Here is a 54957-nt window from a genome sequence, read left to right on the forward strand (position 1 = left end):
CCTTTCAACTCCTTCCAGGCTTCGATGAACTGAAGCAAGTCGCTGTCGAAAACCGCGTAACTCGTTGAATCTCAAGGAGTTTTCCGTTTCGACTGCGCCGGAAGTGGGGCGAATTATAGACTTCCAGAATCTGCCGTCAACCGTTAATTTCAGTTTTCTTTCAACAACTTACAGATCGGTTAAAAAACGCACAAATCCATCTATATATAGGCAGGAAACAGCCTTCTTCTATATAGAAGCGATACTCAAAGCACTCCATCAGCCTTGAGTGCCTCTACCGCGCCAGCGCCCAGACCCAGCACCCGCTGCAAAACCTCCAACGTATGCTCGCCCAATAAAGGAGGCGCGCGAAGGTACTCGACCGGCGTCTGCGACAGCCGGATCGGACTCGCCACCTGCGGGACCATCCCCGCCAATGCGTGCGGAAGCTCTATCGCCAACCCACGCGCCTTCACCTGCGGATCCTCAAACACTTGGGACAGATCATTGATCGGCCCACACGGCACACCCGCTTGCTCCAGCTGAGCCACCCATTCGGCGGTAGTCTTGAATACCGTCGCCTGGCGGATCAGAGGAATCAACACCGCGCGGTTAGCCACCCGCAGCTTGTTAGTCGCGAAACGCGGATCATCCGCCCACTGCGGCTGGCCCGCCACCTCGGCAAACTTGCGGAACTGGCCGTCATTGCCAACGGTAAGAATGAAATCACCGTCGGCCGTCGGGAAGTCCTGATAAGGCACGATGTTCGGGTGTGCATTACCCAGACGTTTCGGCGCATTGCCGGTAGTCAGGTAGTTCATTGCCTGGTTCGCCAGGCATGCGACCTGTACATCCAGCAAAGCCATATCGATGTGCTGCCCGCCACCGTCGTGATCACGATGAGCCAGCGCCGCCAGAATCGCCACGGTCGAATATAGCCCCGTAAGAATGTCCGTCAGCGCCACTCCCACCTTCACCGGCCCGGCGCCTTCATCACCTTCAGGGCGACCGGTCAGGCTCATCAGCCCGCCCAGCCCCTGGATCATAAAGTCATAACCCGCACGCTTGGCATACGGCCCGGTTTGACCGAAGCCAGTGATCGAGCAATAGATCAGATCCGGATTGATCGCCTTCAGCGACTCATAGTCCAGCCCATAGGCAGCCAGCCCACCGACCTTGAAGTTCTCGATCAGAATGTCCGACTTCGCCGCCAGCTCCCGCACCAGGTTCTGCCCTTCAGGCCGAGTGAAGTCGATCGTTACCGATTGCTTGTTGCGGTTGGCCGACAGGTAATAGGCCGCCTCGCTGGTGTTTTCCCCATAAGCGTCTTTAAGGAAGGGCGGCCCCCAGGCACGTGTGTCATCACCATTGCCCGGGCGCTCGACCTTGATCACCTCGGCGCCAAGGTCGGCGAGAATCTGTCCGGCCCACGGCCCGGCCAGCACACGTGATAAATCCAGTACCCGCAGATGCGACAGCGCGCCCATGGTCGCCCTCCTGTTAATAGAACGCCTGCAGACCGGTTTGCGCGCGACCGAGGATCAGCGCGTGAACGTCGTGGGTACCTTCATAGGTATTCACCACTTCCAGGTTGACCAGGTGACGGGCCACGCCGAACTCATCGGAGATGCCGTTGCCGCCCAACATGTCACGGGCCATGCGGGCGATATCCAGCGACTTGCCACAGGAGTTGCGCTTCATGATCGAGGTGATCTCGACCGCAGCGGTTCCTTCGTCCTTCATGCGCCCCAGACGCAGACAGCCTTGCAGGGCCAGAGTGATCTCGGTCTGCATGTCGGCCAGCTTCTTCTGAATAAGCTGGGTGGCAGCCAATGGACGCCCGAACTGCTGACGATCAAGGGTGTACTGGCGAGCGGTGTGCCAGCAGAACTCGGCAGCGCCCAATGCGCCCCAGGAGATGCCGTAGCGCGCGGAGTTAAGACAGGTGAACGGGCCTTTCAGACCGCGCACGTCCGGGAAGATGTTTTCTTCCGGCACAAACACGTTGTCCATGACGATTTCGCCGGTGATCGAGGCGCGCAGACCGACCTTGCCGTGAATCGCCGGAGCGCTCAAGCCCTTCCAGCCTTTCTCCAGGACGAAGCCACGGATGTCGCCGGCATCGTCCTTGGCCCAGACCACGAACACATCGGCGATCGGGCTGTTGGTGATCCACATCTTGGCGCCGGTCAGGCTGTAGCCGCCGTCGACTGTGCGCGCACGGGTGATCATCGCACCCGGGTCAGAACCGTGGTTTGGCTCGGTCAGACCGAAGCAGCCGATCCATTCGCCAGATGCCAGTTTCGGCAGATATTTCTGTTTCTGTGCTTCAGTGCCGAATTCGTTGATCGGCACCATCACCAATGAGGACTGCACACTCATCATAGAACGGTAGCCAGAGTCGACACGCTCGACTTCGCGAGCAATCAGCCCGTAGCTGACGTAGTTCAGACCGCTGCCACCGTATTGTTCAGGGATGGTCGCACCGAGCAGACCGACTTCGCCCATTTCGCGAAAGATCGCCGGGTCGGTTTTCTCATGGCGGAAAGCTTCAAGCACGCGTGGCGCCAGGCTCTGCTGAGCGAATTGGGCGGCGGTGTCGCGGATCATGCGCTCTTCTTCGGTGAGCTGTTGATCCAGCAGCAGGGGATCGATCCAGTTGAAGCTAGCTTTACCGCCCATGAGTGTGTCCTCGCAAATCGGTGAATTAACGTGGCATTGATCCTAGGCCCGGTTCGCCAGCGCGGCAAACGAGGATTTCGCATCCTGTTGTGCTAATTTCTCACTCCGAAACGTCGCTGAATGCCTTTTATGCGGCGCATTAGTGAGGTTGACGTACATGCGCAGGAAGATCCCCAGCACCACCGCCCTGATCAGCTTCGAAGCCGCCGCTCGCCACGAAAGCTTTACCAAGGCTGCCGAAGAACTTTCCCTCACCCAGGGCGCCATTTGCCGACAGATCGCCAGCCTTGAGGAGTTCCTCAGTGTGGAACTGTTCCGACGCTCGCGACGCGGAGTGAAGCTGACGGAAGCAGGCCTTTCCTACAGCCGTCGGGTGGCCACGCAACTCGACGCCGTCGAGCGCGACACGCTTTCGGTGATGGGCCAGCAGGGCACAAATGTGATCGAACTGGCGGTGGTGCCCACCTTCGGCACGCAATGGCTGCTGCCACGGCTCAAGGACTTCCAGCTCAAACACCCGGAAGTAACGGTCAACCTGACCAACCGCACCCGCCCGTTCCTGTTTGCCGACACTGATTTCGATGCGGCAATCTACTTTGGCGACGCCGATTGGTCGGGTACCGAATCCCACAGGCTGATGGGCGAAAATCCGATGCCGGTATGCAGCCCCGCTCTCCTCGGCAGCAAGAAACATCTGACACCCAACGAGATTGCCGAGCTGCCTCTGTTGCAGCAAACCACCCGTCCCTACGCCTGGCGCCAATGGTTCAATTCACAGCACCTGAACATCCCACGCGACATGACAGGCCCGCGCTACGAGCTATTCTCCATGCTGGCCCAAGCGGCCATGCACGACATGGGCATCGCGCTGATTCCACCGTTCCTGATTCGGCGCGAACTGGCCGAGAAACGCTTGGTGATCGCCAACCCGAGTGCGCTCTCCAGCATCAAGGCGTATTACCTGATGATTCCGGAACGAAAGGTCGAATCGGCATCACTCAAGGCTTTTCGCGATTGGCTGGTCAATCAGGCAAACAGCTACAGCCTAGAAGGATAAAGGCTTACAGCGATTACTAACCCGGTAGTCAGGAAAATCAAAGCCCTACAGATATAAGTATTTGTCGCAAAATCACAGACTGTATCCGAAAGTCGTACAGACGTCCCACAAGCGCCTGAAGACGTGGCTTTGAGCCTTCATCCACGACTCATTACGGCCTATTCACGCCACCGATGAGAAATTTTTTCAAATTCAGCCAGAATCCTTGCAAGGCACGGCCTGCAAGGGATTCATCTGGCCATCTGCGACATTCGGTCACGGGATGACTTGTAGTTAATTTTCCGTCACCCATCATAATCCCTTGAAGGGCATAAAGTTCGCCTGCAAAATGCCGCGCCCCGCCCTGATTTGGCGGGATCGTGCTGATCGGCCGCCCCAGTCGCACCATCCGCAGTGCCTGGGTTTACTCAATAAGATCACGCAGGAGATTTGACGTGCACATTGGTGTTCCTCTCGAAACCCAGACCGGTGAAACACGGGTTGCTGCAACCCCGGAAACCATTAAAAAGCTGATCAGCCAAGGCCATAAGGTCACTGTGCAAACCGGCGCCGGCGTTAAAGCCAGTGTTGTCGACAGTGCCTATGAAGCGGCGGGCGCAACCATTGGCAGTGCCAACGATGCGTTCGGCGCCGAGCTGATTCTCAAAGTGGTCGCCCCCAGCGACGCCGAACTGGCGCTGATCAAGCGCGGCACGGTGCTGGTGGGCATGCTCAACCCCTTCAATAACGAAACCATCGCCAAAATGGCCGAGTGCGGGATCACCGCGTTCGCCCTCGAAGCGGCGCCGCGCACCTCTCGGGCGCAGAGTCTCGATGTGCTGTCGTCGCAGGCAAACATTGCCGGCTACAAGGCTGTGTTGCTGGCCGCGCACTACTATCCGCGCTTCATGCCGATGCTGATGACCGCTGCGGGCACCGTGAAAGCGGCGCGCGTGCTGATTCTGGGTGCCGGCGTGGCCGGGTTGCAGGCGATTGCCACGGCGAAACGTCTGGGTGCGGTGATCGAAGCGTCTGACGTGCGTCCGGCGGTGAAGGAACAGATCGAATCCCTCGGCGCCAAGTTCGTCGATGTGCCTTACGAGACTGACGAAGAGCGTGAATGCGCGGTCGGTGTCGGCGGTTACGCGCGGCCTATGCCGGCAAGCTGGATGCAGCGTCAGGCCCAGGCTGTGCACGAACGCGCCAGGCAGGCCGACATCGTCATCACCACCGCACTGATCCCGGGCCGCAAGGCGCCGACACTGTTGAGCGCGGACACCGTGGCGCAGATGAAGCCGGGCTCGGTGGTCATCGACCTCGCGGCTGCGCAGGGCGGCAATTGCCCGCTGACCGTCGCCGATCAGGTCGTGGTCGAGAACGGCGTGACCATCGTCGGCCCGACCAACCTGGCCGGTGAAGTCGCTGCAGACGCCTCGGCGCTGTACTCCCGCAACCTGCTGGACTTCCTCAAGCTGGTGTTCACCAAAGAAGGCCAGTTCGACGTCAACCTCGAAGACGACATCGTCGCCGCGTGCCTGATGTGCCGCGACGGCCAAGTCATCCGCAAAAACGCCTAAGCAGGGATTCAGACGATGGAAGAGCTTATCTCCCCCGGTATCTACAACCTGATCATCTTCGTGCTGGCGATTTATGTCGGTTACCACGTGGTCTGGAACGTTACACCTGCGCTGCACACGCCGTTGATGGCGGTGACCAATGCCATTTCGGCAATCGTGATCGTCGGCGCCATGCTCGCTGCTGCGCTGACCGTCACGCCGCTGGGCAAGACCATGGGCACCCTCGCCGTGGCACTGGCTGCGGTCAATGTGTTCGGTGGCTTCCTGGTTACCCGCCGCATGCTTGAGATGTTCAAGAAGAAAGCCCCGAAAGCAAAAGAAGAGGCGCCGAAGTAATGAGCATGAATCTCGTCACGACGCTCTACCTGATCGCGTCGATCTGCTTCATCCAGGCCCTCAAAGGCCTGTCGCACCCGACCACTTCGCGGCGCGGCAATCTGTTCGGCATGCTCGGCATGGCGCTGGCCATTCTCACCACCATCGGCCTCATCTATAAGCTGGGTGCCGAGCTGGCGACTGCCGGTATCGGCTATGTGATCGTTGGCCTGCTGATCGGCGGCACTGCCGGCTCGATCATGGCCAAACGCGTCGAAATGACCAAGATGCCAGAGCTGGTCGCGTTCATGCACAGCATGATCGGTCTGGCGGCGGTGTTCATCGCCATTGCTGCGGTGGTCGAGCCGCAATCGCTGGGCATCGTCAAGCAACTGGGCGACTCGATCCCGGCGGGCAACCGTCTGGAGCTGTTCCTCGGCGCGGCGATTGGTGCAATCACCTTCTCCGGCTCGGTGATCGCGTTCGGCAAGCTCTCGGGCAAGTACAAGTTCCGCCTGTTCCAGGGCGCGCCGGTACAGTTTGCCGGTCAGCACAAGCTGAACGCGGTACTCGGTCTGGCGACACTGGTGCTGGGCGTGACCTTCATGCTCACCGGCAACCTCGCCGCGTTCGCGCTGATGCTGGCTCTGGCGTTCGTGATGGGCGTGCTGATCATCATCCCGATTGGCGGCGCCGACATGCCGGTGGTGGTGTCGATGCTCAACAGCTATTCGGGTTGGGCGGCAGCAGGTATCGGCTTCTCGCTGAACAACTCGATGCTGATCATTGCCGGCTCTCTGGTGGGTTCGAGCGGTGCGATCCTCTCGTACATCATGTGCAAGGCGATGAACCGTTCCTTCTTTAATGTACTGCTTGGCGGTTTCGGCAACACGGCCGACGCAGGACCTGCCGGTGCGAAAGAAGCCCGTCCGGTGAAATCCGGTTCGGCCGACGACGCAACGTTCCTGCTGACCAACGCCGACACCGTGATCATCGTCCCGGGTTACGGCCTGGCGGTGGCCCGTGCGCAGCATGCATTGAAAGAGCTGACCGAGAAACTGACCCATCGCGGCGTGACCGTGAAGTACGCGATTCACCCGGTGGCCGGTCGCATGCCGGGGCACATGAACGTGCTGCTCGCCGAGGCCGAAGTGCCTTACGACCAGGTGTTCGAGATGGAAGACATCAACTCCGAGTTCGGCCAGGCCGACGTGGTGCTGGTACTCGGCGCCAACGACGTGGTCAACCCGGCCGCCAAGAACGATCCGAAATCGCCGATTGCCGGCATGCCGATTCTCGAAGCGTTCAAAGCCAAGACCATCATCGTCAACAAGCGCTCGATGGCCAGCGGTTATGCCGGTCTGGACAACGAACTGTTCTACTTGGACAAGACCATGATGGTGTTCGGCGACGCGAAAAAAGTCATCGAAGACATGGTCAAAGCGGTGGAGTAATCCTCCGCAGCTGCACCGGACGCCCCGACTTGTCGGGGCGTTTTTGTTTGCGCAAACCGTCGGACAATTTGCCACGTTGTTGCAGATCCAGTAACGGTGTTTTACTTCAAACCCGCTAAATAGACGCCTCGTTTGCGACCTTGGTAGCGGGACAGGCGCCCGCGAAATTCACTAGACTGCGCATCCTGCTACTCGCTTCCCGAGAAAATAATCCATGTACCGTGACCGTATTCGCCTGCCTTCGTTGTTGGATAAAGTGATGAGCGCCGCCGACGCCGCCGCGCTGATTGAAGACGGCATGACCGTCGGCATGAGCGGCTTCACCCGCGCGGGCGAAGCCAAAGCCGTCCCTCACGCACTGGCCGAGCGAGCCAAGGTCACGCCGCTGAAGATCAGCCTGATGACCGGCGCCAGCCTGGGCAACGACCTCGACAAGCAACTGACCGAGGCCGGCGTGCTGTCGCGGCGCATGCCGTTCCAGGTCGACAGCACCTTGCGCAAGGCGATCAACGCCGGCGAAGTGATGTTCATCGACCAGCACCTGTCGGAAACCGTCGAGCAACTGCGCAACCAGCAACTGAAGCTGCCGGACATCGCAGTGATCGAAGCCGTGGCCATCACCGAGCAAGGCCACATCGTGCCGACCACCTCGGTGGGCAACTCGGCGAGCTTCGCGATTTTCGCCAAGCAGGTGATTGTCGAGATCAACCTGGCGCACAACGCCAACCTCGAAGGCCTGCATGACATCTATATCCCGACCTATCGCCCGACGCGCACGCCGATCCCGCTGGTGAAAGTCGACGATCGCATCGGCAGCACCGCGATCCCGATCCCGCCGGAAAAGATTGTCGCCATCGTCATCACTCAGCAGGCGGATTCGCCGTCCACGGTGTCGACCCCGGATGTCGACACCAATGCCATCGCCGAACACCTGATCACCTTCTTCAAGCAGGAGGTCGACGCCGGGCGCATGACCAACAGGCTCGGCCCGTTGCAGGCCGGGATCGGCAACATCGCCAACGCGGTGATGTGCGGCCTGATCGATTCGCCGTTCGAAGACCTGACCATGTACTCCGAAGTGCTGCAGGACTCGACCTTCGACCTGATCGACGCCGGCAAGCTGAGCTTTGCGTCGGGCAGCTCGATCACTTTGTCGGAGCGGCGCAACAGCGACGTATTCGGCAACCTGGAGAAGTACAAGGACAAACTGGTGCTGCGCCCGCAGGAAATCTCCAACCACCCGGAAGTGGTGCGTCGTCTGGGTATCATCGGTATCAACACCGCGCTGGAGTTCGACATCTACGGCAACGTCAACTCCACCCATGTCTGCGGTACGCGGATGATGAACGGCATTGGTGGCTCGGGCGACTTCGCGCGCAACGCACACCTCGCGGTGTTCGTGACCAAGTCGATCGCCAAGAGCGGCGCAATTTCCAGCGTGGTGCCGATGGTCAGCCACGTTGACCACACCGAGCATGACGTCGACATTCTGGTGACCGAAGTCGGTCTGGCTGACCTACGCGGCCTGGCCCCACGCGAACGCGCTCGGGTGATCATCGACAACTGTGTGCACCCGGACTATCGCCAGGCGCTGAACGACTACTTCACCGCAGCGTGCGCCATCGGCGGCCATACCCCACACATCCTGCGAGAAGCCCTGAGCTGGCACATCAACCTGGAAGAAACCGGACGCATGCTCGCGGTGTAATCACACAGTCAAACCGCTGATGCAAACACAGTTTGTGTCAGCGGATTTTTTAACCCGCCACATCTGGCAAAAACTGTACTGCTGTACCGGTTGTTTCCTACAGATTTTGCCTACCTCCTTCCTCGAATTGAGCAAAAACGCACCACATTAGTGCTGACAGGTACAGTTTGCTCAATTTCGACCCGTACACCCCCTATAAACAGTTAACTGGTCACTCACAATACAGTTGAACTGTATCTAGAGAGACTAGGCAAACGAGAGGATCATGGGCACCAGTTAAACCACTACCTGATCCCGCCACAAGCGGAAGGATGTCAACCATGGAACGTACACTCAGTTCCGAACTGTTCTTCGAAGACAAAGCTGCAAAAAACCAGGCTTCCCTGCCTCTGCGCGTTATCGCCAACCTGATGTTGTGGCAGCGCCGCATCTCCAGCCGCCACCAACTGGCTCGTCTGGATTCGCGTCTGCTGGCTGACGCCGGTATCAGCGAAGCACAACGCTACGAAGAGCTGAGCAAGCCGTTCTGGCGCTAAGTAGCGTCGCTGGCTCTGGTCGTCAGACCCACCGCCAGCAACCCGAATTGAACACACAAGACCCGTCGCGGGAAACCGCGACGGGTTTTGTCGTTTCAGGGTTCGAGAATGCCCGTACAGCAGAATATTCAAAGCACAGGTACAGTTCTCAATAATCAACATCTGAACCAGTACAATTTTTTAGGAGTGTATCTGCTCGCCAAACTGCATCGGGCGCAGCATGTCCTTAATCCTCCTCGGTTTAAGGAAAACGCCATGAAAGGCTTACAGGATGTTTCGACCGCTTCGACTCTACCCCGCGCTCACTCGCACCCACTGCGGCGCCTGTTTCGACCCCTGTGGCAAGGACTGGAGCGCGCCAGGACGCGGCGCCTGCTGGCTCAACTGGACCAGCGCGACCTAGCGGATCTGGGCCTCAGCCATGCCGATCGGCTCAGAGAACTGGAGAAACCCTTCTGGCGCTAGCATTCTGCCCACTGTCCGAACCTCGCGCGCAGGCCTAATATCCACGCCAGAACGTGGCGAATCTTCTGTAACCCGCGTCTGACTCATCAGACACAAGCCACCTCTCAATACGGTTTACTATCAGGAGATACACCATGTCCCGTCTTCGCCTGCTCAGCGCTGCCGCCTTGCTGGCCGTGGCTGCCAACGCCAGTGCCTCCAGCTTCATTGTGACCACCGACGCCGTGGTTGGCGCGCTGAAATCCTCCTCGGACGCCACCTCCGATGTCAGCTCTTCGCTGCGTGACAACAAAGTCGTGATCGCCGCCCGTGACGACGCTGCCAGCTTCGTCGCCAGTGAAGGCCAGATCCGTGGCGTGAAACTGGAAAGTGCTCTGGACCTGATCCGTCATCAGGCACCGCAACTGAACGCGACCGACTTCCAACTGGCGCAAGCCATCCTCGCGATCTGATCCGCCATTGCCGGACGGGGCACGCCAGTCGTGTCCCGATGTTTCGCCGCTGGCTCTGGCCCGGGCATTTGCGCTAGCCTTGAAGCTCGTTAACCGTTACCGAGTCTCATGCGTTTATTCAGACTGTTTTTCCCTTGCGTATTGGTCAGTGCCTTCTGGGCGACCTCGGTCGATGCCTTTGATGTCTCCACACAAAACACCGTGGTCAGCGTTTGGGCGACCGGAATGGTGTCTTCCGCACCGTTCGACCGTAAACTGATCATCGCCGCTCACGATGACGCGGCGGCGTTTGTTGCCAGTGACGGTCAATTGCGCGGCGCGCAGCTCGAATCCGCCCTGCATTACTTGCGCAAATCCCGACCAAAACTTCATGTCAGCGACCTTGAACTGGCACAGGCAATTCTCGTCCAATAGTTATCATGATCCCTCGTTAACATTGCCCTCCGGAGTCGTTCCATGCGTAGCCCGCTGATTGCTGCCGCCCTTGGCCTGTTTTTGTTGGCCGATGTGGCCCAGGCACACACCCTGGTAGCCACCAGTAACATCATCGTTCGTGCCTCCCAGCGCACCATCGATTTCACCTCCGATACCACCACGTCGATTCGCGATTCGAAAATCATCCGCGAAGCCCACGACGATGCGGCCAGCTTCGTTGCCACCAACGGCGATATCCGCGGTGCGCACCTGGAAGCCGCCCTCAACACCTTGCGCACGCGCGTGCCGGAAGCCCGCGACGCCAGTGATCAGGTGCTCGCCGAAGCCATCCTCGCCCTGTGAAGTCACTCGGCGCCTGGCTGCTGGCCGGGGCACTGTTGCTGCTTGGCAACAGCGCCCACGCCAGCCTGCAATTGCGGCTCAAGACCGACGGCCTGAGCCCCGCCCAGCAGCAGGCCAGCCAGGCGCTGCTCGATGAAGCCATGCACAAGTTGCCGCCCAGCTTCGTCGAACAACTGGACCGGCGCATCGATGTCGGCTGGACCGACGACATGCCCGGTAACGCCTACGGCCAGGCGACCCTGGTTGCCGAGCTCGACCTGAACCGCAAACTGCTCGCCGGTCTCACCGACGGCAGCGCGGCCACAGAGAAAACCAATCGCCCCCATGGCACTGTGCGCCAGGAACTGCTGGCAACGGTGCTGCATGAACTCACCCACATTTATGACCGCGCGCGCCTGTGGCCCGCCGCCGAGCGCACGCTGATTCAGCGCTGCACTCGCCGCAGTAACAGCGCCGGCCTGGTCGGCATTCCCGATGAGTGCCGTGGCCAGACCGAGCGACGCTTCACCCTCAGCGATGATCCACGTCTGCTCGATCTCGCCGGCTGGCAACAGTACGTCGGGCGCCGCGGCGAGCGTGAACAACACAATCGTCAGGTGGCCCGCAGCCCGGACCTGTACGAGATCTCCAGCCCGAAAGAGTTTGTCGCGGTCAACATGGAGTATTTCCTCCTCGACCCGAGCTACGCCTGCCGCCGTCCGGCGCTCTATCGCTACTACAAGGCGCGCTTCGGCTGGGCACCACCGGCCAAGGACACTTGCAGCAACACTTTCGCTTTTCTCAACGCCGGCAACGATTTCGCCAAGCAACCCCTGGGGCAGGTCGACCCTGAGCGGGTGTATGCCGTCGATTATCTGCTGGCCGAAGCCAACCAGAACTGGGTCAGCCGCTGGGGCCACAGCATGCTGCGCCTGGTGATCTGCGCGCCGGGTCGACCACGGGGCCCGGATTGCCGACTCGACCTCGACCAGCACCTGGTGCTGTCCTATCGCGCCTTTGTCGGCGACGTGCAGCTGTCGAGCTGGGACGGACTGGTCGGCAAATATCCGTCACGCCTGTTCGTCCTGCCGCTTGCGCAGGTCATCGACGAATACACCAAGACTGAATTGCGCAGCCTCGCCTCGGTGCCATTGAATCTGTCACGCGACGAGATCGAAGGCGTGGTCGAACACGCTGCCGAAATGCACTGGAGTTATGACGGCAACTACTTCTTCCTGTCGAACAACTGCGCGGTGGAAGGCCTCAAGCTGCTGCGCAGCGGCAGCAACAACAAGCAACTTGTCGGCCTCGACAGCATCATGCCCAACGGCTTGCTGGAGGTGATGAAAGGTCGCGGGTTGGCCGACACCAGCGTGCTCGACAATCCCAAGGAAGCCCTGCGCCTGGGTTACCGCTTCGATTCGTTCCGCGATCGCTATCAGGCGATGTTCGATGTGTTGAAAAAGCAGCTGCCGATCAAGCAAACCAGCGTCGAAGATTGGCTATCGCTGTCTGCCGAAGAACGTCGCCAGTGGTTCGAACTTGCAGACCTGCGCACCAGCGCTGCATTGCTCCTGCTGGAACAGGCGAGTTATCGCCGCCAGTTGCTGCTGGCCCAGGACGAGGTCAAGCAGCGCTACCTCGGCGCCCGGGAGCTGGAAAACGGCGGCATGGACAAGGCCAACGCCACCCTGCAGGAAATTCTCGCCAACAGCGGCTTCCTCAGTCGTCCGGCAGAACTGCTCGACAGCCGTGGCTACGGGCTGCCGCAACCAAGCGAGTTCAAGCGCCTGCAGGACGAAAGCGCCCAACGCCAGAAACAACTGCTGGCGCTGAGCGGCGATCTGGACAAGGAAGTGCGCAAGTTGCTGGAACCCAAGCGAGCGGCCGAAATTGCCGCCAGCGAAGCCAACGTGAAGCAGATCGGCGAGCATCTGCGCAGACTGCACAAGGCGTCCGGCGGACTGGAGCTACCCTGAGACAAAAGACTGGAACTGAATCTTGTGGCGAGGGAGCTTGCTCCCTCGCCACAGATGATCGTGCCAAATCAGTACAAAACACCATCCAGAATTTCGTAAACGATCCCGGTACCCACTGCGATCAGCACGATATCGCCCCCGGCGCGGCGCCACTCATAACCCGGATAAACCGGCAGACGACTCAGCGCCCGACCGTCCAGCCGCTCGCCGTAGTAACCATGCGGTAACGGCCGGCCGCGTTCCAAATGGATTCCCGGAGGTGGCGGTGCGCCGCGAACGAAGTAGCCGTGATTGTCGCGAATGGTCTGCCGTACCGGGCCGAAGTCGCGTGGCGGGCCGCCTCGGTGGTCGTTCTGCGGGCCACGGTGATCGTCACCACGGTTATCGTAGTGGCCCTGCTGCGGGCCGCCGTGGTCATGATCATCGCGTGGATCGGCGCTGGCCAGCAGCGGCGTCGCGCTTAGCATCAGCACGCCCAGTCCGGCAATCAGACGTTTCGGCATTTTCATCAAGTCTTCCTCACTGCACCAACAGCAAAAAGGGATTCAGAACGTGGTTCTGAATCCCTCGGTCTTGCTCAATTAGGCCGTGATGTGAGGCGCTAATTCCTCTGTATCAGGAACTTTACCTTCAGCTGACGCGGGCCTGACGCACGCCCTCGGACAGCGCCTTGCACAGACCCAGCACGCCATCGACAGCCTGGGCCGGCGTGGTCGCATTGGCGATGTGATCGATCAGTGCCGAACCCACCACCACCCCGTCCGCCAAACGAGCGATGGACGCCGCCTGCTCCGGAGTACGGATACCGAAACCGATGCTGATCGGCAGATCAGTGTGTCGACGCAAACGGGTGACCGCCTCTTCGACATGCTCCAGAGTTGCTGCACCGGCACCGGTCACGCCGGCCACCGACACGTAGTAAACGAAGCCCGAGCTGCCATTGAGCACTTTCGGCAGACGCGCATCATCAGTGGTCGGGGTGGTCAGGCGGATGAAGTCCAGACCCGCAGCCTGTGCCGGGTCGCACAGTTCATTGTTGTGCTCTGGCGGCATGTCGACCACGATCAGACCGTCGACGCCCGCTTCCTTGGCATCAGCGATGAAACGTTCAACGCCGTACATGTGGATCGGGTTGAAATAGCCCATCAGCACCAGCGGCGTGTCGCTGTTGCCTTCGCGAAACTCGCGAACCATTTGCAGGGTTTTCGCCAGATTCTGCTTGGCGCCCAAGGCACGGATGTTCGCCAGTTGAATCGCCGGGCCGTCGGCCATCGGGTCGGTGAACGGCATGCCCAGCTCGATCACGTCGGCGCCAACGCCGGGCAAACCTTTGAGGATCGCCAGCGAAGTGTCGTAGTCCGGATCACCGGCGGTGACGAAAGTCACCAGCGCGGCGCGATTCTGTTGCTTGAGGTCGGCAAAACAGGTTTGCAGGCGGCTCATCAGTGTTTCTCCTGCTTCGACTGTTCCATATGGTGCATGACGGTCTGCATGTCTTTGTCGCCACGGCCGGAGAGGTTGACCACCATCAGGTGATCCTTCGGCAGTTTCGGTGCGCGTTTGAACACTTCAGCCAGCGCATGCGCGCTTTCCAGTGCCGGGATGATGCCTTCGAGGCGGCAGCACTGGTGGAACGCGGCGAGGGCTTCGTCGTCAGTCACCGAGGTGTACTGGACGCGGCCGATGTCATGCAACCAGGCGTGCTCAGGGCCAATGCCCGGATAGTCGAGGCCGGCGGAAATCGAGTGGGCGTCAATGATCTGTCCATCGTCGTCCTGCAGCAGGAAGGTACGGTTGCCGTGCAGCACACCGGGTACGCCACCGTTGAGGCTGGCCGCGTGCTTGCCGGTTTCGATGCCGTAACCGGCCGCTTCAACCCCGATGATTTCGACGCTCTGATCATCGAGGAACGGGTGGAACAGGCCCATGGCGTTGGAACCGCCGCCGATGCACGCCACCAGGCTGTCCGGCAGACGACCTTCCTGAGCTTGCAACTGCTCGCGGGTCTCCTTGCCGATCACCGCCTGGAAGTCGCGCACCATGGCTGGATACGGGTGCGGGCCGGCCACGGTGCCGATCAGGTAGAAGGTGCTGTCGACATTGGTTACCCAGTCACGCAGCGCTTCGTTCATCGCGTCTTTCAGGGTGCCGGTGCCGGCCACCACCGGAATCACTTCGGCGCCCAGCAGCTTCATGCGGAACACGTTGGCCTGCTGACGCTCGATGTCAGTGGTGCCCATGTAGATTACGCAGTCCAGACCGAAACGTGCGGCCACGGTGGCCGTCGCCACGCCGTGCATGCCAGCGCCGGTCTCGGCGATGATGCGTTTCTTGCCCATGCGCCGCGCCAGCAGGATCTGGCCGATGCAGTTGTTGATCTTGTGCGCGCCGGTGTGGTTCAGCTCTTCGCGTTTGAGGTAGATCTTCGCGCCGCCGCAGAACTCGGTCAGACGCTCGGCGAAGTACAGCGGGCTCGGACGACCGACGTAGTCACGCTGGAAGTAGGCCAATTCTTCTTTGAATGCCGGATCTTCCTTGGCCGTTTCGTATTCACGGGCCAGATCGAGGATCAACGGCATCAGGGTTTCCGCGACGTAGCGGCCACCAAACGCGCCGAACAGGCCGTTATCGTCAGGCCCGCTACGCAGGTTGGAGGTGTTCGAAGTCTGGGTCATGATGTGCTCCAGGTGAATTCGGGTAAGAAGACAATGGCGTCCACTCTACCCCTGACCTTCCAGGCTGAAAACCGATAAGATCGCCACAACCTGTCAGGAAAACTCACAGATACCATGAGCCACGACCTTCCCCCGCTGAACGCCCTACGCGCGTTCGAAGCCACCGCCCGGCTGAACAGTGTCAGTCAGGCGGCCGAACAGCTGCACGTCACTCATGGTGCAGTCAGCCGTCAGCTCAAAGTGCTCGAAGAGCATCTGGGCGTGAGCCTGTTCATCAAGGATGGTCGCGGCTTGAAACTCACAGATGCCGGTGTTCGTTTGCGAGATGCCAGCGGTGAGGCCTTTGATCGGTTGCGCAGTGTGTGTGCCGAGCTGACGCAAAGCACCGCTGACGCGCCGTTCGTGCTCGGCTGCTCCGGCAGTCTGTTGGCGCGCTGGTTCATCCCACGCCTGGGGCGGCTCAACGCCGATCTGCCGGACTTGCGTCTGCACTTGTCAGCGGGTGAAGGTGATCTTGACCCGCGGCGCCCTGGACTCGATGCCTTGCTGTTGTTCGCCGAGCCGCCATGGCCGGCAGACATGCAGGTCTACGAACTGGCCGCAGAACGCATCGGCCCGGTGATGAGCCCGCTGTTCAGTGGCTACCAACGCCTGCAAGCGGCGCCGGCGTCAGCCTTGCTCAGCGAGCCGCTGCTGCACACCACATCGCGCCCGCAAGCCTGGCCGAGTTGGGCACAGCAAAATCACCTCGACGCCAAGTCGTTGAAGTTGGGGCAAGGTTTTGAGCATTTGTATTATCTGCTGGAAGCCGCAGTGGCCGGACTCGGCGTGGCAATCGCGCCAGAGCCGCTGGTGGCCGAGGACTTGAAGGCCGGTCGCCTGGTTGCGCCGTGGGGCTTTTGCGAAACCCCGGCGCAACTGGCGTTGTGGCTACCCAAGCGCGCCGCAGACGGACGCGCCCGGCAACTGGCGCAATGGCTCAAGAATGAGCTGCGCCAGACGGATCACTCGCCGCGCTTGAACAGCAAATAAGCAGCCAGCAGACCGATTGCACCGACCGCCACACCGGCGGTGGTCCAAGGGTGTTCCTGAGCGTAATCGCGGGTGGCGATGCCGGTCTCGCGGGTTTTCACTTTAACTTCTTCATAGGCATCGCTGAGCAGGCTGCGCGAATGTTTCAGCGCGCTTTCAGCGTTGCTCTTGAGCGCCTTAAGGGTCTTGCGCGACTCGTCGGACGCGTCGTCCTTCAGGCTTTCCAACGATTTGAGCAGACTCTCGATCTCGGCTTCCATGCTTTGCAACGAGGCTTTACGTAAAGAGGTGTTGGCCATGGTGGCTCTCCTGCATTGGTGATGAGTGGCGTGTGTTGGTTGGGACTTCAGCGGTTTGAGAAAGTGCAGAAAATCTGAACTTCGCTTGCATCGAGCCGCCGAAATCAACAGAGCAGATTGACTGCTAGTCTCAATTCCACACGTCAATTCCAAACGTTAAGGAGATCGCCATGAGTGACCATCATACGTACAAGAAAGTCGAGCTGGTCGGCTCGTCCACCAGCAGCATCGAAGACGCCATCAACAACGCGTTGGCCGAAGCCAACAAGAGCATCAAACATCTGGAATGGTTTGAAGTGGTCGAGACCCGTGGCCACATCAAGGACGGCAAGGCTGCGCATTTCCAGGTAACCCTCAAAGTGGGCTTTCGCATTGCCAGCAGCTGAGTTTGGGCTACGCTTCTGAACTTGCGCGCTGGCCGAGTGCCATAGGAATGGCAAAGCGCTACAAGGTGAGTGCATCGGCACAGCCGGTGCCCGCCTCTTTTAATCCGACCAGGGAGTGCGACCGATGAAGAAGTTCATATTGGCAGTAGGTTTGTTGAGCCTTGCGGGTGGCGCGTTTGCTGCTGGCAAGCCTTGTGAAGAGCTGAAAGGCGAGATTGCAGCGAAGCTGGATGCCAAGGGCGTTGCAGGGTATTCGCTGGAGGTTGTCGACAAGGGAGCCAATGGCGGAAAAGTTGTGGGCACCTGTGAAGGCGGCACCAAGGAAATCGTCTACAAACGCGGGTGATCGCGATTGAAATGCAAAAGCCGACGCGAAGGCGTCGGCTTTTTTGTGGGCCACTGGTTCCCAATGTGGGAGCGGGCTTGCTCGCGAAAGCGTTATGTCAGCCGACATCCAGGGTGTCTGACACTCCGTCTTCGCGAGCAAGCCCGCTCCCACAGAAGCCGTATTCCAGAGTCAGCCCTTCATGACTTGGGCCAGCAACTCATAGGAATGCAGGCGATCGGCATGCTCATACAGATCGCAGGTGAAAATCAGCTCATCGGCCTGCGTCTGCTCGACCAGCACCTCCAGCTTCGCACGGATCTTCTGCGGGCTGCCAACCATTGCCAGACCGAGGAAATCCCCCACCGCCTCGCGCTCATGGGGCAGCCACAAGCCGTCCATGCTTTTCACTGGCGGGCGCTGCACCAGACTCTGCCCACGCATCAGCGCGAGAATTCGCTGGTACACCGAGGTCGCCAGGTAGTCGGCCTGCTCGTCGGTATCGGCCGCCACCAGCGGCACCCCAAGCATCACGTACGGTTTGTCGAGCACTGCCGACGGCTTGAAGTGGTTGCGATAGACGCGAATCGCCTCATGCATGAAGCGCGGAGCGAAGTGCGAGGCGAAGGCGTAGGGCAACCCGCGCTCACCGGCCAGTTGCGCACTGAACAGGCTGGAACCGAGCAACCAGATCGGCACATTGGTGCCGGTGCCGGGCATGGCGATCACCCGCTGATCCGGGGTGCGCGGGCCGAGGAAGCGCGCCAGCTCGGCGACATCTTCCGGGAAATCATCGGCACTGCCGGAGCGTTCGCGGCGCAGGGCGCGGGCGGTCATCTGGTCGGAGCCGGGCGCACGGCCCAGACCCAGATCGATGCGTCCCGGATAGAGGCTTTCGAGAGTACCGAACTGCTCGGCGATCACCAGCGGCGCATGATTGGGCAGCATCACCCCGCCGGAGCCGACGCGAATCGTCGAGGTGCCACCGGCCAGATACCCCAGCAGCACCGACGTGGCGGAGCTGGCGATACCGTCCATGTTGTGGTGTTCGGCGACCCAGAAACGGGTGTAGCCAAGCTTCTCGACATGCTGTGCCAGATCCAGCGAGTTGCGCAGCGATTGCGCCGGGCTGCCGTTCTCGCGCACGGGCACCAGGTCGAGGGTGGAAAACTTTACGTCGGACAGTTGCTTCATAAACCTGCGTCTCCGAATGAGGAGGCAGGTTTTTCTTGCGAACGAAAACCTGCCCAATCCATAAGCGTGTTTTATGCAATGAGGGCATATACCCGAGTTTCAATAGCCGCGATGAAATTTCCTACTAAAAAAGTCAACGATTCAGCCGGGCTGAACTTTGTCCCGACGTCTATCCTCAGAAGCCTTGCAAGTAAAAACCACGACGGCGCGGCGTTCCGCGCCAGATCTTGAGGAGGCAGACATGGCTATCGTGAAGAAAGCATCCGCACATTGGGCAGGCGATCTGAAAACCGGCATCGGCTCGATCTCTACCGAGACTGGCGTGCTCAGAGAAGCCCCCTACGGCTTCAAGGCCCGCTTCGAGGGCGGCAAGGGCACCAACCCGGAAGAACTGATCGGCGCCGCACACGCCGGCTGTTTTTCCATGGCGTTTTCGATGATTCTCGGTGATGCAGGCCTGAAGGCCGAGAGCATCGACACCCAGGCTGAAGTCACCTTGGATCAGGTCGAGGGTGGCTTTGCCATCACCGCGATCAAGCTGATCCTCAAGGCGAAGATCCCGGGCGCTACTCAGGCGCAGTTCGAGGAACTGAGCAACAAGGCCAAGGAAGGGTGCCCGGTGTCCAAGGTACTGAATGCGAAGATTACTCTTGAGGCTTCGCTGGTCAGCTGATCAGGCATTAACTGCACTGGCGCCATCGCGAGCAGGCTCACTCCTACATTCGATCTCCAGTGGACACATCAAGTGTGAACAATCGGGATCCCCTGTAGGAGTGAGCCTGCTCGCGATGGCAATCCAACAATCACCACAATTCCTGAAGATGTGAGCGAAGTCAGAACCCGCCCCGCAAAAATATGGTCGAATAAGTGACAGCAGCTTCAGCGCACGCCCGTGCGCGCTGCATCAGGGAGCTTCATCTATGAAACGTATTGGCTTGGCGATTCTTTGCAGTGCACTGGCCACAACGGTACTCGCCGCACCGAAAGACTGCGAAGAATTGAAGAAAGAGATCGAAGTAAAGATCCAGGCGAATGCAGTGCCGTCCTACACACTGGAAATTGTCAGCAAGGAAGAGGCCGACAAGCACGACGTGGCGATGGTTGTCGGCACCTGCGAAAACGGCACAAAAGCGATCGTCTACCAGAAGAACGACATCTGACAGTCCGCTCAAGGCACGCAGTTGATCTGGCGCTCTTCGGCAACTATCTGCCCTTGGCGATTGATCAACCGAGCACTCGGCGTGAACGCCAGCGACCGGGCTTCAAGTCGGTAACGTTGCCCGGCTTCGAAATGATCGTAGCGCACGGTCATGTAACACAGGCGTTCCTGCGGGTCGGTGTCCAAGCCCTGGCTGCCACCGAAGATCTCGAAATCGAAGCGCACCGTCAGCTCATGACTGCCCGGCGCGACCTGGAAAAAGCGCCCGTCCCGCAGGCGCACGTTGTCCAGCCGTTCAGCCATCAGCACCTTACCGCCGGGTGTCGGCATCGAAAAGTCGACCCAGGCCTTGCCGGGATCGGCTGCCGGCATCGGGCTCTGGCAGCCAGCAAGCAGACTTGCAGCGAGCAACAACGTCAACCTGTGCATGATCAATGTCCCGTGATTTGGACATCCAGCATAATCCCGATCAGGTTTTCTGGCAGCCTGCGGGTGTGCCCTGCCCTACGACTTTGCGCTGTTCATCATAAAGCCTGGCCCATGGCCGAAAACCGATGCTGCCGGCCTGCAACTGATAGCGCTGACCGGCGTTGAAGTCCTTGAATGTCAGCTTCAACTGACAATCGCGCCACAGCGGTTCGGCGTCGGGGCCGATGTTGGTGGCTTCGACCGGAAACTGATAACGCACCTTCAACTCATGGCTGCCGGGCTGCACTTCGAAATAACGTTTGTCGACAGTTGCCTTGTCATCGACTTTCAGCGCTTGCAACGCCGTGTCCTGTTGCCGGGCATCGAGATCAATCCAGGCTTGCGAGGGGTCAGGATCGGGCATTCCGAATCCGGCACAACCGGCCAGCGTCAGCAGGCCTCCTGTCAGCAACAACATGCGCATAGCGAAGCTCCAAATGGCGGGATAGTCTTGCGGGCAGACTTTCCAAAGGATTTTTATTTTGAGCAGGCCGCTTCCAAGCCATGGGTTACTTGATCGCGTTTTTCGGATTTTGTTTCCGGGGGTGATGTTTTTGTTGCTCAACGGTTGTTCCAGCGTCAGCTATTACAGCCAGTTGGCCAGCGGTCAGTTGCAGTTGTTGCGCGCGCGTGAGCCGGTGGCCAAGGTGATTGCCGACCCAAGCCGCGATGCAACCCTGCGCACGCACCTGACCCAGTCGCAAAAGGCACGGGACTTCGCCAGCGAACAGCTGCACCTGCCGGACAACCAGAGCTATCGGCTGTACGCCGACATTGGCCGGCCGTATGTGGTGTGGAACGTGTTCGCCACCCCGGAGTTTTCCCTGACCCCGCAGAACCATTGCTTCCCGATCGCCGGTTGCGTGGCCTATCGCGGCTACTACAGCCAGAGCGCCGCGCGCGGCGAAGCGGCGATCCAGCGCCTGCAAGGCATGGACGTGGCGATTGGCGGCGTCGAGGCTTATTCGACCCTCGGCTGGTTCAATGACCCGATCCTCAATTCGATGATGGGCTGGGGCGATGAGCGTCTGGCCACACTGATCTTTCATGAACTGGCGCATCAGCGTTTCTATGTGAAAGACGACACCGAGTTCAATGAGTCGTTTGCCACGTTTGTCGAGCAGGAAGGCACCCGCCAGTGGCGGGCGTTTCGTGGCCTGCCGCCGGACACCGATGCCAGGCTCAAGCAGCGCGATCAGTTCATCGAACTGGTGCTGGAAACGCGCTCACGCCTGGAAAAGCTCTACGCTCAGCCGCTGCCAGCCGAGCAGATGCGCGAACGCAAAGCGGCGACGTTCGAGCAGTTTCGCCGCGAATATCGATTGATGCGCGACCGCCAGTGGGCCGGGGACAAGCGTTACGACGCCTGGGTGAACATGCCGCTGAACAATGCGCGTTTGCTGCCGTTCGGGCTGTATGACCAGTGGGTGCCGGCGTTTGCAGCGTTGTTCAGGCAGGTTGGGGGGGATTGGCTGCGGTTTTATGCCGAGGTTGAGAAGCTGGGAGATTTGCCGGTTATCGAGCGTAAGGCAGCACTCAAAGCATTGGCAGAAGCCTGATTTTTCGCGGTCTGTACTGGCCTCTTCGCGAGCAAGCCCGCTCCCACAGGTGACATGCATGCCTCCTGTGGGAGCGGGCTTGCTCGCGAAGACTGACTCATCAGCGCCGCAAAAACGCCTGATGCAACTCAGCCAAAGTCTCAAAGTGATAAGCCGGCGCTTCGGCACTCAACTCTTCAAAACTGCCAAACCCATAGCCCACTGCCGCCGCGTCCACGCCGTTGCTGCGCGCGCCGATCAGATCATGCTTGCGGTCGCCGATCATCAGCGTATTGGCCGGATCCAGCCCTTCTTCGGCGATCAGGTGCGCAATCAGCTCGACCTTGTTGGTCCGCGTGCCATCCAGCTCACTGCCGTAGATCACCTTGAAGTGTTTGGCGAAGTCGAAGTGCCGGGCGATTTCCCGGGCGAACTCCCAAGGTTTGGAGGTCGCGATATACAGCTGTCGCCCTTGCCCGCTCAGGGTTTCCAGCAACGGCGTGACGCCGTCGAACACACGGTTCTCGTACAGGCCGGTGACCTTGAAGCGCTCGCGATAGAAATTTACCGCCTCCCAGGCCTTGGCCTCGTCGAAGCCATAAAACTGCATGAACGCCTGCAACAGCGGCGGGCCGATGAAGTGTTCGAGTTTGCTCAGGTCCGGCTCGTCGATGCCGAGTTTGCTCAAAGCGAACTGGAGGGAACGGGTGATGCCCTCACGCGGGTCGGTCAGGGTGCCATCGAGGTCGAACAGTATGGTCTGGTAATGCATGAGAAATCCTGAGCAGGTGTAAGTCGTTTCAGAGCTGGTCGTAGCCTTCGGCCAGATGCAGGTCCTTGAGCTTCACGTAGTTCGCCGCGCTGTAGGTGAAGAAGGCTTGTTCCTTGTCGGTCAGCGGGCGGATCTGCTTCACCGGGCTCCCCACGTAGAGGAAGCCACTTTCCAAGCGCTTGCCCGGCGGCACCAGGCTGCCGGCGCCGATGATCACATCGTCCTCGACCACCGCGCCGTCCATGACGATGCTGCCCATACCGATCAGCACACGGCTGCCAACGCTGCAGCCATGCAGCATGACCTTGTGGGCGATGGTCACGTCATCGCCGATCAGCAGTGGGAAACCATCCGGGTTGAACGGGCCGGCGTGGGTGATGTGCAGCACGCAGCCGTCCTGCACGCTGGTGCGCGCGCCGATACGGATGCGGTGCATGTCGCCACGGATCACGGTCAGCGGCCACACGGAGCTGTCTTCGCCGATTTCGACGTCGCCGATCACCACCGCGGAGGCGTCGACAAACGCGCCCTTGCCGAGTTGCGGGGTGTGATTCTGGTACTTGCGAACGGGCACGATAAGTTCTCTCTCTGTCGCCGATAGCTGCGGTGAGTGTCGATTGTAATTAAGATGGGCGCATGTTTCTTCCAGCCAAGGTGCCAACCGTGAGCGTGAACAACCCTCTTCTGCAGTCCTACGACCTGCCACCGTTCTCCACGATCCGTGCCGAACACGTGCTGCCAGCCATCGAAACCATCCTGGCCGACAACCGCGCCGCCATCGCCGAAATCCTCAAGACCCAAGGCCAGAATCCGACCTGGGCCGGCCTGGTACTGGCGATGGACGAACTCAACGATCGCCTCGGCGCTGCCTGGAGCCCGGTCAGCCACCTCAATGCCGTGTGCAACAGCGCCGAACTGCGCGAAGCCTACGAGTCGTGCCTGCCGGCCCTGAGCGCCTACTCCACCGAGATGGGCCAGAACCGCGAACTGTTCCAGGCCTATGAAGCGCTGGCCAACAGCCCGGAAGCCGCCGGTTTCGACGTGGCGCAAAAAACCATTCTGGAACACGCCCTGCGCGATTTCCGTCTGTCGGGTATCGACCTGCCGGAAGCCGAACAGAAGCGCTACGCCGAAGTGCAGAGCAAACTGTCCGAGCTGGGCAGCCGCTTCTCCAACCAACTGCTCGACGCCACACAAGCCTGGACCAAGCACGTCACTGAGGAGGCTGCCCTCGCCGGCCTGACTGATTCGGCCAAGGCGCAAATGGCTGCCGCCGCGCAGGCCAAAGGTCTCGATGGCTGGCTGATCACCCTGGAATTCCCGAGCTACTACGCGGTGATGACCTACGCCCAGGATCGCGCGCTGCGTGAAGAAGTCTATGCCGCCTACTGCACCCGTGCGTCGGACCAAGGCCCGAACGCCGGGCAGAACGACAACGGCCCGGTCATGGAAGAGATCCTCGACCTGCGTCAGGAACTGGCAAAACTCTTGGGCTTCGCCAGTTTCTCCGAGCTGAGCCTGGCCACGAAAATGGCCGAGTCCAGCGATCAGGTGCTGAGCTTCCTGCGCGACCTGGCCAAACGCAGCAAGCCGTTCGCTGCGCAGGATCTGCAGCAGCTGCGCGCCTACGCCGCCGAACAGGGCTGCGCCGATCTGCAAAGCTGGGACAGCGGTTTCTACGGGGAAAAACTCCGCGAGCAACGCTACAGCGTCGCTCAGGAAACCCTGCGTGCGTACTTCCCGATCGATAAAGTCCTCGGCGGTCTGTTCGCTATCGTCCAGCGCCTGTACGGCATCGAAATCGCCGAACTGAAAGGCTTCGACACCTGGCACCCGGACGTGCGCCTGTTCGAAATCAAGGAAAACGGCCAGCACGTCGGCCGCTTCTTCTTCGACCTCTACGCCCGCGCCAACAAGCGCGGCGGTGCGTGGATGGACGGCGCCCGCGACCGCCGCCGTACCGCTGACGGCGTGCTGCAAAGCCCGGTGGCCAACCTGGTGTGCAATTTCACCCCGGCCGACAGCGGCAAGCCTGCGCTGCTGACCCATGATGAAGTGACCACCCTGTTCCACGAATTCGGTCACGGCCTGCATCACCTGCTGACCCGCGTTGATCACGCCGGTGTTTCCGGGATCAACGGCGTGGCGTGGGATGCGGTCGAGCTGCCGAGCCAGTTCATGGAAAACTGGTGCTGGGAGCCGGAAGGCCTGGCGCTGATCTCCGGTCATTACGAAACCGGCGAGCCGCTGCCGCAAGACCTGCTGGAAAAAATGCTCGCGGCGAAAAACTTCCAGTCCGGGCTGATGATGGTCCGTCAGCTGGAATTCTCGCTGTTCGACTTCGAACTGCACGCCACTCACGGTGACGGCCGCAGCGTGGCGCAAGTGCTGGAAGGCGTGCGCGACGAGGTGTCGGTGATGCGTCCACCGGCGTACAACCGCTTCCCCAACAGCTTCGCGCACATCTTCGCCGGCGGTTACGCCGCGGGTTACTACAGCTACAAGTGGGCGGAAGTGCTGTCAGCCGATGCCTTCTCCAGGTTCGAAGAAGACGGCGTGCTCAACGCCGAAACCGGTCGCGCCTTCCGCGAAGCGATTCTGGCGCGCGGTGGCTCACAGGCACCGATGGTGCTGTTCGTCGACTTCCGTGGCCGTGAGCCATCGATTGACGCACTCTTGCGCCATAGCGGCCTGAGTGAGGACGCAGCAGCATGAGTGAGGCACCTGTGATTACCAAGAAGCGCTTTATCGCCGGGGCTGTCTGCCCGGCGTGCAGCGAGCCGGACAAACTGATGATGTGGAACGAGGACAGCGTGCCGCACCGTGAGTGCGTGGCCTGCGGTTACTCGGATACGCTGAACGAGCAAGGGCTGTCGGTTCCCAAGGAACTGGGCACGCGGGTCAATACCAGCGCGCTCAAGCCGGCGCCGGACAAGACTGTCCAGGCCGTGCAGTTCTTTCCGAATCCGAAGCTGAAGAAAAAGTCCGAAGACTGAGCCGGCGAATGACCCTCCACGGTGCAATGCCGTGGAGGGTGCGGCTTACTTGAGGTTGACTGACTGGAACCAGCTCTTCATCGAGCAAGTGGCAAAGGCACTGGTGCTGCAGTCGCCGTTGGCCAGCGCGGTGCGCAGCTTGTCGACATCGGCCTGCATCACGTAGCGCACGCCATCCTTGAAATGGCCGCTTTCACCAAAACCGCCCTGCGTCATTTCATTCAGCGCGTCTTCCTTGCTCCAGCCCTGCACCACGATCCGGTACATCGCCGCCATCAGGCCGGTGCGGTCGGAACCGTGTTTGCAGTGCATCAGCACCGGGCCGTTGGCTTCGGCAGCCTGAATCGCGCGCAGCGTCTTGAGCACATCGGCGTCATCGACGTGGTTGGTGCGATAAGGCAGTTGCACTTGATTGATGCCCGGCTCCGACAGCCAGCTGCTGTCAGCTTCCGGCAGGAAGTTGATCACCGTCGCCACTTTCAGGTTCTTCAGCAACGGCACTGCGCCGCCATCCGGCAAGGCGCTGCGGTAGAGGGTTGGCGACATCTGGAACAGGTTGTACTGCACTTCAACCGGTTGCGCCCATTCAGGGGGACGCGATGTTGCAGCGGCGTCAGCCTGGGCCGGCATCAAGTGCAACAGGGCAACAAGCGACAAACACAAAGCAGGGAAAAGGCGCACTCGAGACATGCTGGGCTGACCGTATCGGAATTCATCAATGAAAGGCCTCGCAGCTTCCACGTCTGACGGTCAAAGCCCTGTGAGGCACTTGTCAAAGAATCGTGAATCCGTGCGATTTCATTGAGCACTCAGGTAAAAAACCGCAGCTTTTTCCGCTGAATCGGTTCAACCCGATGCATAGCCTGCTACCATTTGTCACACGATGTTGCAGGCGTCCCCCTTTTCCCGGTCAACCACCGGGCCACGCCGCGACGAAAAATGCTCACGCCGTTCGCAGAAACGGCGGACAACCATCAATGCCTGATGAGGTGCACCCCCATGTCTGACGCAGATCGAGACAACCCGCGGCGTGAGTTCTTGCGCAAATCCCTGACCCTGATTCCCGTGGTCACCCTCGCCGGTAGCGGTCTGGGCAGCAGCGTGTTGCAAGCGGCGCCTGAAGCGGCCCCGTCGACGCCCGCAGCAACACCGGCCAAAGCTGACGCTAGCGCTTATCAGCCGAGCTATTTCACCGCCGAGGAATGGGCCTTCATCAACGCCGCCGTGGCACACCTCATACCCAATGACGAGCAAGGCCCGGGGGCTCTGGAAGCCGGCGTGCCGGAATACATCGACCGCCAGATGAACACCCCGTATGCCGCCGGTGCCCTGTGGTACATGCAAGGCCCGTTCAACGCCGACGCCGCGCCGGAGATGGGCTGGCAGAGCAAACTGGTGCCAAAAGAGATCTATCGCCTGGGCATCGCTGCCACGGATCAGTGGGCAAAATCCCTCAACGGTAAAACATTTGCCGAGCAAGACAGCGCTACCCGAGAAGATTTGCTCACGCAGCTCGAAGCCGGCAAACCACAGTTCGATGCGGTTCCAGCGAAGATTTTCTTCAGCCTGCTGCTGCAAAACACCAAGGAAGGGTTCTTCTGCGACCCGATCCACGGCGGCAATAAAGGCATGGTCGGCTGGACCATGATCGGCTTCCCCGGCGCCCGCGCCGATTTCATGGATTGGGTGGAACGCAATGAGCAATACCCCTTCCCGGCAGTTTCGATTCGCGGCGAGAGGGCTTGAGCATGGCAACCGTAATGAAGAAGGTCGACGCAGTGATCGTCGGTTTCGGCTGGACTGGCGCGATCATGGCCAAGGAGCTGACCGAGGCCGGGCTCAACGTGCTGGCGCTGGAGCGCGGGCCGATGCAGGACACCTACCCCGACGGCAACTATCCACAGGTGATCGACGAACTCACCTACAGCGTGCGGAAAAAACTCTTTCAGGACATCTCGAAAGAAACCGTCACCATCCGCCACAGCGTCAACGACATCGCCCTGCCGAATCGCCAGTTGGGTGCGTTTCTGCCGGGCAATGGCGTCGGCGGCGCCGGTTTGCACTGGTCGGGCGTGCATTTTCGCGTCGATCCGATCGAACTGCGTATGCGCAGCCACTACGAAGAGCGCTACGGCAAAAGCTTCATCCCCAAGGACATGACCATCCAGGACTTCGGCGTCAGCTATGAAGAGCTGGAGCCGTTCTTCGATTTCGCCGAAAAAGTCTTCGGCACCTCCGGCCAGGCCTGGACCGTGAAGGGCCAACTGGTCGGTCAGGGCAAGGGCGGTAACCCTTACGCACCGGATCGCTCCAATCCGTTCCCGCTGGAAGCGCAGAAGAACACCGTTTCCGCACAACTGTTTGGCAAAGCGGCGACAGAGGTCGGTTACAAACCCTACAACCTGCCCTCCGCGAATACCTCAGGCCCGTACACCAATCCCTACGGCGCACAGATGGGCCCGTGCAACTTCTGCGGGTTCTGCAGCGGTTACGTTTGCTACATGTACTCCAAGGCCTCGCCGAACGTGAACATTCTGCCGGCGCTCAAGCCACTGCCGAATTTCGAGCTGCGGCCCAACTCGCATGTGCTGCGGGTCAACCTCGACAGCACCAAGTCCAAGGCCACCGGCGTGACGTACATCGACGGCCAGGGCCGCGAGATCGAGCAGCCGGCGGACCTAGTGATCCTCGGCGCCTTCCAGCTGCACAACGTGCGCCTGATGCTGCTCTCGGGCATCGGCAAACCGTACGACCCGATCAGCGGCGAAGGCGTGGTCGGGCGTAACTTCGCCTACCAGAACATGGCGACCATCAAGGCGTTCTTCGACAAGGACACCCACACCAACAACTTCATCGGTGCCGGCGGCAACGGTGTGGCGCTGGATGACTTCAACGCCGACAACTTCGATCACGGCCCACACGGCTTCGTCGGCGGCTCGCCAATGTGGGTCAACCAGGCGGGCAGCCGCCCGATTGCCGGCACCTCGAACCCGCCCGGCACCCCGGCCTGGGGCAGCCAGTGGAAACGCGCGACCGCCGATTACTACACCCACCAGGTGTCGATGGACGCCCACGGCGCGCATCAGTCCTACAGAGGCAACTACCTCGATCTGGATCCGGTGTACCGCGATGCCTACGGCTTGCCGCTGCTGCGCATGACCTTCGACTGGCAGGAAAACGACATCAAAATGAACCGCTTCATGGTCGAGAAAATGGGCAAGGTCGCTCAAGCCATGGGCCCGAAAGCCATCGCGGTGATCGGCAAGCAGGTCGGTGATCATTTCAACACTGCGGCCTACCAGACCACCCACCTCAACGGTGGCGCAATCATGGGCACCGATCCGAAGAAGAGTGCCCTGAACCGTTACCTGCAGAGCTGGGACGTGCACAACGTGTTCGTGCCAGGTGCGTCGGCGTTCCCGCAAGGCTTGGGTTACAACCCGACCGGGCTGGTGGCGGCGTTGACCTACTGGTCGGCCAAGGCGATCCGCGAGCAGTACCTGAAAAACCCCGGCCCGCTGGTTCAGGCATAAGGAGCGATGACCATGAAAAATCTCGTTATCGCCACCCTGGCCCTGCTCGGCAGCACGGCTGTACACGCCGCCGACGTTGATCAGGCGTTGATCAAACAAGGCGAATACCTCGCCCGCGCCGGTGACTGCGTGGCCTGCCACACCGCCAAGGGCGGCAAGCCGTTCGCCGGCGGCCTGCCGATGGAAACGCCGATCGGCACGATCTACTCGACCAACATCACCCCGGACAAAACCGGTGTCGGCGATTACAGCTTTGAGGACTTCGACAAAGCCGTGCGCCATGGCGTGGCGAAAAACGGCAGTACCTTGTACCCGGCGATGCCGTATCCGTCCTACGCCCGTGTCAGCGAAACCGACATGCAGGCGCTGTACGCCTACTTCATGCACGGCGTCGAACCAGTGGCGCAGGAGAACAAGGCCAGCGACATTCCATGGCCGCTGAGCATGCGCTGGCCGTTGATGGGCTGGCGCTGGCTGTTTGCGCCGAAGGTCGAGGACTACAAGGCAACCTCGGATGATCCGGTGATCGATCGCGGCGCCTACCTGGTCGAAGGCCTCGGCCATTGCGGCGCCTGCCATACGCCACGGGCCCTGACCATGCAGGAAAAATCCCTGAGCGCGGCGGACGGCAAGAACTTCCTCGCCGGCAGTGCGCCGCTGGAAGGCTGGATCGCGAAAAGTCTGCGCGGTGATCACAAGGATGGCCTGGGCAGCTGGAGCGAAGAGCAGCTGGTGCAATTCCTCAAGACCGGTCGCAGCGACCGCAGTGCAGTGTTCGGCGGCATGAGCGATGTGGTCACCCACAGCATGCAATACATGACCGACGCCGACCTGACCGCGATCGCCCGCTACCTCAAGTCGCTGCCGGCCAATGATCCTGCCGATCAGCCGCACCAGTACGATGAGAAAGCGGCCAAAGCCCTGTGGAACGGCGACGACAGCCAGCGTGGCGCAGCGGTGTACATCGACAACTGCGCGGCCTGCCACCGTACCGACGGCCACGGCTACACCCGGGTATTCCCAGCGCTGGCGGGCAATCCGGTGCTGCAATCGGAGGATCCGACATCGCTGATCCACATCGTGCTCAAGGGCGGTACCTTGCCGGCGACGCACACGGCACCCTCGACCTTCACCATGCCGGGTTTCGCCTGGCGGTTGTCGGATCAGGAAGTGGCGGATGTGGTGAGTTTCATCCGTGGCAGTTGGGGCAACAAAGGGGCGCCGGTGAAAGCCGCTGACGTCGCCGAGTTGCGTAAGGAGGATATGAAGCACACCTCCGGCGATGACCTCGGTCAGGTCACGCAACACAACTGACCAGTCGCCCGACGGCACTAGCCAGATGAGCAACGCCCCGATACTGTATATGCACACAGTATCGGGGCGTTTTCATGTCTACTCCATTGCCACCGCGCGGCCGCGGCACCGCGACCAACCCGCACAACCGCTTTGCGCCGAACCGTTCGGTGGCCGAGGACGACGGCTGGTATCAGGAAGTGCCCGAAACGCAGAACACCGAGGTGATGATCGAAACCGCGAAAACCATCATTACCCGCAACACCTCGCCGGACCTGCCCTTCGACCGCTCGATCAATCCCTATCGCGGCTGCGAGCACGGCTGCATCTATTGCTACGCGCGACCCAGCCACGCCTATTGGGACATGTCGCCGGGGCTGGATTTCGAAACTCGGCTGATCGCCAAGACCAACGCCGCCCAGGTGCTTGAGGAACAGTTGAGCAAACGCGGTTACCAATGCGCGCCGATCAATCTTGGCTCCAACACCGATCCGTATCAGCCCATCGAGCGCGAGCACAAGATCACCCGGCAGACTCTTGAAGTGCTGCTGCGCTACCGGCACCCGGTAACCATTGTCACCAAAGGTTCGCTGATTTTGCGCGACCTCGACCTGCTCACCGAGCTGGCGCAGCAACGGCTGGTGGCGGTGATGATCAGCCTGACCACGCTGGACGATGAACTCAAACGCATCCTCGAACCCCGTGCCGCTGCACCGAAAGCACGGCTGCGGGCGATCCGGGTGATGCGCGAAGCAGGCATTCCGGTGGGGGTGCTGTGTTCGCCGATGATTCCGATGATCAACGACAGCGAAATAGAGAGCCTGCTGACCGAAGCCCATGCGGTTGGTGCGCAAAGTGCCGCCTACATGATGCTGCGCCTGCCGCTGGAAGTGGCGCCGCTGTTCGAGGAATGGCTGCAGGCGCACTATCCGCAGCGTGCGGCCCATGTCCTGAGCCTGATCCGCCAGAGCCGAGGCGGCGAACTCTACGACAGCCGTTTCGGCGCGAGAATGCGCGGCGAGGGACCGTTCGCCGACCTGCTGGCGCAACGTTTCGCCAAAGCCATTAAACGTCTCGGTTTAAACCATCGTGAGGGCTATAACCTCGACTGCACGGCCTTCTGTCCGCCAGGGGCACAAATGGCTCTGCTGTAGGCAGAGCGCAAAACAATAAAAAATCGCTTGATGGAGTCTGGCTCCATCAAGCGATTATTTAGAACTACTGGCTTCGGAGAAGCTGTTACTTGAACCAGTTACTGATCCAGTCGACGATGCGGCGGGCGGTATTCTTGATGTTTTCCCAAGCGTTTTTCACCCATTCGACAAACTGTTCAACAATATTGCTGACCCAGAAATAGATCTCGTTGTATAACTTGCTGAAAAACGCCATGATCTGGTCCGACACAGAAAGGATTGCCCCCTGAGTCGCTGGATACTTTTCACCAATGCCAATTGCCTTATCGAACATATCATCGATCATCTTGTTGGAAGATTCTTTCTGCGCTGCGCGCTTCTCCTCCATACGCTTCCTGAACTCCTCGCTGGCAGCGTCACCACCACCGCTTTCCTTGAACCGCTCGGTGTCCGCGGTGATCTGATTCTGAATTTCATTGGTGTTAACGGCACCGTTTCTTTGCGAATCTTCTTTCAAGCCTTCAACTGCCGCGGCTTCTTCCGGGGTCAGCGAAGTGAGCGCAGAAACGGTTGGATAAACCGGTTTGGCCAGAACTTGGCGGCGCGCCCCAGGCGTATGATCGCAACTTGCCTTATGAAATTCGCGCAGTGCATTCATGGTAGTAACAAAAGTAGTTTTAGTTGTCATCTTTTCAATCCTTGAATAATTAATTAGACGGACACACCAATTATGCCCGCCAAAAAAACTATAGGAATAAAACGATTGAGCCACAACAACTTAGTCATTTCAAAATAATAAAGTCGACTACAAACAGAACAACTAACATGAGACTCAAGCCAACTAATACTAACTTCCTCCTCATTATCAAATGACATAGATAAAAAATTCTTCAGCTTGATCGCGCAGCCTTCTGTCCGCCGGGTCGCCACATGTCGTTGATTTAGCGACAATTGGCTTATGGTTGAGGGTTGAGGGTTGAGGGTTGAGGGTTGGAATCCTTGCGTCGAAACACGCCAGTCACGTTTTTTGTGACCTGGAACACACGTTCTAGAGCGCTTGATTCAGTTTGAGTTAAGTTTCGGCAGCTACCTTGTTCATCGAGTGACTGACGGGTCGGGATGGCCCGGATGTTTTAAACAGCCACTGGCTTCATACCGGAATACACGGGAACGACTCCCCGAATCCGCCAAAGAGGATGAATCATGAGTGACAAGGATAAACAGCCGTTGGCTGCGTCGGCGCAAGCCGTCCCTGGGGCGGAATCCGCCGATGCAGCGCTGCGAACGATCGTTGACGGCTTTTTGCATTTTCATCATGAGGTCTTCCCGCAGCAGGAAGAACTCTTCAAGAAACTCGCCACGGCGCAATCGCCACGGGCGATGTTCATCACCTGCGCCGACTCGCGCATCGTGCCCGAGCTGATCACCCAGAGTTCGCCAGGCGATCTGTTCGTGACCCGTAACGTCGGCAACGTCGTGCCGCCTTACGGCCAGATGAACGGTGGCGTTTCCACTGCCATCGAATACGCGGTACTAGCGCTGGGCGTGCAACACATCATCATCTGCGGCCACTCCGATTGCGGTGCCATGCGCGCAGTGCTCAATCCGGACAGCCTGGAAAAAATGCCGACGGTCAAAGCCTGGTTGCGCCACGCCGAAGTGGCAAAAACCATGGTGCACGAAAATTGTAACTGCACCGACGAAAAAGAAAGCATGCCGATCCTCACCGAGGAGAACGTCATCGCCCAACTGCAGCACTTGCGTACCCATCCTTCGGTAGCCTCACGCATGGCGAACGGTCAACTGTTCATCCATGGCTGGGTCTACAACATCGAAACCAGCGAAATCAAAGCTTACGACGCGGATCAGGGACGCTTCCTGCCGCTCGACGGCAGCCATCCGATTCCGGTGGCGACGCCCAAAGCGCGCTTCTAAATCTTCCTAAAAATCTGTGTGGCATGACGCCGGCCGCTGTTCAGCGGCCCGGCTTCGCCACGCCTGAAGAAAGCTTCGGGAGAGTCATCATGCGTGCTGCTCAATTGAAAGCGGTGTTGCCACGGGAGCTGCTGGCTTCGGTGGTTGTGTTTCTGGTCGCGTTGCCGCTGTGCATGGGCATTGCAATCGCTTCCGGGTTGCCGCCGGCCAAAGGTCTGATCACCGGGATCATCGGCGGTCTGGTGGTGGGTTGGCTGGCGGGCTCGCCGTTGCAGGTCAGCGGGCCGGCGGCCGGTCTGGCGGTGTTGGTGTTCGAGCTGGTGCGCCAGCACGGGATCGAGATGCTCGGGCCGATTCTGTTGCTCGCCGGTTTCCTGCAACTGGTGGCCGGGCGCCTGAAGCTCGGGTGCTGGTTTCGGGTCACAGCGCCAGCAGTGGTCTACGGCATGCTCGCCGGGATCGGCGTGTTGATCGTTCTGTCGCAGGTGCATGTGATGCTCGATGCCAAGCCACAACCGTCCGGGCTGGATAACCTGACGGCGTTCCCCGGAGCGGTGGCGCAAGCCTTGCCGTCGTTCGGCTGGCAGGCCGGCTTGCTCGGCCTGGCGACCATTGCGGTGATGTGGCTGTGGGAGAAATTTCGCCCGCATTCGCTGCGCTTCATTCCCGGTGCGCTGCTCGGCGTCGGTCTGGCCACGGGCGCCAGCCTGCTGTTGGCGTTGCAGGTTAAACGGGTCGAGGTGCCGGAGAATCTGGCCGAAGCCATCGACTGGCTGAAACCGGCGGACTTGCTCAGCCTCGCTGATCCCACCCTGCTGATTGCGGCTTTTGCCGTGGCGTTCATCGCCAGCGCCGAAACGCTGCTGTCCGCCGCAGCGGTGGATCGCATGCACAGCGGCGTGCGCTCGGACTTCGACCGCGAACTGTCGGCGCAAGGTGTCGGCAACATGCTCTGCGGTCTGCTCGGGGCACTGCCGATGACCGGGGTGATCGTGCGCAGCTCGGCCAACGTCCAGGCCGGTGCAACCACCCGATACTCGACGATCTTCCATGGTCTGTGGCTGCTGGCGTTCGTGCTGTTGCTGTCGAGCGTGCTGCAAAGCATTCCGGTGGCGAGTCTGGCGGGGGTGCTGGTGTACACCGGGTTCAAACTGGTGGACCTCAAGGCCTTTCGTGGTCTGGGCCGTTACGGGCGGATGCCGATGTTCACCTATGCCGCCACGGCGCTGGCGATCATCTTCACCGACCTGCTGACCGGTGTGTTGATCGGTTTCGGCCTGACGATGTTGAAACTGGCGTTCAAGGCTTCGCGATTGAAGATTAGCCTGATCGATCTGCCGCAGGACGGCGAGATGGAGTTGCGTCTGATCGGTGCGGCGACATTCCTCAAAGTGCCGGCGTTGACGCAAGTGCTGGGCAGTATTCCGCAAGGCACGACGGTGCATGTGCCGCTCAATAACCTGAGCTACATCGACCATTCGTGTCTGGAGTTGCTGGAGGAATGGGGCCGGGCGAATGCGGCGAAGGGCTCGAAGCTGTTGATTGAGTCGCGCGGGTTGAAGCGCAGGCTTGAGGGACGGATTCGAACCACTACCGGTATCGGCGCGGCCGGCTAAAAACCTGATCTTGAAATACCCCTGTGGGAGGGGGCTTGCTCCCGAAGACGGTGGGTCAGTCGACATTGATAGTGACTGATCCACCGTCTTCGGGAGCAAGCCCCCTCCCACAATTGGGATTTGTACCGGGCTTTGAATCAGGCAGCAGGCTTGTCCAGCTCCAGGCCCACACCCAGGCGACGGCCCATGCATGGCCAGCGCTTCCACGCAGCACCGGTATCCGGGCTGCTCAGTTTGTCGCGGTACGCCTCTACCGATTCCAGCGCAAAACTATCGTCGTCGAGCATCTTGTCGATGGCGTGATGCACCACTTCGTCCAGTTGATTGGCAAATTCCTCACCGAGCAATTGGTGAGCAATCAGGTTGGCGACCGTCATGTCCAAGGGGATCAATGGCTGGCCGAGGTGTTTGATGTACAGGTCGTTGACCTCTTCAACAAAGCGGTGCGCCAGATAGGCTTCATCCAGCAGGCTGTCCAGGCCGACCGGCGGCTGGAGGAAGTACTGCTCGGCGATTTTCAGCACCGGCTTGATCTGCGACTCGATTCCCGCTTCCCTGGCAACTTCATTGGCTGCGTCCAGCATGTCTGGTACTTCATCGATATAGGCGGTGACAAAACTCGTCAACGCGTCTTCGCGGTTAGCGTCCGGCAACTGAATGGCCGAATGCAGATGAGGCAACTTGGCTTCCAGCTGACGCTTGAGCCGTCCGGTTTCGTTTTCGGTCTGTCGGGCTTTTTGGATCTGCTCGCGCAATGCGGCGGTGTTCATGAAAACTCCAGGGAACAAGGCAATGAAATAGGGAAGACATAACTTAGCTGGCTTACGAAAAATGCTAAGACGCATTTGTCATAATTATTTCATCCTTGATGCAGCAGCGTTATATCGGTTCGCCACCACTCGTCTGCATCCTTCTCCATTCGTACCCTTGAGCGCAAGCCCCGGCTGTTTCAGATCATTTACGCGTCGACATTGCAATTCCCGGTGGCTGTCTATACTCGCCATTGAATGGAGTTAGCTGATGACGCCCGACTGCCCACGCAGCAAGGCCCGGCGATTCAAGTTCGTAGTCTGATGCAGCCGCTCCCTTGCCGAAGGCGTTGCGCCTACGGGATAACAAGAACGATAAGGGGAACCCGCAATGATGCGACATCCACACGTCTGGATGGGCCTCCTGTTGTGGTCGATTTTCAGCCCGGCTCAAGCGGCCTGGACTGTGAATATGGCGCCTGGAGCGACTGAAATCAGTCACGCAGTATTCGACCTGCACATGACCATTTTCTGGATCTGTGTGGTGATCGGGATCATCGTCTTCGGCGCCATGTTCTGGTCGATGATCGTGCATCGCCGCTCGACCGGGCAGGTCGCCGCAAAATTCCACGAAAGTACCACCGTCGAGATTCTCTGGACTGTCGTGCCGCTGCTGATCCTAGTGGCGATGGCGGTCCCGGCGACCGCTACCCTGATCCGCATGTACGACACCAGTGAGCCGGATATCGATATCCAGATCACCGGCTATCAGTGGAAGTGGCACTACAAATACCTGGGTCAGGATGTCGAGTTCTTCAGCAACCTGGCCACCCCTGCCGAACAGATCCACAACAAGGAAGCCAAGGGCGAGCACTACCTGCTCGAAGTCGACAAGCCGCTGGTGCTGCCGGTCGGCGCCAAGGTGCGCTTCCTCGTGACCTCCGCCGACGTTATCCACTCGTGGTGGGTGCCGGCCTTCGCGGTCAAACGCGATGCGATTCCCGGGTTCGTCAACGAAGCCTGGACCCGCATCGACAAGCCCGGCCTCTACCGTGGCCAGTGCGCCGAGTTGTGCGGCAAGGACCATGGCTTCATGCCGATAGTGGTCGACGTCAAAGAGAAGGCCGACTACGACAAGTGGCTTGCCGACCGCAAAGCCGAAGCCGCGCAGCTCAAGGAGCTGACCAGCAAGGAATGGACGCTGGACGAGCTTAAAGAGCGCGGCGACAAGATTTATCACACCACTTGCGTGGCCTGTCACCAGGCCGAAGGCCAGGGCCTGCCGCCGATGTTCCCGGCGCTCAAGGGCTCACCGATTGCCACCGGGCCGAAAGCCGACCACCTGCACCGCGTGTACTTCGGCAAACCCGGCACCGCCATGGCAGCGTTCGGCAAGCAGTTGTCGGAGGTCGATATCGCAGCGGTAGTGACCTACGAACGTAACGCCTGGGGCAACAACAAGGGCGACATGGTCACGCCAAAAGAAGTGCTTGAGCTCAAACAGGCGGAAAGCAAATGAGCCGGTCTATCGCGTATTTCGTGAACCGGCCGGGGCAACGCGCCCTGGCCAGCCTCGTCCACTCACGTAAAGGAGACCGGCCATGAGCGCTGTAATCGATGACCACGGTCATGCCGACCACGCCCACGGCCCCGCCAAAGGCCTGATGCGCTGGGTGCTGACCACCAACCACAAGGACATCGGCACGCTGTACCTGTGGTTCGCGTTCTGCATGTTCCTGCTCGGCGGCACGTTCGCCATGGTGATCCGCGCCGAGCTGTTCCAGCCCGGGCTGCAGATCGTCGAACCGGCGTTCTTCAACCAGATGACCACCATGCACGGCCTGGTGATGGTCTTCGGCGCGGTGATGCCGGCGTTCGTCGGCCTCGCCAACTGGATGATCCCGTTGATGATCGGCGCGCCGGACATGGCCCTGCCACGGATGAACAACTTCAGCTTCTGGCTGCTGCCGGCGGCGTTCCTGCTGCTGGTCTCGACCCTGTTCACCGCCGGTGGCGGGCCGAACTTCGGCTGGACGTTCTATGCGCCACTGTCCACCACCTACGCGCCGGAAAGCGTCACCTACTTCATCTTCGCCATCCACTTGATGGGGATCAGTTCGATCATGGGCGCGATCAACGTGATCGCCACCATCCTCAACCTGCGCGCCCCCGGCATGACCCTGATGAAAATGCCGCTGTTCGTCTGGACCTGGCTGATCACCGCGTTCCTGCTGATCGCAGTGATGCCGGTGCTGGCCGGGTGCGTGACGATGATGCTGATGGACATCCACTTCGGCACCAGTTTCTTCAGTGCCGCCGGTGGCGGTGACCCGGTGCTGTTCCAGCACGTGTTCTGGTTCTTCGGCCACCCCGAGGTGTACATCATGATCCTGCCGGCGTTCGGCGCCGTCAGCCAGATCATCCCGACCTTCTCGCGCAAGCCGCTGTTCGGCTACACCTCGATGGTCTATGCGACGGCGAGCATCGCGTTCCTGTCGTTCATCGTCTGGGCGCACCACATGTTCGTGGTCGGCATCCCACTGGTGGGCGAGTTGTTCTTCATGTACGCGACCATGCTCATCGCGGTGCCGACCGGGGTGAAGGTGTTCAACTGGGCCAGCACCATGTGGCAGGGGTCGCTGACCTTCGAGACGCCGATGCTGTTTGCCGTGGCGTTCGTGATCCTGTTCTCGATCGGCGGTTTCTCCGGATTGATGCTGGCCATCGCCCCGGCGGACTTCCAGTACCAGGACACCTACTTCGTGGTCGCGCATTTCCACTACGTACTGGTGCCGGGGGCGATCTTCGGGATCTTCGCCTCGGCCTATTACTGGCTGCCGAAGTGGACCGGGCACATGTACGACGAAACCCTCGGCAAGCTGCACTTCTGGCTGTCGTTCGTCGGCATGAACCTGACCTTCTTCCCGATGCACTTCGTGGGATTGGCGGGGATGCCGCGACGGATTCCGGACTACAACCTGCAGTTCGCCGACTTCAACATGGTCTCGTCGATTGGCGCGTTCATGTTCGGTGCCACGCAGATCTTCTTCCTGTTCATCGTGATCAAGACCATTCGTGGCGGCCCGCCAGCCCCGGCCAAACCGTGGGATGGCGCCGAAGGCCTGGAGTGGAGCGTGCCGTCGCCGGCGCCGTATCACACCTTCACTACGCCGCCGGAAGTGAAATGAAACGCCTTGCCTTTGTGGGAGGGGGCTTGCTCCCGAATGCGTCAGATCATTCCACTCATGGGTTGAATGATGAATTGCATTCGCGAGCAAGCCCGCTCCCACAGGGGATCTCGGTGGAGGCTGACAAACATGGCTGACTCGATCTCGCTGAAAAAACTCGTCACCCGCCTGCTCGGTGTGGTGGTGGCAATGTTTGTTTTCGGTTTTGCCCTGGTGCCGATCTACGACGTGATGTGCAAGGCCTTCGGCATCAACGGCAAGACCGCCGGGCAGTACGAGGGTGAGCAGGTGGTGGATAACTCGCGGCAGGTGCGCGTGCAGTTTCTGTCGATGAACAACGCCGACATGCCGTGGGAGTTCTACCCTAAGGGTGAGGAACTGGTGACCCATCCCGGCGGCGTAAACGAGATGATCTTCGTCGCCCGCAACCCCACCGACAAACCGATGAGCGCCCAGGCCGTGCCGAGTATCGCACCCAGCGAAGCGGCGGCGTATTTCCACAAGACCGAATGCTTTTGCTTCACCCAGCAGGTGCTGCAGCCCGGTCAGCAGATCGAGATGCCGATGCGTTTCATCATTGACCGCGACATGCCCAAGGACGTGAAGCACCTGACGCTGTCCTACACGCTGTTCGATATCACCGCCCGACATCCTCCGGTGGCTGCAAACACTGGCGGTTAAGCGTGCCCGATAAGGAGAACAATAAATGGCAACTCATGAGCACTATTACGTCCCGGCCCAGAGTAAATGGCCGATCATCGCCACCTTCGGCATGGTCATCACCGTCTACGGCCTGGCGACCTGGTTCAACGATCTGAAGGCAGCACGCCCGGAATCCCACGGCCCGTACATCTTTTTCGTCGGTGGGCTGTTGCTGGCGTACATGCTGTTCGGCTGGTTCGGGGCGGTGATCAAGGAAAGTCGTGCCGGGCTGTACAGCCCGCAGCTCGACCGCTCGTTCCGCTGGGGCATGAGTTGGTTCATCTTCTCCGAGGTGATGTTCTTCGTCGCCTTCTTCGGTGCGCTGTTTTACGTGCGGCACATCTCAGGCCCGGCGCTGGGCGGCGAAGGCCCGAAAGGCATCGCGCACATGCTCTGGCCGAACTTCCAGTTCACCTGGCCGCTGCTGCACACGCCGGATCCGAAACTGTTCCCGCCACCCAAGGAAGTCATCAGCCCGTGGGGCCTGCCGCTGATCAACACGATCCTGCTGGTCAGCTCCAGCGTGACCATCACCATCGCCCACCACGCCTTGAAAAAAGGCCATCGCGGTGCGCTGAAAATCTGGCTGGCGATCACCGTGCTGCTGGGCTGCGGCTTCCTCGCGTTGCAGGCCGAGGAGTACATGCACGCCTATCACGAACTGGGCCTGACCCTGGGTTCGGGCATCTATGGTGCGACGTTCTTCATGCTCACCGGTTTCCACGGCGCGCACGTGACCATCGGCACGATCATTCTGTTCGTGATGCTGATGCGCATCATGAAGGGGCATTTCGATGCCGAGCATCAGTTCGGTTTCGAGGCGGCGAGCTGGTATTGGCACTTCGTCGATGTGGTGTGGATCGGTTTGTTCGTCTTCGTTTACGTGCTCTGAGCACTGATCACCAAGGCGCGTGCGACACCAGTTGGCCGCTGTAGAAGCCCCAGGCGATCAAGCCGACGGTGGCCGCGGCCAGTGCCACCCGAACACTCAAGGCGATCACCAGGCGATTGGAGCTGCTGTCGTCCTTGACCAGGAAAAACAGGCCGCTGAACAGGCTGATCACCGTGGCAATCAGCAGCAGGACGATGGCTGCTTTGAGCATGGGAAGACTCCGGGGGACAGGCGATGCAGTTGAGTATAGCGATCGCGACGACTGACTTTGTGGCACGGCCATGAAGCGCTTCCGGCCGGGCGTGATACCGACCGTGGTGGTGGCGTTGCTGTTGCCGCTGCTGGTATCGCTGGGTTTCTGGCAACTGGGCCGGGGGGCGGAGAAAACCGCCCTGCTCGCCACTTATGCCGAGCGCCGCGCGGCTGATCCGATGGCCAGCAGCGAATTGCTGCACAGCGCCGACCCGGCCTTTCACCGCGTGCATCTGTACGGCCAGTTCGATGGCGCCCACAGCCTGCTGCTCGACAACCGCCAGCGCAACGGCAAGGTCGGTATCGAGCTGCTGCAACCGTTTCAGGATCGGGCCACCGGCCAGTGGCTGCTGGTCAATCGCGGCTGGCTGCCATGGCCGGATCGCCGGGTGACGCCGCAATTCGCAACCCCCACCGACGCGGTCAACCTGGATGCCTGGGTCTACGTCGCCCCCGGCGCGACCTTTCAGTTGCACGCCGACCCGGCCAGCAGCACCTGGCCGCAAACGATCACCGCCGTCGAGCCGGCCAAACTGTGGAAAACCCTCGAACGCGACGGCTTCGCCTACGAACTTCGTGCCGAACCCGGCCCCGCCAGCTATGAGGCCGACTGGCCGGTCGTCGCCATGGGCCCGGAAAAACACCTTGGATACGCCGTGCAGTGGTTCGCCATGGCCACCGCCCTGCTCGGTCTCTACCTCTACCTTGGATTGCACAACGCAAAGGAGAAACACCATGGGAACGGCCATGAATCCACCCAGCATGTCTGAGGCGAAAACCCCGGCCACCCGCCGTCGCGGGCGGATCCAGCTGTTGCTGATTGTGCTCGGCGTGGTCGGCCCGATGATCCTCGCCACCGGTATGTACAAATTGCAGTTCTGGGTGCCGGAAGGCCGCAGCTATCACGGCGAACTGATCGGCAACGGCCAGACCCGCGCCGACCTCGGCGTACAAGCCGATGAACAGCGCTGGCAGATGCTGGTGACCGCGCCGAAGGATTGCGCGGTGGACTGCCAGCAACTGGTGTACCTCGCCCGGCAGATCCAGATCGGCCTCGGTCGCGACGCCGGGCGCGCCAGCCACGCCCTCGCCGCCGCGCAACCGTTGAGCGCCGACTACGAGGCCAAGCTGACCCGTGAATATCCGCAGCTGCAACGTTATCCACTGGACAGCGCTGCGTTCAGCAAGGCCACTGGCGACAAGGCCACGCCGCACCTGTGGATCATCGACCCCCACGGCAACCTGGTGCTGCGCTACGACCCGAGCGTGAAGGGCAAGGATCTGCTCAACGACCTGCGCCACCTGCTGAAACTGTCGAACATCGGATAAGGGCATCGTCATGGCCAAACCTGGATTTCGCCTCGCGCTGTTTGCCACCCTGCTGGCACTGCTCGTCGTGCTGCTCGGCGCCTACACCCGCCTGACCCATGCCGGCCTCGGCTGTCCGGACTGGCCGGGCTGCTACGGCTTTATCAGCGTGCCGAAAAGCGAAGCCCAACTGGCCCATGCCGAACTGCATTACCCCGACTCGCCGGTGGTGGCGCACAAGGGCTGGAACGAGATGATCCACCGTTACTTCGCCGGCACCCTCGGCCTGCTGATTGCGATTTTGGCCGGGCGTGCCTGGGTCAATCGTGGTCATCCGGGCCAGCCGCTGAAACTGCCGCTGTTTCTGCTGGCGGTGGTGTTCGCCCAAGCGGCGTTCGGCATGTGGACGGTGACGCTCAAGCTCTGGCCGCAAGTGGTCACCGGGCATTTGCTCGGCGGTTTTGCGACCTTGAGTCTGTTGTTTTTGCTGACGTTGCGATTGTCCGGCGTGCTGCCGGCACTGACCGTGCCCAAGCGCTTGCAGTATTGGGCAACGGCGGGGCTGTTGCTGGTGATCGGCCAAATCGCGTTGGGTGGCTGGGTCAGTTCCAACTACGCGGCGGTGGCCTGCATCGACTTCCCGACCTGCCACGGGCAATGGCTGCCACCGGCGGATTTCGCCAACGGTTTTCACCTGACCCAGCACATCGGCCCCAATTACCTCGGCGGACAACTCGACAGCGACGCGCGCACGGCGATTCACCTGACTCATCGCATCGGCGCGCTGCTGGTGACGATCGTCCTGCTCGGTCTGGCCTGGCAGCTCAGGGCCGTCGGCATGACGCGTTTGGCCGGGCTAGTCGTCATTGCCCTCGGCGCACAGATCACTCTTGGCATCAGCAACGTGTTGTTCCATCTGCCGCTGCCAGTGGCCGTGGCGCACAACGCTGGTGGCGCAGCGCTGCTGCTGAGCATGGTGCTGGTCAATTATCACGCGCGCACCAGTCTGGTCCGGGTCAAACAGCCGATGTTGGCGCGCTGGCGTCTGAGCCCGCGTAAACATTCGGCGGCGCCCATCACGATAAAAGGAGAAACGCCATGGCGCTTCTGATCGGCGAACGCCCCGCGCAAGCACTGTGGCGTGACTATCTGGAGCTGACCAAGCCGAAAGTGGTGGTGCTGATGCTGATCACCTCGCTGGTCGGCATGTTCCTCGCGACCCGCGCCGGGGTGCCGTGGACGGTGCTGGTGTTTGGCAATCTGGGGATTGCGTTGTGTGCCGGCGGCGCGGCGGCGGTCAATCATGTGGTGGATCGGCGTATCGACGCGGTGATGGCGCGCACGCACAAACGGCCATTGGCCGAGGGCCGGGTTTCACCGGCAGCAGCGCTGACCTTTGCGCTGGTGCTGGCGCTGCTCGGGCAGGCGATGCTGCTGACCTTCACCAATGCGCTGACCGCGTGGCTGACCCTCGCTTCGTTACTCGGCTACGCGGTGATCTACACCGGTTTCCTCAAACGCGCGACGCCACAGAACATCGTCATCGGCGGTCTTGCCGGCGCCGCTCCTCCGCTGCTCGGCTGGACCGCCGCCACCGGCCATGTCAGCGCCGAACCGTTGCTGCTGGTGCTGATCATCTTCGCCTGGACCCCGCCGCACTTCTGGGCGCTGGCGATCCATCGCAAGGAGGAATACGCCAAGGCCGACATCCCGATGCTGCCGGTAACCCACGGCGAGCACTACACCAAGGTGCATATTCTGCTGTACACCTTCGCGCTGCTCGCGGTGAGCCTGCTGCCGTACGTGATCCACATGAGCGGCGTGCTCTACCTCATCTGCGCCCTCGCGCTGGGCGCAAGGTTTCTGCAATGGGCCGTGGTGCTGTACCGTGGCACTCGGCCGCACGCGGCGATCAACACCTTCAAGTACTCTATTTATTACTTGTTCCTGTTGTTCATCGCCCTGCTCGTAGACCACTACTTACTGTTGAACCTATGACTCGAACCCAGAAAACCGTCTTCATCCTCGTCGCCGTGATCGCGCTGATCCTGGGACTGACCGTCAACAAAGTGCTGAGTGGCAAGGGCCAGGGCGACCCCACCGCGCTGATCGACGCCGGTATCATCCTGCTGCCGCAGAGCCGCACGTTGCCGGGCGTGACCATGACCAATCAGGACGGCCAGCCGGTCGCCATCGACGAGTTGAAAGGCAAGTGGAGCCTGCTGTTTTTCGGCTACACCTTCTGCCCGGACATCTGCCCGACCACCCTCGCCCAACTGCGCCAGATCAAGAGCGAATTGCCCAAAGACGCGGTGGATAAGTTGCAGATCGTGCTGGTCAGCGTCGACCCGAACCGCGATAACCCGCAGCAGTTGAAGCAGTACCTGGGCTACTTCGATCCACAGTTCGTGGGCCTGACGCCGAAGTCGATCGAAGAACTGCAGAAGGTCGCGAATGCGGTGAGTATTCCGTTCATTCCGGCCGATACCAGCAAACCGAATTACACCGTCGACCATAGCGGCAATCTGGCGGTGATCGGGCCGGATGGGACGCAGCGCGGGTTTATTCGTGCGCCGTTGAACAACGCCAAACTGGTGGCGCAGCTGCCGGTGATGCTTAACCGCAAGTAGCAACACCACTGAACCATTGTGGGAGCGGGCTTGCTCGCGAATGCAGTGGGTCAGATAAAGAAATGTTGGCTGACACACCGCATTCGCGAGCAAGCCCGCTCCCACAAGGACGGTGTTTCAGGCAAAAAAAGGGGGCGCTCATGGCGCCCCCTTTTTTTTTGCAGCGATCTAAATCAGAACGCCGGCAATACCGCGCCTTTGTACTTCTCGGTAATGAATTGCTTCACTTCCGGGCTGTGCAGCGCAGCCGCCAGTTTCTGCATCGCGGCGCTGTCCTTGTTGTCCGCACGGGACACCAGGATGTTGACGTACGGCGAGTCGTTGCCTTCGATCACCAGCGCATCCTTGGACGGATCGAGCTTGGCTTCCAGCGCGTAGTTGGTGTTGATCAGCGCCAGATCAACCTGGGTCAGCACGCGCGGGATGGTCGCGGCTTCCAGCTCACGGATTTTCAGGTCTTTCGGGTTCTGCGCGATGTCTTTCGGGGTCGACAGAATGTTGGTCGGATCCTTCAGGGTGATCAGGCCGGCCTTGGCCAGCAGCAACAGTGCACGGCCGCCGTTGGTGGCATCGTTCGGGATCACCACGTTGGCGCCGCTTGGCAGTTCCTTCAGATCCTTGATCTTGTTCGAGTAGGCGCCCAGCGGCTCCAGATGCACGCCGGTCACCGCCACCAGGCTGGTGCCCTTGGCCTTGTTGAACTCATCGAGGTACGGCTGGTGCTGGAAGAAGTTGGCGTCCAGGCGCTTTTCAGCCACCTGCACGTTCGGCTGAATGTAGTCGGTGAAGACCTTGACCTTCAGATCCACGCCTTCTTTGGCCAGGGCCGGCTTCACGAATTCGAGGATTTCCGCGTGCGGCACCGGGGTGGCGGCGACAGTCAGGGTTTCGGCGTGGGCCGAAAAAGCGGCTACGGCAGCGAAAGCAGCGATCAGTTTTTTCATTCAGCTAACTCCTTATGAGGCGCCCGTCTGGCGCCTGCCAGCGAATGGCCGGCTCATCTCTTGATTACAAAAACCGGTTATTTGCGCGAGAAATGCACGACCAGACGGTCGCCGACCATTTGCAGCACTTGTACCAGTATCAGCAGCAACACCACGGTGACGATCATCACGTCAGTCTGGAAACGCTGGTAGCCGAAACGGATCGCCAGGTCACCCAGACCACCGGCGCCGACCACACCGGCCATTGCCGTGTAGGACACCAGAGTAATCGCGGTCACCGTAATCGCTGCGAAGATGCCTGGACGGGCTTCCGGCAGCAAGGCGTTCATGATGATTTGCCGAGTAGTCGCGCCCATCGACTGGGTGGCTTCGATGATGCCGCGATCGACTTCACGCAGGGCGGTTTCTACCAGACGCGCGAAGAACGGCGTCGCACCCACCACCAACGGCGGAATCGCACCGGCCACGCCCAGCGAAGTGCCGGTGATCAGCACGGTGAACGGAATCATCACGATCAGCAGAATGATGAACGGCAACGAACGCAGGATGTTTACCGCCAACGACATGATCGCGTAGACCACCCGGTTTTCCAGCAGTTGGCGCGGGCTGCAGAGAAACAGCAGCACGCCCAGCGGCAAGCCGAGCAGAACGGTGAACAACAGCGAACCACCGAGCATCAGCATGGTGTCGTTGGTGGCCAAGCCGATTTCCAGCCAGTCGATGTTCTGGAAGAACAGCTTGATGGCTTCTACTGCGGCGTCGTAGTTCTTGATTGCAGCGTCGTACATTTCCATTAACGCAGCACCTCCATGTGAACGTCAGCGGCGGTGAAACGAGCGAAAGCCGCTTCCATGTCGCCACCGGTGACGGCGAGGGTCAATTGCCCGTAAGGAATGTCTTTGATGCGGTCGATGCGACCGGCGAGGATGCTGTAGTCGACCCCGGTTTCCCGGGCAACGGTACCGAGCAACGGCGCGTAAGTCGCTTCGCCTTGGAAGGTCAGACGGACGATGCGACCCGGCACGTGAGCGAAGTCATCACGCTGCTCGTTTTCGTCAATCTGCTCGCTTTCCTGGACGAAACGCTTGGTGGTCGGGTGCTGCGGATGCAGGAACACATCGGCCACCGAACCTTGCTCGACGATCACCCCTGCGTCCATCACCGCGACCTGATCGCAAACGCGACGGATCACGTCCATCTCGTGGGTGATCAGGACGATGGTCAGCTTCAGTTCACGATTGATCTCGGCCAGCAGTTGCAGAACCGACGCGGTGGTCTGCGGGTCGAGGGCGCTGGTGGCCTCGTCGCACAGCAGAATTTTCGGCTTGGTCGCCAGGGCGCGGGCGATGCCGACGCGCTGTTTCTGGCCGCCGGACAATTGTGCCGGGTACTTTTTGGCGTGATCGGACAGACCGACCCGGGCCAGCAACTCGGCGACGCGTTGATTGATTTCACTGCTCGACAGTTCGCCGGCCAGGGTCAGCGGCAGCGCAACGTTGTCGGCCACGGTCTTGGAGGCGAGCAGGTTGAAGTGCTGGAAGATCATCCCGACCTGCTGGCGGAAACGACGCAGGCCGTTGGCGTCCAGCGCGGTGACTTCTTCGCCGTCGACGATGATCTTGCCGCCGCTGGAATCTTCCAGGCGATTGATCAGACGCAGCAGGGTACTTTTGCCCGCACCGGAATGGCCAATCAGGCCGAAGACCTGACCGTTTTCAATCGAAAGACTGGTCGGGTGCAGGGCGGGGATGTCCTTACCGGCGACGCGGTAAGTTTTGTGGACGTTTTGAAACTCGATCACGTAGCGAACCTTGTGGGGCGCGTTAGAAAAGGATCAGCGGTTAGCCGGGCGCGCATTTTAGCCTGTCCGTATAGAGGTTCTTAGCATTTATTTCGCAATTAACCTTCGATTTGGCAATAACAAGATCAAAGGTCATAAAAAAGGAACGCCCGTTCCCGCTCATTGGTCACTAGTTAAGCGACTTGAAACCCTGGGTAACCGTGCCCGGAAACGCTCAAGAGTCCCCGTTGAAACGGGGTCAACCGAGGAGTTTACGTCTGATGAGCAGCAAGAAACCTACGACCGACAAAAGCCAGCTGGCCGGAACCGATACCAAGGATCGCGCCAACACCAACGCCAAACTCGACAGCCTGGAGAAATTTCGCTCCGACGCTACCGGCCAGGCCCTGCGTACCAACCAAGGGGTGAAGGTCGCCGATAACCAGAACACCCTCAAGGCCGGCCCGCGCGGGCCGTCGTTGCTGGAAGACTTCATCATGCGTGAGAAAATCACGCACTTTGACCACGAACGCATTCCGGAGCGCATCGTTCACGCGCGCGGCACTGGCGCGCATGGTTTCTTTCAGGCCTACGAGAACCATTCGACACTGACCAAGGCCGGCTTCCTACAGGATCCGGGGAAAAAGACTCCGGTGTTCGTACGTTTTTCCACCGTGCAGGGGCCGCGCGGTTCCGGTGACACCGTGCGCGACGTGCGCGGTTTCGCGGTGAAGTTCTTCACCGACGAAGGCAACTTCGATCTGGTCGGCAACAACATGCCAGTGTTCTTCATTCAGGACGCGATCAAATTTCCCGACTTCGTCCATGCGGTGAAACCCGAGCCGCACAACGAAATCCCCACTGGCGGCTCGGCCCACGACACCTTCTGGGACTTCGTCTCGCTGGTACCGGAATCGGCGCACATGGTGATCTGGGCGATGTCCGACCGGGCGATCCCGAAAAGCCTGCGCAGCATGCAGGGCTTTGGCGTGCACACCTTCCGCCTGGTCAACGCCGAGGGCAAATCGCGCTTCGTCAAATTCCACTGGCGCCCAACCGCCGGCACCTGCTCGCTGGTGTGGGACGAGGCGCAGAAGCTCGCCGGTAAAGACACCGACTACCACCGTCGCGACCTCTGGGAAGCCATCGAGATGGGCGACTACCCGGAATGGGAGCTGGGTGTGCAGATCATCGAGGAGGAAAACGAACATGACTTCGATTTCGACATCCTCGACCCGACCAAGCTGATCCCCGAAGAAATCGTGCCGATCACCCCGCTGGGCAAGATGACCCTGAACCGCAACCCGGACAACTTCTTTGCCGAGACTGAACAGGTCGCGTTCTGCCCGGGCCACATCGTGCCGGGGATCGACTTCTCCAACGATCCGCTACTGCAAGGCCGGCTGTTTTCCTACACCGATACGCAGATCAGCCGACTCGGTGGGCCGAACTTTCATGAGCTGCCGATCAACCGCCCGGTCGCGCCATTCCATAACGGCCAGCGCGACGCGCAGCACCGCACGGTGATCGACAAGGGGCGCGCGTCTTACGAGCCGAACTCGATTGATGGCGGCTGGCCGAAAGAGACTCCGCCAGCCGCGCAGGACGGCGGCTTCGAGAGCTACCCGGAACGCATCGATGCGAACAAGATCCGTCAGCGCAGCGAGTCGTTCAGCGATCACTTCTCGCAGGCGCGGCTGTTCTTCAACAGCATGAGTGAGCACGAGAAGGAGCACATCATCGCCGCCTACAGCTTCGAGCTGGGCAAGGTCGAACGCGAGTTCATCCGTGCACGGCAGGTGAACGAGATTCTCGCCAACATTGACCTGGAATTGGCCAAACGTGTGGCAGCCAACCTCGGATTGCCAGCGCCAGGCAAAGGCACGGTCGAGGTGCGTAAAACCTCGTTCGATCATTCGCCAGCGCTGAGTCAGGCGAATCTGCTGCCAGAGGACATCAAAACCCGCAAAGTGGCGATTCTTGCCGCTAACGGCGTCGATGGTGCAGCGATTGATGCGATGAAAAAGGCCTTGGAAGCAGAAGGTGCGCACGCCAAGCTGCTCGGCCCGACTTCGGCACCGGTGAAGACTGCCGACGGCAAAGCCCTGCCGGTGGACGCATCCATGGAAGGTATGCCTTCAGTGATCTTCGATGCGGTGTTCGTGCCCGGTGGTGCGGCGTCGATCAAGGCGTTGAGTGGCGACGGCGTGGCGCTGCATTACCTGCTGGAAGCCTACAAGCACCTCAAGGCGATTGCGCTGCACGGCGAGGCCAAGCAGTTGCAGGATCTACTGAAGCTGGAAGCGGATGCAGGACTGCTGCAGGGCAAGGATGTGCCGGGGTTGACCAAGCCGTTCTTCGCGGCGATCGGGCAGCATCGGGTCTGGGCGCGGGAGCCTAAGGCTAAGGCCATTCCAGCTTAAGGAAACTGGCTGCCTGAGAGGAAGCCTTCGCGAGCAAGCCCGCTCCCACAGGGTTCACGCTGTACCTGTGGGAGCGGGCTTGCTCGCGAAGCTTTTAGGGTTTAGCGGGAATCAGAACCATCTGCGCCGGCACCGTGCGCAGAATCTGCTTCTCGATCTGCAGCTCGAAATCCGGATTGAGTTTCTTCACCCGCTTGCTCAGCAACGTCGCCAGCCAAGGATAGTCCTGGGTGCGCGGCGCCTGAATGCTCACAGCGCACTCATAATTCACCACATCGGCGGCGATCGCGTCGAGTTGCCGACGAAGTTTGCGGCTATCGTTGATGTTCAGCGCCACCGTGGTGCTTTCGGCAGTCGGATCGATGACCTTGGCTTTCGGTTTGGCTTCGGCCGCCAGCAGCGCCGCTTCGGCTTTCTCCAGCTCGGCTTTGCGCGCTTCGGTGATGGCACCATTGACGCCACCGGTCAGCGCCGGGGCTTTCGGCATCAGGGCACGGGCACGGCTCAGCGCAGTGGCTGCGGCGTTCACATCACCCTTTTGCAATACGATCTGGCTGCGGCGCAGGTAGGCCTCAGCCAACTGGCGCTGGTATTGCTCCAGGGACTGATCGTTGGGGGTTTGTGCCTGCAAGGCGGCCAGTTGGTCTTCGGCGGTGGCCAGTTCGCTGCTGGCCAGGCTTTGCTCCAGCTGTGCGATGGCCGTGGCCCGCGCGTCGGGGGCTTCGGCCACCGGCGGCGTGCTTTGGCAGGCGCCCAGCAGCACGGAAAATGCGACAAGGAGCAGATAACGGGAGGCGAACGGCTTCATTCCTGCGACTCTCTAATTGCGCAAAAAGCGAGCAAGTCTACACCCCTCGACGGGGCAGAACAAAACTCAGCAGAAACAGTGCGGCCGCCGTCACAACGATCGACGGCCCCGCCGGGGTGTCCTTGAACCATGACAACGCCAGCCCGCCACATACGGCGAGCATGCCCAGCAGGCTCGCGCCCACGGCCATCTGCTCCGGCGAGCGGGCGTGACGTTGTGCCGCAGCCGCCGGAATGATCAGCAGCGAAGTAATAAGCAACACACCGACGATTTTCATCGCCACCGCGATCACCACAGCAATCAACAGCATCAGCGCCATGCGCAGGCCCGCCACCGGCAGGCCTTCGACCTTGGCCAATTCCTCATGCACGGTGATCGCCAGCAGCGGCCGCCACAGCGTCACCAGCAACACCAGCACCGCCGCGCTGCCGCCGAGGATCCACGCCAGATCGGTCGGGCTGATCGCCAGCAGGTCGCCGAACAGATAGGCCATCAGGTCGATCCGCACTTCATGCATGAAGCTTAGTACCACCAGCCCGAGAGAGAGCGTGCTCGGCGCGAGAATTCCCAACAGCGTGTCGGAGGCCAGCGGCTGACGCTGTTGCAAGGTCACCAGCAGCACCGCCAGCAACAGGCAGCCGACGGTCACCGCGACCGCCGGGCTGACATCCAGCAGAAAGCCCAGGGCCACGCCGAGCAGCGCAGCGTGGGACAGGGTGTCGCCGAAGTAGGCCATGCGCCGCCAGACCACAAACGAACCCAACGGCCCGGCCACCAGCGCCAGCGCCAGACCTGCAAGCAGGGCATACAACAGAAAATCAGCCATGCTTGCAGTGGTCTCCGTGAACGTGGGTGTGGCCCGCACCGGGCGCCTTGACCACCGAACCGTGCAGGTCGTGGGCGTGGTCGTGATGGTGGTGATAGATCGCCAGGCTCGGCGCATTCTTGCCGAACAGTTCGACGAACGCCGGATCGCCGCTGACCTGCTCGGGATGCCCGGAGCAGCAGACGTGGCGATTCAGACAAACCACCTGATCGGTGGTGCTCATCACCAGATGCAAATCGTGGGACACCATCAGCACGCCGCAGCCGTGACGGTCACGCAGGCGGGTGATCAGGCTGTACAGCTCGGCCTGCCCGGCGACATCGACGCCCTGCACCGGCTCATCCAGCACCAACAGCTCCGGCTCGCGCAGCAGCGCCCGGGCCAGCAGCACGCGCTGCATTTCGCCACCGGAAACACTTTGCACCGGGCTGTCGATGACGTGTTCGGCGCCGACTTCCTTGAGCGCCGCCAATGCACGCGGACGGTCTACGCCGGGCACCAGGCGCAGGAAGCGCAGTACCGACAGCGGCAAGGTCGGATCGACGTGCAGCTTTTGCGGCATGTAGCCAACGCGCAGTTTCGGCTTGCGCCAGACGCTGCCGCTGTCCGGTTTCAGCAGCCCGAGCACGGCCCGTACCAGGGTGGTTTTGCCGGCGCCGTTGGGGCCGATCAGGGTGACGATCTGCCCCGGTTCGACGCTCAGCTCGATGTTGTCCAGCACGGTCTGCCCGGCAAAAGTGACGGCAACCTGCTCAAGACGGATCAACGGGTTGCTCATCAAGCCCCCTGGCAACCGGAGCACAGGCCGACCACTTCGACGGTCTGTGCTTCGACGATGAACCCGACATCCCTGGCGCTGTGGATGATCGCGTCGCTGATGGCTTTCTGTTCCAGCTCGATCGCGGCGTGGCACTCGCGGCAGATCAGGAACTGGCCCTGATGCGCATGCTCGGGATGCACACAACCGACGAAAGCGTTGAGCGAGGAGATGCGGTGCACCAGGCCGTTTTCCAGAAGGAAATCCAGCGCACGGTACACGGTCGGCGGCGCGGCGCGGCGGCCGTCCTGCTCGCTGAGCACCGCGAGAATGTCGTAGGCGCCCAGCGGCTTGTGGCTCTGCCACACCAGTTCCAGCACCCGCCGGCGCAACGCAGTCAGGCGCAGGCCTTTCTGGGCGCACAAGGTATCGGCCTCGGTCAGTGCGCTGTGCACGCAATGAGAGTGGTCGTGGGGACGGCTGGCAATCGGTGTAATAGGCATGGGCGGCGACGCGTTTTGATAGAGACGTTATTATGTTACCCGTTCTCGCCTCCTTGAGTGGTCATCGTGTCCCGACTTTTTTCTGTTTTTGTGGCGTTTATCGCCAGTTTTCTGCTGATCGGTTCGGCTCAGGCCGAGGTCAGGGTTCTCACCAGCATCAAACCGCTGCAGTTGATTGCCGCGGCGGTGCAGGACGGGATCGCCATTCCGGAAGTGCTGCTGCCACCGGGTGCCTCGCCGCACAATTACGCCCTGCGCCCATCCGACGTGCGCAAGGTGCAATCGGTGGATCTTCTGTACTGGATCGGCCCGGACATGGAAGGTTTCCTGCCGCGCGTGCTGAACGGTCGTACGCTGCCGAGCGTCGCCGTGCAGGACCTGCCGGGCATGAAGTTGCGCCGCTTTGCCGAAGACAGCCACTCCCACGCAGAAGATGCCGACGAGCATGATCACGATCATCGCCCGGGCACGCTGGACGCGCATTTGTGGCTATCGCCGGTCAATGCTCGGGTGATTGCCGACAGGATGGCGGCTGATTTGAGCGCTGCCGACCCAGCCAACGCCGAGCGCTACCAGAGCAACGCCAAGGCCTTCGACGAGCGTCTTGATGCGCTCGACGCGCGCCTGAAAAAACGTCTGACCAGCGTTGAAGGCAAACCGTACTTCGTGTTCCACGAAGCGTTTGATTATTTTGAAGAGGCTTATGGCCTGAAGCACGCCGGGGTGTTCAGTGTGGCAGCGGAAGTGCAGCCCGGCGCGCAGCATGTAGCGGCAATGCGCAAACGCCTGCAGGAAGTCGGCAAGACCTGTGTGTTCAGCGAACCGCCGCTGCGTCCACGCCTGGCGGAAACGCTGGTAGCGGGACTGCCAGTGAAACTGGCGGAGCTGGATGCACTGGGCGGTTACACCCCGGCAACCGCTCAGGGTTATGAGCAGGTGCTGGAGAAGCTGGGCAACGATTTGGCCGGGTGCCTGGAATCGTTGTAACCCCACAAGACCCGTGGCGAGGGAGCTTGCTCCCGCTTGAGTGCGCAGCACTCACAAAAATCAGGCTGACTGCCAGAATTTTGGGGCCGCTTCGCAGCCCAGCGCGAGCAAGCTCGCTCGCCACACTTTAAAGAGCGAAAGGTAGCGGCGTATGCACCTGCTGCCGCTGCGCCAAGCGCTGCTCGAACTCCCGCGGATCGTGAATCAGCACGTCCTGCCCGGCAAACTGCTCGGCGGCGATCAACCGCGACAACCAGAACCGCACACAGGCCACGCGCAGCATGGTCGGCCACAGCTCCGCTTCAGCGGCCGTGAACGGACGCAGCGCCGCATAGGCACCGAGGAATGCGCGGGCACGCGGCCCGTCAATCAAGCCTTCCTCGTCCGAACACCAGTCGTTCAAGGCAATCGCCACGTCATAGAGCATCGGTCCCGAGCAGGCGTTGTAGAAGTCGATCAAGCCGGTCAGGTGCGTGCCTTCGAACATCGCATTGTCGCGGAACAGATCCGCATGAATGTTGGCTCGTGGCAGCGCGAGGATTTTGTCTTTCTGCAGGGTGATTTCTTCCAGCGCCTTGTGCAGCAGCGCACGCGGCTCGTCGCTCAAGTGCGAGAGAAACTCGTTGCCCTCCTCCAGCATCCAGTCCAGGCCACGATCGGTCTTGCGCTTGATCATGCGCTCGCCCTGAGTCGCCAGGTGCAGATGCGCCTGCAACTCGCCGACCTGCACGCAATGCTGGGCGTTGGCAACTTTGATGTGCTTGCCGGACAGGCGCGGCTGGAGCAATGCCGGTTTACCCTTCAGTTCACGCAGGGCCACGCCGTCAGTGGTACGCAGCGCGTAGGGCACCGGCAGATCAGCCTCGTGCAGCACGTCGAGCAGGTCGATGAAGAACGGCATTTCCTGCACCGGGC

At 60.5% G+C, this 54957-nt stretch carries 59 protein-coding genes (1 of these 59 only partly in view); 36 read left to right on the forward strand and 23 right to left on the reverse strand.

Annotated features, from left to right (window positions below; genetic code table 11):
* Positions 1-245 precede the first annotated feature (245 nt).
* Together M0808_RS00005 and M0808_RS00010 are read right to left on the reverse strand one after the other, a co-directional pair.
* Positions 246-1466 carry a CaiB/BaiF CoA-transferase family protein gene (locus M0808_RS00005; protein WP_098966520.1) on the reverse strand — a complete coding sequence of 407 codons (1221 nt, stop codon included), beginning with the start codon at positions 1464-1466 and terminating at the stop codon, positions 246-248.
* Positions 1467-1479: 13 nt separating this feature from the next.
* Positions 1480-2661 (reverse strand): acyl-CoA dehydrogenase, encoded by a 1182-nt coding sequence (locus M0808_RS00010; RefSeq protein ID WP_247839407.1) that lies wholly within the window; start codon positions 2659-2661, stop codon positions 1480-1482.
* A 157-nt stretch (positions 2662-2818) separates the two neighbouring features.
* On the opposite strand from M0808_RS00010, the gene M0808_RS00015 reads away from it, so the two are divergent.
* The 11 genes from M0808_RS00015 (at position 2819) to M0808_RS00065 (ending at position 12939) form a co-directional block, all read left to right on the forward strand.
* Positions 2819-3718: a LysR family transcriptional regulator gene (locus M0808_RS00015; RefSeq protein ID WP_247839409.1), complete on the forward strand. Its 900-nt coding sequence runs from the start codon at positions 2819-2821 to the stop codon at positions 3716-3718.
* A gap of 434 nt (positions 3719-4152) precedes the next feature.
* Entirely contained in the window at positions 4153-5274 is a 1122-nt protein-coding gene (locus tag M0808_RS00020; protein ID WP_247839411.1) for a Re/Si-specific NAD(P)(+) transhydrogenase subunit alpha, read from the forward strand.
* Positions 5275-5289: 15 nt separating this feature from the next.
* On the forward strand, positions 5290-5610 hold the full coding sequence (locus M0808_RS00025; RefSeq protein ID WP_003220416.1) for an NAD(P) transhydrogenase subunit alpha: 321 nt from the start codon (positions 5290-5292) through the stop codon (positions 5608-5610).
* The gene (locus tag M0808_RS00030) at positions 5610-7043 is read left to right on the forward strand and encodes an NAD(P)(+) transhydrogenase (Re/Si-specific) subunit beta (RefSeq protein ID WP_007962843.1); all 1434 of its coding nucleotides are present in this window, start codon (positions 5610-5612) and stop codon (positions 7041-7043) included. Before M0808_RS00025 ends, M0808_RS00030 begins: the two co-directional genes overlap by 1 nt.
* Before the next feature lie 214 nt (positions 7044-7257).
* Entirely contained in the window at positions 7258-8751 is a 1494-nt protein-coding gene (locus tag M0808_RS00035) for an acetyl-CoA hydrolase/transferase family protein (RefSeq protein WP_247839413.1), read from the forward strand.
* Between the two features lie 320 nt (positions 8752-9071).
* Positions 9072-9287, forward strand: a complete 216-nt coding sequence (locus M0808_RS00040; protein WP_007962833.1) for a DUF1127 domain-containing protein — start codon at positions 9072-9074, stop codon at positions 9285-9287.
* Between the two features lie 255 nt (positions 9288-9542).
* Entirely contained in the window at positions 9543-9752 is a 210-nt protein-coding gene (locus M0808_RS00045; RefSeq protein ID WP_027610194.1) for a DUF1127 domain-containing protein, read from the forward strand.
* Positions 9753-9886: 134 nt separating this feature from the next.
* A complete protein-coding gene (locus M0808_RS00050) occupies positions 9887-10204 on the forward strand; it encodes a DUF2388 domain-containing protein (RefSeq protein WP_007962831.1) in 318 nt (105 codons plus the stop codon).
* 108 nt (positions 10205-10312) lie between these two features.
* The gene (locus tag M0808_RS00055) at positions 10313-10618 is read left to right on the forward strand and encodes a DUF2388 domain-containing protein (RefSeq protein ID WP_098966511.1); all 306 of its coding nucleotides are present in this window, start codon (positions 10313-10315) and stop codon (positions 10616-10618) included.
* A 42-nt stretch (positions 10619-10660) separates the two neighbouring features.
* Entirely contained in the window at positions 10661-10981 is a 321-nt protein-coding gene (locus tag M0808_RS00060; RefSeq protein ID WP_007911662.1) for a DUF2388 domain-containing protein, read from the forward strand.
* Positions 10978-12939 carry a DUF4105 domain-containing protein gene (locus tag M0808_RS00065; protein ID WP_247839415.1) on the forward strand — a complete coding sequence of 654 codons (1962 nt, stop codon included), beginning with the start codon at positions 10978-10980 and terminating at the stop codon, positions 12937-12939. The genes M0808_RS00060 and M0808_RS00065 overlap by 4 nt, the downstream gene beginning before the upstream one ends.
* Positions 12940-13007: 68 nt before the next feature.
* Here the strand turns inward: M0808_RS00065 and M0808_RS00070 are convergent, their stop codons facing one another.
* The 3 genes from M0808_RS00070 to trpB all read right to left on the reverse strand — a co-directional run bounded on the left by M0808_RS00070 (position 13008) and on the right by trpB (position 15614).
* Positions 13008-13448, reverse strand: a complete 441-nt coding sequence (locus M0808_RS00070; protein WP_047597088.1) for an anti-virulence regulator CigR family protein — start codon at positions 13446-13448, stop codon at positions 13008-13010.
* Positions 13449-13569: 121 nt separating this feature from the next.
* Entirely contained in the window at positions 13570-14382 is an 813-nt protein-coding gene (trpA, locus tag M0808_RS00075) for a tryptophan synthase subunit alpha (RefSeq protein WP_247839417.1), read from the reverse strand.
* Entirely contained in the window at positions 14382-15614 is a 1233-nt protein-coding gene (trpB, locus tag M0808_RS00080; protein WP_103483941.1) for a tryptophan synthase subunit beta, read from the reverse strand. Before trpB ends, trpA begins: the two co-directional genes overlap by 1 nt.
* A 114-nt stretch (positions 15615-15728) precedes the next feature.
* Here trpB and M0808_RS00085 point away from each other — a divergent pair, with 114 nt between their 5' ends.
* Positions 15729-16646, forward strand: coding sequence for a LysR family transcriptional regulator (locus M0808_RS00085; RefSeq protein WP_247839419.1), 918 nt, complete (start codon positions 15729-15731; stop codon positions 16644-16646).
* On the opposite strand, the gene M0808_RS00090 is transcribed toward M0808_RS00085, so the two are convergent.
* Positions 16619-16945, reverse strand: a complete 327-nt coding sequence (locus tag M0808_RS00090; RefSeq protein WP_003220391.1) for a DUF883 family protein — start codon at positions 16943-16945, stop codon at positions 16619-16621. The two genes, M0808_RS00085 and M0808_RS00090, sit on opposite strands and share 28 nt — an antisense overlap.
* A gap of 170 nt (positions 16946-17115) precedes the next feature.
* Here M0808_RS00090 and M0808_RS00095 point away from each other — a divergent pair, with 170 nt between their 5' ends.
* Entirely contained in the window at positions 17116-17331 is a 216-nt protein-coding gene (locus tag M0808_RS00095; RefSeq protein ID WP_027610201.1) for a dodecin, read from the forward strand.
* 124 nt (positions 17332-17455) lie between these two features.
* Complete coding sequence (locus M0808_RS00100; RefSeq protein ID WP_027610202.1) at positions 17456-17677, forward strand: DUF1161 domain-containing protein; 222 nt, start codon at positions 17456-17458, stop codon at positions 17675-17677.
* A 171-nt stretch (positions 17678-17848) separates the two neighbouring features.
* On the opposite strand, the gene M0808_RS00105 is transcribed toward M0808_RS00100, so the two are convergent.
* Positions 17849-18850 (reverse strand): LLM class flavin-dependent oxidoreductase, encoded by a 1002-nt coding sequence (locus M0808_RS00105; protein WP_127649345.1) that lies wholly within the window; start codon positions 18848-18850, stop codon positions 17849-17851.
* A gap of 241 nt (positions 18851-19091) precedes the next feature.
* Here M0808_RS00105 and M0808_RS00110 point away from each other — a divergent pair, with 241 nt between their 5' ends.
* Entirely contained in the window at positions 19092-19523 is a 432-nt protein-coding gene (locus M0808_RS00110; protein WP_007962818.1) for an OsmC family protein, read from the forward strand.
* A gap of 247 nt (positions 19524-19770) precedes the next feature.
* On the forward strand, positions 19771-20010 hold the full coding sequence (locus M0808_RS00115) for a DUF1161 domain-containing protein (RefSeq protein ID WP_027610205.1): 240 nt from the start codon (positions 19771-19773) through the stop codon (positions 20008-20010).
* 8 nt (positions 20011-20018) lie between these two features.
* On the opposite strand, the gene M0808_RS00120 is transcribed toward M0808_RS00115, so the two are convergent.
* Together M0808_RS00120 and M0808_RS00125 are read right to left on the reverse strand one after the other, a co-directional pair.
* Positions 20019-20438 (reverse strand): hypothetical protein, encoded by a 420-nt coding sequence (locus tag M0808_RS00120; RefSeq protein WP_027610206.1) that lies wholly within the window; start codon positions 20436-20438, stop codon positions 20019-20021.
* 40 nt (positions 20439-20478) lie between these two features.
* A complete protein-coding gene (locus M0808_RS00125) occupies positions 20479-20901 on the reverse strand; it encodes a hypothetical protein (RefSeq protein WP_096797306.1) in 423 nt (140 codons plus the stop codon).
* A 58-nt stretch (positions 20902-20959) separates the two neighbouring features.
* Here M0808_RS00125 and M0808_RS00130 point away from each other — a divergent pair, with 58 nt between their 5' ends.
* A complete protein-coding gene (locus M0808_RS00130) occupies positions 20960-22036 on the forward strand; it encodes an aminopeptidase (RefSeq protein ID WP_139054998.1) in 1077 nt (358 codons plus the stop codon).
* A 100-nt stretch (positions 22037-22136) separates the two neighbouring features.
* On the opposite strand, the gene M0808_RS00135 is transcribed toward M0808_RS00130, so the two are convergent.
* Together M0808_RS00135 and M0808_RS00140 are read right to left on the reverse strand one after the other, a co-directional pair.
* Positions 22137-22787: an HAD family hydrolase gene (locus tag M0808_RS00135; protein WP_247839421.1), complete on the reverse strand. Its 651-nt coding sequence runs from the start codon at positions 22785-22787 to the stop codon at positions 22137-22139.
* Between the two features lie 28 nt (positions 22788-22815).
* Positions 22816-23361 (reverse strand): gamma carbonic anhydrase family protein, encoded by a 546-nt coding sequence (locus M0808_RS00140; RefSeq protein WP_003220373.1) that lies wholly within the window; start codon positions 23359-23361, stop codon positions 22816-22818.
* Between the two features lie 62 nt (positions 23362-23423).
* On the opposite strand from M0808_RS00140, the gene prlC reads away from it, so the two are divergent.
* Entirely contained in the window at positions 23424-25502 is a 2079-nt protein-coding gene (gene prlC, locus M0808_RS00145) for an oligopeptidase A (protein WP_167797057.1), read from the forward strand.
* A complete protein-coding gene (locus M0808_RS00150; protein ID WP_007962808.1) occupies positions 25499-25783 on the forward strand; it encodes a YheV family putative zinc ribbon protein in 285 nt (94 codons plus the stop codon). The genes prlC and M0808_RS00150 overlap by 4 nt, the downstream gene beginning before the upstream one ends.
* 45 nt (positions 25784-25828) lie before the next feature.
* Here M0808_RS00150 and M0808_RS00155 read toward each other — a convergent pair whose 3' ends face one another.
* A complete protein-coding gene (locus M0808_RS00155; protein ID WP_027610212.1) occupies positions 25829-26473 on the reverse strand; it encodes a dual specificity protein phosphatase family protein in 645 nt (214 codons plus the stop codon).
* 309 nt (positions 26474-26782) lie between these two features.
* On the opposite strand from M0808_RS00155, the gene M0808_RS00160 reads away from it, so the two are divergent.
* From M0808_RS00160 to M0808_RS00175, 4 genes are all read left to right on the forward strand, one after another.
* Positions 26783-27529: a gluconate 2-dehydrogenase subunit 3 family protein gene (locus M0808_RS00160; protein WP_247839423.1), complete on the forward strand. Its 747-nt coding sequence runs from the start codon at positions 26783-26785 to the stop codon at positions 27527-27529.
* A 2-nt stretch (positions 27530-27531) separates the two neighbouring features.
* A complete protein-coding gene (locus M0808_RS00165) occupies positions 27532-29316 on the forward strand; it encodes a GMC family oxidoreductase (RefSeq protein ID WP_047597066.1) in 1785 nt (594 codons plus the stop codon).
* Positions 29317-29328: 12 nt separating this feature from the next.
* Positions 29329-30630 (forward strand): cytochrome c, encoded by a 1302-nt coding sequence (locus M0808_RS00170; RefSeq protein WP_247839425.1) that lies wholly within the window; start codon positions 29329-29331, stop codon positions 30628-30630.
* 74 nt (positions 30631-30704) lie between these two features.
* Entirely contained in the window at positions 30705-31763 is a 1059-nt protein-coding gene (locus M0808_RS00175; protein WP_247839427.1) for a PA0069 family radical SAM protein, read from the forward strand.
* An 85-nt stretch (positions 31764-31848) separates the two neighbouring features.
* On the opposite strand, the gene M0808_RS00180 is transcribed toward M0808_RS00175, so the two are convergent.
* A complete protein-coding gene (locus tag M0808_RS00180) occupies positions 31849-32430 on the reverse strand; it encodes a hypothetical protein (RefSeq protein WP_247839429.1) in 582 nt (193 codons plus the stop codon).
* 515 nt (positions 32431-32945) lie between these two features.
* On the opposite strand from M0808_RS00180, the gene M0808_RS00185 reads away from it, so the two are divergent.
* Both M0808_RS00185 and M0808_RS00190 read left to right on the forward strand, forming a co-directional pair.
* On the forward strand, positions 32946-33677 hold the full coding sequence (locus M0808_RS00185; protein WP_098966495.1) for a carbonic anhydrase: 732 nt from the start codon (positions 32946-32948) through the stop codon (positions 33675-33677).
* A gap of 89 nt (positions 33678-33766) precedes the next feature.
* Positions 33767-35293 (forward strand): SulP family inorganic anion transporter, encoded by a 1527-nt coding sequence (locus M0808_RS00190; RefSeq protein ID WP_247839431.1) that lies wholly within the window; start codon positions 33767-33769, stop codon positions 35291-35293.
* 137 nt (positions 35294-35430) lie between these two features.
* On the opposite strand, the gene M0808_RS00195 is transcribed toward M0808_RS00190, so the two are convergent.
* Complete coding sequence (locus M0808_RS00195) at positions 35431-36063, reverse strand: hypothetical protein (protein ID WP_247839432.1); 633 nt, start codon at positions 36061-36063, stop codon at positions 35431-35433.
* Positions 36064-36433: 370 nt separating this feature from the next.
* On the opposite strand from M0808_RS00195, the gene coxB reads away from it, so the two are divergent.
* The 4 genes from coxB (at position 36434) to M0808_RS00215 (ending at position 40824) form a co-directional block, all read left to right on the forward strand.
* Positions 36434-37561, forward strand: a complete 1128-nt coding sequence (gene coxB / locus M0808_RS00200) for a cytochrome c oxidase subunit II (RefSeq protein WP_027610220.1) — start codon at positions 36434-36436, stop codon at positions 37559-37561.
* An 82-nt stretch (positions 37562-37643) separates the two neighbouring features.
* Complete coding sequence (gene ctaD, locus M0808_RS00205) at positions 37644-39230, forward strand: cytochrome c oxidase subunit I (RefSeq protein WP_007962785.1); 1587 nt, start codon at positions 37644-37646, stop codon at positions 39228-39230.
* Between the two features lie 129 nt (positions 39231-39359).
* The gene (locus tag M0808_RS00210) at positions 39360-39911 is read left to right on the forward strand and encodes a cytochrome c oxidase assembly protein (protein ID WP_003220348.1); all 552 of its coding nucleotides are present in this window, start codon (positions 39360-39362) and stop codon (positions 39909-39911) included.
* Positions 39912-39936: 25 nt separating this feature from the next.
* Positions 39937-40824 carry a cytochrome c oxidase subunit 3 gene (locus M0808_RS00215; RefSeq protein WP_134785096.1) on the forward strand — a complete coding sequence of 296 codons (888 nt, stop codon included), beginning with the start codon at positions 39937-39939 and terminating at the stop codon, positions 40822-40824.
* Positions 40825-40831: 7 nt separating this feature from the next.
* Here M0808_RS00215 and M0808_RS00220 read toward each other — a convergent pair whose 3' ends face one another.
* Entirely contained in the window at positions 40832-41035 is a 204-nt protein-coding gene (locus tag M0808_RS00220) for a twin transmembrane helix small protein (RefSeq protein WP_003220344.1), read from the reverse strand.
* Between the two features lie 70 nt (positions 41036-41105).
* Here M0808_RS00220 and M0808_RS00225 point away from each other — a divergent pair, with 70 nt between their 5' ends.
* From M0808_RS00225 to M0808_RS00245, 5 genes are read left to right on the forward strand one after another with little or no spacing between them, the layout of a single operon-like run.
* Positions 41106-41846, forward strand: a complete 741-nt coding sequence (locus M0808_RS00225; protein WP_247839433.1) for an SURF1 family protein — start codon at positions 41106-41108, stop codon at positions 41844-41846.
* Positions 41812-42405 carry a hypothetical protein gene (locus M0808_RS00230; RefSeq protein WP_247839435.1) on the forward strand — a complete coding sequence of 198 codons (594 nt, stop codon included), beginning with the start codon at positions 41812-41814 and terminating at the stop codon, positions 42403-42405. The genes M0808_RS00225 and M0808_RS00230 overlap by 35 nt, the downstream gene beginning before the upstream one ends.
* A gap of 10 nt (positions 42406-42415) precedes the next feature.
* Complete coding sequence (locus M0808_RS00235) at positions 42416-43495, forward strand: COX15/CtaA family protein (protein WP_027610226.1); 1080 nt, start codon at positions 42416-42418, stop codon at positions 43493-43495.
* Positions 43483-44382, forward strand: a complete 900-nt coding sequence (gene cyoE, locus M0808_RS00240; RefSeq protein ID WP_003220336.1) for a heme o synthase — start codon at positions 43483-43485, stop codon at positions 44380-44382. The genes M0808_RS00235 and cyoE overlap by 13 nt, the downstream gene beginning before the upstream one ends.
* A complete protein-coding gene (locus tag M0808_RS00245; protein WP_007962772.1) occupies positions 44379-45014 on the forward strand; it encodes an SCO family protein in 636 nt (211 codons plus the stop codon). Before cyoE ends, M0808_RS00245 begins: the two co-directional genes overlap by 4 nt.
* 173 nt (positions 45015-45187) lie before the next feature.
* Here M0808_RS00245 and M0808_RS00250 read toward each other — a convergent pair whose 3' ends face one another.
* The 3 genes from M0808_RS00250 to M0808_RS00260 all read right to left on the reverse strand — a co-directional run bounded on the left by M0808_RS00250 (position 45188) and on the right by M0808_RS00260 (position 47759).
* Positions 45188-45958, reverse strand: coding sequence for a MetQ/NlpA family ABC transporter substrate-binding protein (locus tag M0808_RS00250; protein ID WP_247839437.1), 771 nt, complete (start codon positions 45956-45958; stop codon positions 45188-45190).
* Positions 45959-46035: 77 nt separating this feature from the next.
* A complete protein-coding gene (locus M0808_RS00255; protein ID WP_193774905.1) occupies positions 46036-46746 on the reverse strand; it encodes a methionine ABC transporter permease in 711 nt (236 codons plus the stop codon).
* Between the two features lie 5 nt (positions 46747-46751).
* Positions 46752-47759: a methionine ABC transporter ATP-binding protein gene (locus M0808_RS00260; protein ID WP_098966482.1), complete on the reverse strand. Its 1008-nt coding sequence runs from the start codon at positions 47757-47759 to the stop codon at positions 46752-46754.
* Positions 47760-48019: 260 nt separating this feature from the next.
* Between M0808_RS00260 and katE the strand changes: the two genes are divergently transcribed.
* Positions 48020-50161, forward strand: coding sequence for a catalase HPII (gene katE / locus M0808_RS00265; protein WP_135294665.1), 2142 nt, complete (start codon positions 48020-48022; stop codon positions 50159-50161).
* A gap of 94 nt (positions 50162-50255) precedes the next feature.
* Here katE and M0808_RS00270 read toward each other — a convergent pair whose 3' ends face one another.
* From M0808_RS00270 to M0808_RS00285, 4 genes are read right to left on the reverse strand one after another with little or no spacing between them, the layout of a single operon-like run.
* Complete coding sequence (locus M0808_RS00270) at positions 50256-50969, reverse strand: PA5502 family lipoprotein (RefSeq protein ID WP_150369916.1); 714 nt, start codon at positions 50967-50969, stop codon at positions 50256-50258.
* Between the two features lie 37 nt (positions 50970-51006).
* Positions 51007-51795 (reverse strand): zinc ABC transporter permease subunit ZnuB, encoded by a 789-nt coding sequence (gene znuB / locus M0808_RS00275; protein WP_247839439.1) that lies wholly within the window; start codon positions 51793-51795, stop codon positions 51007-51009.
* Positions 51788-52573, reverse strand: coding sequence for a zinc ABC transporter ATP-binding protein ZnuC (znuC, locus tag M0808_RS00280; RefSeq protein ID WP_027610233.1), 786 nt, complete (start codon positions 52571-52573; stop codon positions 51788-51790). Before znuC ends, znuB begins: the two co-directional genes overlap by 8 nt.
* Positions 52573-53055 (reverse strand): Fur family transcriptional regulator, encoded by a 483-nt coding sequence (locus M0808_RS00285; RefSeq protein WP_097090199.1) that lies wholly within the window; start codon positions 53053-53055, stop codon positions 52573-52575. The genes znuC and M0808_RS00285 overlap by 1 nt, the downstream gene beginning before the upstream one ends.
* A gap of 66 nt (positions 53056-53121) precedes the next feature.
* Here M0808_RS00285 and M0808_RS00290 point away from each other — a divergent pair, with 66 nt between their 5' ends.
* Positions 53122-54042 (forward strand): zinc ABC transporter substrate-binding protein, encoded by a 921-nt coding sequence (locus M0808_RS00290; protein WP_247839441.1) that lies wholly within the window; start codon positions 53122-53124, stop codon positions 54040-54042.
* 127 nt (positions 54043-54169) lie between these two features.
* On the opposite strand, the gene M0808_RS00295 is transcribed toward M0808_RS00290, so the two are convergent.
* Positions 54170-54957, reverse strand: the 3' portion of a protein-coding gene (locus tag M0808_RS00295; RefSeq protein WP_247839443.1) for a homoserine kinase. 166 nt of this gene lie beyond the right edge of the window; only the last 788 of its 954 coding nucleotides appear in the window; its start codon lies beyond the right edge, outside the window; the stop codon is at positions 54170-54172.

It is taken from the genome of Pseudomonas sp. MWU12-3103b, from assembly GCF_023100615.1.
GTDB classification, from domain to species: Bacteria; Pseudomonadota; Gammaproteobacteria; order Pseudomonadales; family Pseudomonadaceae; genus Aquipseudomonas; species Aquipseudomonas putida_A.

Coding starts and splice junctions, on each gene's coding strand:
- M0808_RS00005 (WP_098966520.1), bottom strand. CDS start 1,466: ATGGGCGCGCTGTCGCATCTGCGGGTACTGGATTTATCACGTGTGCTG.
- M0808_RS00010 (WP_247839407.1), bottom strand. CDS start 2,661: ATGGGCGGTAAAGCTAGCTTCAACTGGATCGATCCCCTGCTGCTGGAT.
- M0808_RS00015 (WP_247839409.1), top strand. CDS start 2,819: ATGCGCAGGAAGATCCCCAGCACCACCGCCCTGATCAGCTTCGAAGCC.
- M0808_RS00025 (WP_003220416.1), top strand. CDS start 5,290: ATGGAAGAGCTTATCTCCCCCGGTATCTACAACCTGATCATCTTCGTG.
- M0808_RS00030 (WP_007962843.1), top strand. CDS start 5,610: ATGAGCATGAATCTCGTCACGACGCTCTACCTGATCGCGTCGATCTGC.
- M0808_RS00035 (WP_247839413.1), top strand. CDS start 7,258: ATGTACCGTGACCGTATTCGCCTGCCTTCGTTGTTGGATAAAGTGATG.
- M0808_RS00040 (WP_007962833.1), top strand. CDS start 9,072: ATGGAACGTACACTCAGTTCCGAACTGTTCTTCGAAGACAAAGCTGCA.
- M0808_RS00045 (WP_027610194.1), top strand. CDS start 9,543: ATGAAAGGCTTACAGGATGTTTCGACCGCTTCGACTCTACCCCGCGCT.
- M0808_RS00050 (WP_007962831.1), top strand. CDS start 9,887: ATGTCCCGTCTTCGCCTGCTCAGCGCTGCCGCCTTGCTGGCCGTGGCT.
- M0808_RS00055 (WP_098966511.1), top strand. CDS start 10,313: ATGCGTTTATTCAGACTGTTTTTCCCTTGCGTATTGGTCAGTGCCTTC.
- M0808_RS00060 (WP_007911662.1), top strand. CDS start 10,661: ATGCGTAGCCCGCTGATTGCTGCCGCCCTTGGCCTGTTTTTGTTGGCC.
- M0808_RS00070 (WP_047597088.1), bottom strand. CDS start 13,448: ATGAAAATGCCGAAACGTCTGATTGCCGGACTGGGCGTGCTGATGCTA.
- trpA (WP_247839417.1), bottom strand. CDS start 14,382: ATGAGCCGCCTGCAAACCTGTTTTGCCGACCTCAAGCAACAGAATCGC.
- trpB (WP_103483941.1), bottom strand. CDS start 15,614: ATGACCCAGACTTCGAACACCTCCAACCTGCGTAGCGGGCCTGACGAT.
- M0808_RS00085 (WP_247839419.1), top strand. CDS start 15,729: ATGAGCCACGACCTTCCCCCGCTGAACGCCCTACGCGCGTTCGAAGCC.
- M0808_RS00090 (WP_003220391.1), bottom strand. CDS start 16,945: ATGGCCAACACCTCTTTACGTAAAGCCTCGTTGCAAAGCATGGAAGCC.
- M0808_RS00095 (WP_027610201.1), top strand. CDS start 17,116: ATGAGTGACCATCATACGTACAAGAAAGTCGAGCTGGTCGGCTCGTCC.
- M0808_RS00100 (WP_027610202.1), top strand. CDS start 17,456: ATGAAGAAGTTCATATTGGCAGTAGGTTTGTTGAGCCTTGCGGGTGGC.
- M0808_RS00105 (WP_127649345.1), bottom strand. CDS start 18,850: ATGAAGCAACTGTCCGACGTAAAGTTTTCCACCCTCGACCTGGTGCCC.
- M0808_RS00110 (WP_007962818.1), top strand. CDS start 19,092: ATGGCTATCGTGAAGAAAGCATCCGCACATTGGGCAGGCGATCTGAAA.
- M0808_RS00115 (WP_027610205.1), top strand. CDS start 19,771: ATGAAACGTATTGGCTTGGCGATTCTTTGCAGTGCACTGGCCACAACG.
- M0808_RS00120 (WP_027610206.1), bottom strand. CDS start 20,438: ATGCACAGGTTGACGTTGTTGCTCGCTGCAAGTCTGCTTGCTGGCTGC.
- M0808_RS00125 (WP_096797306.1), bottom strand. CDS start 20,901: ATGCGCATGTTGTTGCTGACAGGAGGCCTGCTGACGCTGGCCGGTTGT.
- M0808_RS00135 (WP_247839421.1), bottom strand. CDS start 22,787: ATGCATTACCAGACCATACTGTTCGACCTCGATGGCACCCTGACCGAC.
- prlC (WP_167797057.1), top strand. CDS start 23,424: ATGTTTCTTCCAGCCAAGGTGCCAACCGTGAGCGTGAACAACCCTCTT.
- M0808_RS00150 (WP_007962808.1), top strand. CDS start 25,499: ATGAGTGAGGCACCTGTGATTACCAAGAAGCGCTTTATCGCCGGGGCT.
- M0808_RS00155 (WP_027610212.1), bottom strand. CDS start 26,473: ATGTCTCGAGTGCGCCTTTTCCCTGCTTTGTGTTTGTCGCTTGTTGCC.
- M0808_RS00160 (WP_247839423.1), top strand. CDS start 26,783: ATGTCTGACGCAGATCGAGACAACCCGCGGCGTGAGTTCTTGCGCAAA.
- M0808_RS00165 (WP_047597066.1), top strand. CDS start 27,532: ATGGCAACCGTAATGAAGAAGGTCGACGCAGTGATCGTCGGTTTCGGC.
- M0808_RS00170 (WP_247839425.1), top strand. CDS start 29,329: ATGAAAAATCTCGTTATCGCCACCCTGGCCCTGCTCGGCAGCACGGCT.
- M0808_RS00175 (WP_247839427.1), top strand. CDS start 30,705: ATGTCTACTCCATTGCCACCGCGCGGCCGCGGCACCGCGACCAACCCG.
- M0808_RS00180 (WP_247839429.1), bottom strand. CDS start 32,430: ATGACAACTAAAACTACTTTTGTTACTACCATGAATGCACTGCGCGAA.
- M0808_RS00185 (WP_098966495.1), top strand. CDS start 32,946: ATGAGTGACAAGGATAAACAGCCGTTGGCTGCGTCGGCGCAAGCCGTC.
- M0808_RS00190 (WP_247839431.1), top strand. CDS start 33,767: ATGCGTGCTGCTCAATTGAAAGCGGTGTTGCCACGGGAGCTGCTGGCT.
- M0808_RS00195 (WP_247839432.1), bottom strand. CDS start 36,063: ATGAACACCGCCGCATTGCGCGAGCAGATCCAAAAAGCCCGACAGACC.
- coxB (WP_027610220.1), top strand. CDS start 36,434: ATGATGCGACATCCACACGTCTGGATGGGCCTCCTGTTGTGGTCGATT.
- ctaD (WP_007962785.1), top strand. CDS start 37,644: ATGAGCGCTGTAATCGATGACCACGGTCATGCCGACCACGCCCACGGC.
- M0808_RS00210 (WP_003220348.1), top strand. CDS start 39,360: ATGGCTGACTCGATCTCGCTGAAAAAACTCGTCACCCGCCTGCTCGGT.
- M0808_RS00215 (WP_134785096.1), top strand. CDS start 39,937: ATGGCAACTCATGAGCACTATTACGTCCCGGCCCAGAGTAAATGGCCG.
- M0808_RS00220 (WP_003220344.1), bottom strand. CDS start 41,035: ATGCTCAAAGCAGCCATCGTCCTGCTGCTGATTGCCACGGTGATCAGC.
- M0808_RS00225 (WP_247839433.1), top strand. CDS start 41,106: ATGAAGCGCTTCCGGCCGGGCGTGATACCGACCGTGGTGGTGGCGTTG.
- M0808_RS00230 (WP_247839435.1), top strand. CDS start 41,812: ATGGGAACGGCCATGAATCCACCCAGCATGTCTGAGGCGAAAACCCCG.
- M0808_RS00235 (WP_027610226.1), top strand. CDS start 42,416: ATGGCCAAACCTGGATTTCGCCTCGCGCTGTTTGCCACCCTGCTGGCA.
- cyoE (WP_003220336.1), top strand. CDS start 43,483: ATGGCGCTTCTGATCGGCGAACGCCCCGCGCAAGCACTGTGGCGTGAC.
- M0808_RS00245 (WP_007962772.1), top strand. CDS start 44,379: ATGACTCGAACCCAGAAAACCGTCTTCATCCTCGTCGCCGTGATCGCG.
- M0808_RS00250 (WP_247839437.1), bottom strand. CDS start 45,958: ATGAAAAAACTGATCGCTGCTTTCGCTGCCGTAGCCGCTTTTTCGGCC.
- M0808_RS00255 (WP_193774905.1), bottom strand. CDS start 46,746: ATGTACGACGCTGCAATCAAGAACTACGACGCCGCAGTAGAAGCCATC.
- katE (WP_135294665.1), top strand. CDS start 48,020: ATGAGCAGCAAGAAACCTACGACCGACAAAAGCCAGCTGGCCGGAACC.
- M0808_RS00270 (WP_150369916.1), bottom strand. CDS start 50,969: ATGAAGCCGTTCGCCTCCCGTTATCTGCTCCTTGTCGCATTTTCCGTG.
- znuB (WP_247839439.1), bottom strand. CDS start 51,795: ATGGCTGATTTTCTGTTGTATGCCCTGCTTGCAGGTCTGGCGCTGGCG.
- znuC (WP_027610233.1), bottom strand. CDS start 52,573: ATGAGCAACCCGTTGATCCGTCTTGAGCAGGTTGCCGTCACTTTTGCC.
- M0808_RS00285 (WP_097090199.1), bottom strand. CDS start 53,055: ATGCCTATTACACCGATTGCCAGCCGTCCCCACGACCACTCTCATTGC.